54 protein-coding genes (2 of these 54 cut by a window edge) are annotated in these 57,230 nt (G+C 67.0%); 37 read left to right on the top strand and 17 right to left on the bottom strand.

Annotated features, from left to right (window positions below):
- Both VHP37_25755 and VHP37_25750 read right to left on the bottom strand, forming a co-directional pair.
- Window positions 1-794, bottom strand: the 5' portion of a protein-coding gene (locus VHP37_25755) for a threonine synthase (GenBank protein HEX2829778.1). Its footprint begins 403 nt before the window's first position; 794 of the gene's 1,197 nt are visible here — the first part of the coding sequence; it begins with the start codon at window positions 792-794; the stop codon falls past the left edge of the window.
- A 183-nt stretch (window positions 795-977) separates the two neighbouring features.
- Window positions 978-1,694: a hypothetical protein gene (locus VHP37_25750; GenBank protein ID HEX2829777.1), complete on the bottom strand. Its 717-nt coding sequence runs from the start codon at window positions 1,692-1,694 to the stop codon at window positions 978-980.
- Window positions 1,695-1,751: 57 nt separating this feature from the next.
- On the opposite strand from VHP37_25750, the gene VHP37_25745 reads away from it, so the two are divergent.
- The 11 genes from VHP37_25745 to VHP37_25695 all read left to right on the top strand — a co-directional run bounded on the left by VHP37_25745 (window position 1,752) and on the right by VHP37_25695 (window position 17,838).
- Complete coding sequence (locus VHP37_25745) at window positions 1,752-3,968, top strand: CHASE domain-containing protein (protein HEX2829776.1); 2,217 nt, start codon at window positions 1,752-1,754, stop codon at window positions 3,966-3,968.
- Window positions 3,969-4,159: 191 nt separating this feature from the next.
- Entirely contained in the window at window positions 4,160-5,131 is a 972-nt protein-coding gene (locus tag VHP37_25740) for a tripartite tricarboxylate transporter substrate binding protein (GenBank protein HEX2829775.1), read from the top strand.
- Between the two features lie 5 nt (window positions 5,132-5,136).
- Entirely contained in the window at window positions 5,137-6,258 is a 1,122-nt protein-coding gene (gene gcvT, locus VHP37_25735; GenBank protein HEX2829774.1) for a glycine cleavage system aminomethyltransferase GcvT, read from the top strand.
- A 134-nt stretch (window positions 6,259-6,392) separates the two neighbouring features.
- On the top strand, window positions 6,393-6,770 hold the full coding sequence (gene gcvH, locus VHP37_25730) for a glycine cleavage system protein GcvH (GenBank protein HEX2829773.1): 378 nt from the start codon (window positions 6,393-6,395) through the stop codon (window positions 6,768-6,770).
- Window positions 6,771-6,775: 5 nt separating this feature from the next.
- Entirely contained in the window at window positions 6,776-9,682 is a 2,907-nt protein-coding gene (gene gcvP / locus VHP37_25725; protein HEX2829772.1) for an aminomethyl-transferring glycine dehydrogenase, read from the top strand.
- A gap of 282 nt (window positions 9,683-9,964) precedes the next feature.
- Window positions 9,965-11,014: an aryldialkylphosphatase gene (locus tag VHP37_25720; GenBank protein HEX2829771.1), complete on the top strand. Its 1,050-nt coding sequence runs from the start codon at window positions 9,965-9,967 to the stop codon at window positions 11,012-11,014.
- Between the two features lie 133 nt (window positions 11,015-11,147).
- Window positions 11,148-12,071: an HNH endonuclease gene (locus tag VHP37_25715; protein HEX2829770.1), complete on the top strand. Its 924-nt coding sequence runs from the start codon at window positions 11,148-11,150 to the stop codon at window positions 12,069-12,071.
- A 65-nt stretch (window positions 12,072-12,136) separates the two neighbouring features.
- Window positions 12,137-12,973, top strand: a complete 837-nt coding sequence (locus VHP37_25710; protein HEX2829769.1) for a nuclease-related domain-containing protein — start codon at window positions 12,137-12,139, stop codon at window positions 12,971-12,973.
- Between the two features lie 282 nt (window positions 12,974-13,255).
- Window positions 13,256-14,083, top strand: coding sequence for a tripartite tricarboxylate transporter substrate-binding protein (locus VHP37_25705; GenBank protein ID HEX2829768.1), 828 nt, complete (start codon window positions 13,256-13,258; stop codon window positions 14,081-14,083).
- A 295-nt stretch (window positions 14,084-14,378) separates the two neighbouring features.
- Window positions 14,379-17,078, top strand: coding sequence for a DEAD/DEAH box helicase (locus VHP37_25700; GenBank protein HEX2829767.1), 2,700 nt, complete (start codon window positions 14,379-14,381; stop codon window positions 17,076-17,078).
- 91 nt (window positions 17,079-17,169) lie between these two features.
- The gene (locus VHP37_25695) at window positions 17,170-17,838 is read left to right on the top strand and encodes a hypothetical protein (GenBank protein ID HEX2829766.1); all 669 of its coding nucleotides are present in this window, start codon (window positions 17,170-17,172) and stop codon (window positions 17,836-17,838) included.
- A gap of 110 nt (window positions 17,839-17,948) precedes the next feature.
- On the opposite strand, the gene VHP37_25690 is transcribed toward VHP37_25695, so the two are convergent.
- Entirely contained in the window at window positions 17,949-20,195 is a 2,247-nt protein-coding gene (locus VHP37_25690; protein HEX2829765.1) for a transglycosylase domain-containing protein, read from the bottom strand.
- A gap of 78 nt (window positions 20,196-20,273) precedes the next feature.
- On the opposite strand from VHP37_25690, the gene VHP37_25685 reads away from it, so the two are divergent.
- From VHP37_25685 to VHP37_25655, 7 genes are all read left to right on the top strand, one after another.
- Entirely contained in the window at window positions 20,274-20,528 is a 255-nt protein-coding gene (locus VHP37_25685; protein HEX2829764.1) for a hypothetical protein, read from the top strand.
- Window positions 20,525-20,938 (top strand): PIN domain-containing protein, encoded by a 414-nt coding sequence (locus VHP37_25680; GenBank protein ID HEX2829763.1) that lies wholly within the window; start codon window positions 20,525-20,527, stop codon window positions 20,936-20,938. The genes VHP37_25685 and VHP37_25680 overlap by 4 nt, the downstream gene beginning before the upstream one ends.
- Before the next feature lie 44 nt (window positions 20,939-20,982).
- A complete protein-coding gene (locus VHP37_25675; protein HEX2829762.1) occupies window positions 20,983-21,588 on the top strand; it encodes an AAA family ATPase in 606 nt (201 codons plus the stop codon).
- Window positions 21,589-21,764: 176 nt separating this feature from the next.
- Entirely contained in the window at window positions 21,765-22,022 is a 258-nt protein-coding gene (locus VHP37_25670; protein ID HEX2829761.1) for a hypothetical protein, read from the top strand.
- 24 nt (window positions 22,023-22,046) lie between these two features.
- Window positions 22,047-23,078, top strand: a complete 1,032-nt coding sequence (locus VHP37_25665; GenBank protein ID HEX2829760.1) for an HNH endonuclease — start codon at window positions 22,047-22,049, stop codon at window positions 23,076-23,078.
- A 425-nt stretch (window positions 23,079-23,503) separates the two neighbouring features.
- Window positions 23,504-23,866: a hypothetical protein gene (locus VHP37_25660; protein HEX2829759.1), complete on the top strand. Its 363-nt coding sequence runs from the start codon at window positions 23,504-23,506 to the stop codon at window positions 23,864-23,866.
- Window positions 23,863-24,021: a hypothetical protein gene (locus VHP37_25655; protein ID HEX2829758.1), complete on the top strand. Its 159-nt coding sequence runs from the start codon at window positions 23,863-23,865 to the stop codon at window positions 24,019-24,021. Before VHP37_25660 ends, VHP37_25655 begins: the two co-directional genes overlap by 4 nt.
- Here the strand turns inward: VHP37_25655 and VHP37_25650 are convergent, their stop codons facing one another.
- Window positions 24,022-24,225: a hypothetical protein gene (locus tag VHP37_25650; GenBank protein ID HEX2829757.1), complete on the bottom strand. Its 204-nt coding sequence runs from the start codon at window positions 24,223-24,225 to the stop codon at window positions 24,022-24,024.
- Between the two features lie 141 nt (window positions 24,226-24,366).
- On the opposite strand from VHP37_25650, the gene VHP37_25645 reads away from it, so the two are divergent.
- Together VHP37_25645 and VHP37_25640 are read left to right on the top strand one after the other, a co-directional pair.
- Window positions 24,367-24,645, top strand: a complete 279-nt coding sequence (locus VHP37_25645; protein ID HEX2829756.1) for a DUF4258 domain-containing protein — start codon at window positions 24,367-24,369, stop codon at window positions 24,643-24,645.
- Window positions 24,646-24,729: 84 nt separating this feature from the next.
- Window positions 24,730-25,026, top strand: coding sequence for a hypothetical protein (locus VHP37_25640; GenBank protein ID HEX2829755.1), 297 nt, complete (start codon window positions 24,730-24,732; stop codon window positions 25,024-25,026).
- A gap of 195 nt (window positions 25,027-25,221) precedes the next feature.
- Here the strand turns inward: VHP37_25640 and VHP37_25635 are convergent, their stop codons facing one another.
- Window positions 25,222-26,157, bottom strand: coding sequence for an acetamidase/formamidase family protein (locus tag VHP37_25635; protein ID HEX2829754.1), 936 nt, complete (start codon window positions 26,155-26,157; stop codon window positions 25,222-25,224).
- Window positions 26,158-26,475: 318 nt separating this feature from the next.
- Here VHP37_25635 and VHP37_25630 point away from each other — a divergent pair, with 318 nt between their 5' ends.
- Complete coding sequence (locus VHP37_25630; GenBank protein HEX2829753.1) at window positions 26,476-26,772, top strand: hypothetical protein; 297 nt, start codon at window positions 26,476-26,478, stop codon at window positions 26,770-26,772.
- A 58-nt stretch (window positions 26,773-26,830) separates the two neighbouring features.
- Here VHP37_25630 and VHP37_25625 read toward each other — a convergent pair whose 3' ends face one another.
- Entirely contained in the window at window positions 26,831-27,811 is a 981-nt protein-coding gene (locus VHP37_25625; protein ID HEX2829752.1) for a tripartite tricarboxylate transporter substrate binding protein, read from the bottom strand.
- A gap of 89 nt (window positions 27,812-27,900) precedes the next feature.
- Between VHP37_25625 and VHP37_25620 the strand changes: the two genes are divergently transcribed.
- Entirely contained in the window at window positions 27,901-28,518 is a 618-nt protein-coding gene (locus tag VHP37_25620) for a hypothetical protein (GenBank protein ID HEX2829751.1), read from the top strand.
- A 76-nt stretch (window positions 28,519-28,594) separates the two neighbouring features.
- Here VHP37_25620 and VHP37_25615 read toward each other — a convergent pair whose 3' ends face one another.
- The gene (locus tag VHP37_25615; GenBank protein ID HEX2829750.1) at window positions 28,595-30,184 is read right to left on the bottom strand and encodes an amidase; all 1,590 of its coding nucleotides are present in this window, start codon (window positions 30,182-30,184) and stop codon (window positions 28,595-28,597) included.
- Between the two features lie 120 nt (window positions 30,185-30,304).
- On the opposite strand from VHP37_25615, the gene VHP37_25610 reads away from it, so the two are divergent.
- The 3 genes from VHP37_25610 to VHP37_25600 all read left to right on the top strand — a co-directional run bounded on the left by VHP37_25610 (window position 30,305) and on the right by VHP37_25600 (window position 33,480).
- Window positions 30,305-31,234, top strand: a complete 930-nt coding sequence (locus tag VHP37_25610) for a tripartite tricarboxylate transporter substrate binding protein (protein ID HEX2829749.1) — start codon at window positions 30,305-30,307, stop codon at window positions 31,232-31,234.
- A gap of 2 nt (window positions 31,235-31,236) precedes the next feature.
- Window positions 31,237-32,205, top strand: a complete 969-nt coding sequence (locus VHP37_25605) for a tripartite tricarboxylate transporter substrate binding protein (GenBank protein ID HEX2829748.1) — start codon at window positions 31,237-31,239, stop codon at window positions 32,203-32,205.
- 156 nt (window positions 32,206-32,361) lie between these two features.
- Window positions 32,362-33,480 (top strand): CapA family protein, encoded by a 1,119-nt coding sequence (locus VHP37_25600; protein ID HEX2829747.1) that lies wholly within the window; start codon window positions 32,362-32,364, stop codon window positions 33,478-33,480.
- A 4-nt stretch (window positions 33,481-33,484) separates the two neighbouring features.
- Here the strand turns inward: VHP37_25600 and VHP37_25595 are convergent, their stop codons facing one another.
- The 4 genes from VHP37_25595 to VHP37_25580 form a co-directional block, all read right to left on the bottom strand.
- A complete protein-coding gene (locus VHP37_25595) occupies window positions 33,485-34,462 on the bottom strand; it encodes a tripartite tricarboxylate transporter substrate binding protein (GenBank protein ID HEX2829746.1) in 978 nt (325 codons plus the stop codon).
- Between the two features lie 31 nt (window positions 34,463-34,493).
- On the bottom strand, window positions 34,494-36,491 hold the full coding sequence (locus VHP37_25590; protein ID HEX2829745.1) for a transglycosylase domain-containing protein: 1,998 nt from the start codon (window positions 36,489-36,491) through the stop codon (window positions 34,494-34,496).
- A 296-nt stretch (window positions 36,492-36,787) separates the two neighbouring features.
- Window positions 36,788-38,821 carry a transglycosylase domain-containing protein gene (locus VHP37_25585; protein ID HEX2829744.1) on the bottom strand — a complete coding sequence of 678 codons (2,034 nt, stop codon included), beginning with the start codon at window positions 38,819-38,821 and terminating at the stop codon, window positions 36,788-36,790.
- 140 nt (window positions 38,822-38,961) lie between these two features.
- Entirely contained in the window at window positions 38,962-39,261 is a 300-nt protein-coding gene (locus VHP37_25580; GenBank protein HEX2829743.1) for a hypothetical protein, read from the bottom strand.
- Between the two features lie 98 nt (window positions 39,262-39,359).
- Here VHP37_25580 and VHP37_25575 point away from each other — a divergent pair, with 98 nt between their 5' ends.
- Both VHP37_25575 and VHP37_25570 read left to right on the top strand, forming a co-directional pair.
- On the top strand, window positions 39,360-40,331 hold the full coding sequence (locus VHP37_25575; protein ID HEX2829742.1) for a tripartite tricarboxylate transporter substrate binding protein: 972 nt from the start codon (window positions 39,360-39,362) through the stop codon (window positions 40,329-40,331).
- Window positions 40,332-40,381: 50 nt separating this feature from the next.
- Complete coding sequence (locus VHP37_25570) at window positions 40,382-41,341, top strand: tripartite tricarboxylate transporter substrate binding protein (protein HEX2829741.1); 960 nt, start codon at window positions 40,382-40,384, stop codon at window positions 41,339-41,341.
- Between the two features lie 9 nt (window positions 41,342-41,350).
- Here VHP37_25570 and VHP37_25565 read toward each other — a convergent pair whose 3' ends face one another.
- A complete protein-coding gene (locus tag VHP37_25565) occupies window positions 41,351-41,590 on the bottom strand; it encodes a hypothetical protein (GenBank protein ID HEX2829740.1) in 240 nt (79 codons plus the stop codon).
- A 324-nt stretch (window positions 41,591-41,914) separates the two neighbouring features.
- On the opposite strand from VHP37_25565, the gene VHP37_25560 reads away from it, so the two are divergent.
- Window positions 41,915-42,316, top strand: a complete 402-nt coding sequence (locus tag VHP37_25560) for a GxxExxY protein (protein ID HEX2829739.1) — start codon at window positions 41,915-41,917, stop codon at window positions 42,314-42,316.
- A 61-nt stretch (window positions 42,317-42,377) separates the two neighbouring features.
- Here VHP37_25560 and VHP37_25555 read toward each other — a convergent pair whose 3' ends face one another.
- A complete protein-coding gene (locus VHP37_25555; protein HEX2829738.1) occupies window positions 42,378-43,442 on the bottom strand; it encodes an HD domain-containing phosphohydrolase in 1,065 nt (354 codons plus the stop codon).
- Between the two features lie 62 nt (window positions 43,443-43,504).
- Window positions 43,505-44,452, bottom strand: coding sequence for a LysR substrate-binding domain-containing protein (locus VHP37_25550; protein HEX2829737.1), 948 nt, complete (start codon window positions 44,450-44,452; stop codon window positions 43,505-43,507).
- A gap of 97 nt (window positions 44,453-44,549) precedes the next feature.
- Between VHP37_25550 and VHP37_25545 the strand changes: the two genes are divergently transcribed.
- From VHP37_25545 to VHP37_25535, 3 genes are all read left to right on the top strand, one after another.
- On the top strand, window positions 44,550-45,014 hold the full coding sequence (locus tag VHP37_25545) for a DUF2917 domain-containing protein (protein ID HEX2829736.1): 465 nt from the start codon (window positions 44,550-44,552) through the stop codon (window positions 45,012-45,014).
- Window position 45,015: 1 nt separating this feature from the next.
- Window positions 45,016-45,918, top strand: a complete 903-nt coding sequence (locus tag VHP37_25540; GenBank protein HEX2829735.1) for a CmcJ/NvfI family oxidoreductase — start codon at window positions 45,016-45,018, stop codon at window positions 45,916-45,918.
- Between the two features lie 96 nt (window positions 45,919-46,014).
- Window positions 46,015-46,974 (top strand): tripartite tricarboxylate transporter substrate binding protein, encoded by a 960-nt coding sequence (locus VHP37_25535; GenBank protein HEX2829734.1) that lies wholly within the window; start codon window positions 46,015-46,017, stop codon window positions 46,972-46,974.
- 3 nt (window positions 46,975-46,977) lie between these two features.
- Here VHP37_25535 and VHP37_25530 read toward each other — a convergent pair whose 3' ends face one another.
- Window positions 46,978-49,218, bottom strand: a complete 2,241-nt coding sequence (locus VHP37_25530; GenBank protein HEX2829733.1) for a S1/P1 Nuclease — start codon at window positions 49,216-49,218, stop codon at window positions 46,978-46,980.
- Window positions 49,219-49,322: 104 nt separating this feature from the next.
- Between VHP37_25530 and VHP37_25525 the strand changes: the two genes are divergently transcribed.
- Entirely contained in the window at window positions 49,323-49,757 is a 435-nt protein-coding gene (locus VHP37_25525; GenBank protein ID HEX2829732.1) for a DUF3293 domain-containing protein, read from the top strand.
- Window positions 49,754-50,584, top strand: a complete 831-nt coding sequence (locus VHP37_25520; protein ID HEX2829731.1) for a hypothetical protein — start codon at window positions 49,754-49,756, stop codon at window positions 50,582-50,584. The genes VHP37_25525 and VHP37_25520 overlap by 4 nt, the downstream gene beginning before the upstream one ends.
- Here the strand turns inward: VHP37_25520 and VHP37_25515 are convergent, their stop codons facing one another.
- Complete coding sequence (locus tag VHP37_25515; protein ID HEX2829730.1) at window positions 50,585-52,306, bottom strand: serine hydrolase; 1,722 nt, start codon at window positions 52,304-52,306, stop codon at window positions 50,585-50,587. It lies immediately after the preceding gene.
- Window positions 52,307-52,401: 95 nt separating this feature from the next.
- Between VHP37_25515 and VHP37_25510 the strand changes: the two genes are divergently transcribed.
- From VHP37_25510 to VHP37_25500, 3 genes are all read left to right on the top strand, one after another.
- A complete protein-coding gene (locus tag VHP37_25510; GenBank protein HEX2829729.1) occupies window positions 52,402-54,192 on the top strand; it encodes a hypothetical protein in 1,791 nt (596 codons plus the stop codon).
- A 103-nt stretch (window positions 54,193-54,295) separates the two neighbouring features.
- On the top strand, window positions 54,296-55,258 hold the full coding sequence (locus tag VHP37_25505) for a tripartite tricarboxylate transporter substrate binding protein (protein HEX2829728.1): 963 nt from the start codon (window positions 54,296-54,298) through the stop codon (window positions 55,256-55,258).
- A 134-nt stretch (window positions 55,259-55,392) separates the two neighbouring features.
- Window positions 55,393-56,214, top strand: coding sequence for an amidohydrolase family protein (locus VHP37_25500; GenBank protein ID HEX2829727.1), 822 nt, complete (start codon window positions 55,393-55,395; stop codon window positions 56,212-56,214).
- A gap of 174 nt (window positions 56,215-56,388) precedes the next feature.
- Here the strand turns inward: VHP37_25500 and VHP37_25495 are convergent, their stop codons facing one another.
- Window positions 56,389-56,928, bottom strand: coding sequence for a hypothetical protein (locus tag VHP37_25495; protein ID HEX2829726.1), 540 nt, complete (start codon window positions 56,926-56,928; stop codon window positions 56,389-56,391).
- Window positions 56,929-56,987: 59 nt separating this feature from the next.
- Here VHP37_25495 and hpxZ point away from each other — a divergent pair, with 59 nt between their 5' ends.
- On the top strand, window positions 56,988-57,230 hold the 5' portion of the coding sequence (gene hpxZ, locus VHP37_25490) for an oxalurate catabolism protein HpxZ (GenBank protein HEX2829725.1). It continues 129 nt past the right edge of the window; 243 of the gene's 372 nt are visible here — the first part of the coding sequence; it begins with the start codon at window positions 56,988-56,990; its stop codon lies off the right edge, out of view.

The raw sequence follows: 57,230 nt of genomic DNA, 5'->3' as shown, positions 1-57,230 counted from the left end.
GTGACGACGAGCTTCGGCATGCGCCCTTGCACCCAGCCGAGCGCGAGCAGCTCCTCGAACGCTTTCCAGATCGCGATCGCGCCCAGGCCCCCGCCCATCGGGTAGACGACGACGTCGGGCAATTGCCAGCCGAGCTGCTCGGCGATCTCGAGCCCCATCGTCTTCTTGCCTTCGGTGCGATACGGCTCCCTGAGCGTGTTCACGTCGAGCCAGCCGTGCTCCGCGCACGTCTGCGCGACGATCGCGCCGGCGCGGTGCCAGTCGGCGACGTAATAGCTGCGCGCGCCGGCGAGGTCGCACTGGCGGCGGCTCGACGGCTGCGCGTCGGTGGGGAGTATCGTCGTGCAGCCCAGCCCCGCGCGCGCCGCGTACAGCGCCCACGACGCGCCCGCGTTGCCCGAGCTGTTCAGCGCCACCGTCTCGACCCCGAGCTCGCGATAGCGGCTCAGCGCGACCGACGCGCCGCGGTCCTTGAACGTGCCGCTGGGATTGCGCCCTTCGTCCTTCACCCACAGCTCGCCGCAGCCGATCGCCTTCGCGAGCCGGTCCGCGCGCAGCAGCGGCGTCCAGCCTTCGCTCAGCGTGACGACGTTCTTCGGATCCTTTACCGGGAGCAGCGGCGCATACCGCCACAGGGATGCGGGGCCTTGGGCGATGTCCTGCGGTGTGACCTCGCCCTTGATCCGTGCGAGATCGTAGCGCGCGTAGAGCATCGTGCCGGGCTTCGCGTTGACCGGCCTGTCGGGCGAGACCTGCCCGCCGCCCGGCACGACCTCGAGATGGGTGAGGTTCATCGCTGCTCCCCGGTCGTCGTTTGAGGAAGCATAGCGCGGACGCGAATGTCATTGCGAGGAGGAGCGCCAGGCCGAAGCCCGGAACAGCATCCGGGGGACGAAGCAATCCCCGGAGCGTCCGTTGCGTGCGCCACGAGATCGCCACGTCGCTTCGCTCCTCGCGATGACTCGATCAGAGAGGCCTTAGCGCACCCGCCGTGCCGCCCCTTCCCCGAGCGTCACGCCTTTCCGCTGGAAGAACCGCAGCACTTCGACCAGGTCGCTCTGCGCCATCTTCGCCGCGAACGTGAGCGTGCGTCCGCGGTAGGCGATCTCGAGGTTGTCGCTGTCGGTGCGCGACACGTCGACCTGTTCGATCTCCGAGTACTTGCGCTCGCGCCTGAAGATCACCCGCTGCACGAGATGGTCCTCGAACAGCACGAGCAGCGGAGCCGCATTGTTATGGGCGAGCGCGAGCACCGGCATGCCTTTGACGCCGGTGAACGCGACACGCAGCGCGATGCGCACACCGGAAGGCGGCAGCGGTTGCGAGAGCGGCGTTGCGGTTGCCATCACGCGCTCCTTCAGTTGCGGCGCGGCAAGCGTCTCCTGCACCGACGCATCGTGCGGCGCATAGACGACGCGGCCGCCCACGACCGGCAGCACTTCCAGAGGCTTGCCGGCGAGCAGGAAGAGCACGACCTCGCCGCCGTTCACAGGCTCATAGCCGAGCAGCTCGTGCATGCGCGTGTCGAGCGCAAGCGCGCTGCCGGCGGCTGTCGAGTGTCCTTTCCAGACCTCGCGCACGAGGTAAGCGCTTGCTCCTTCACCCACCGCGAGCACGATCGCATCGACCACCCCGATCTGATGATCGAGCGGCGGCACCGCGCCGGCCTGCGGACGTTCGAAGGGTGGTTCCATGCGCGCTGATGCTGCTATCGTGCACGCGCCGGCGCAACAGCCGGGCACGACCATCGAATGCACAAATTCATGCAGCCGTCCTCGACCGAAACCCGACCCGCCCCGTCCGCCCCTCGCCGCCGCACCGCAAAAATCGCCTTCGCCGCCGGCGTGGCGGTGACCCTGCTCGTCGCCGGCCTCCTGTGGCATATCGCCGCGCAGCGCGACCGCGTGGCGTTCGAAGCCGCCGCGCGCGACGCGCAGGCCGCGGTGCTCCAGCGCGTGGAGACCTCGGTCGCGCTGCTGCGCGGCGCCGCCGGTCTTTTCTCCGCGTTCGACAGAGAGGTCGACACCGCCGGCTTCCATCGCTACGTCGAGCGGCTGGCGCTGGAGACGCAGTATCCCGGCATCCTCGGCATCGGCTTCAGCCGCAGGATGACCGCCGCGGAGGAGCCGCGGATCGAGCAGGCGATGCGCGCCCAGGGCTTTCCGCAGTTCCGCGTGTGGCCCGAGCACGAGCGCGCCGAGCGCCATTCGATCGTGAACCTCGAGCCGCTCGACGAGCGCAACCGCGCCGCGATCGGCTACGACATGTACACCAACCCGGTGCGCGCGCAGGCGATGGCGAAAGCGCGCGACAGCGGCGCGGCGGCCGCGTCGGCGATGGTCCAGCTCGTGCAGGAGATCGACGCGCGCAAGCAGCCCGGCTTCCTCATCTACCTGCCGGTGTATCGCGGCGGCACGATGCCGCGCAGCGTGGAAGAGCGGCGCGAGCGCCTGCTCGGCTTCGCGTATTCGCCGATCCGCTCGGGCGACTTCCTGGCGAGCGCGTTCCGCACGCCGCCGGGCGTCGCGGTGTCGGTCTATCACGGCGCCGCGCCCGATCCCGCGAGCGTGCTCTACGACGACACGTCGGACCACAGCCCGCGCTTCACCAGGACCGAGACGGTCGACGTCGTCGGCCAGCCGTGGACGTTCGCCTTCCGCTCGCGGCAGACGCATTTCGAGGCGATCGTGCAACCGCTGCTCGTCGTGCTCGGCGGGACGCTGCTGTCGTGGCTGCTCGCGGCGCTCGTATTGAGGCAGGCCGACGCGCGCTGGGACACCCAGCGGGCGCTCGAGCGCGAGCGCGCCGCACGCTCCGAAGCCGAGCGCGCGAACGTGATGAAGGACGAGTTCCTCGCGACGGTCTCGCACGAGCTCAGGACGCCTTTGGGCAGCATCGTCGGCTGGGCCGAGCTGCTGCGCTCGGGCAAGCTCCCCGCGTCCGAGATCCCGACCGCGGCCGAGGTCCTCCATCGCAACGCGCAGGCGCAGTCGAAGCTCATCGAGGACCTCCTCGACATGAACCGCATCATCACCGGCAAGATGCGCCTCGAGCTGCACTCGGTCGACATGGCGCGCGCGGTCGAGGAGGCGATCGCCTCGGCGCGCCCGGCGGCCGAAGCGAAGAACATCGTGCTCGAGTCCGACATCGTCGCCGGGCCGATCGTCGTGCGCGGCGACGCGTCGCGATTGCAGCAGGTCGTGTGGAACCTCCTGTCCAACGCCGTCAAGTTCACGCCCGCGGGCGGGCGCGTGCAGCTTCGGCTGGAACCTGCAGGGAAGTGCGCGCGCCTCACGGTGACCGACACCGGCGAAGGCATCGAGCCCAAAGACCTCGAGCGCATCTTCGGGCGGTTCGAGCAGGCTGAAGGCGGCAGGAGCCGGCGGCACGGCGGGCTGGGCATCGGGCTGGCGGTGGTGCGCCAGCTCGTGGAGCTGCACGGAGGAACGGTCGAAGCGCGCAGTGCGGGGTTGGGTCATGGTGCAACGTTCATGGTCGAGCTGCCGCTGATGATTGCGCAGGCGTCGGTAGCTTCCGAAGCGCCGCCTTCGGATGCCGGCGGTGCGCCGCTGGCCGGCGTGCGCGTCCTCGTCGTCGACGACGACGCCGACGCGCGTGCGCTGCTGCAGCGTGTGTTGAAAGAGGCGGGCGCGCAGGTGGCGTGTGCGAGCGATGCGTCGGAAGGTCTGGCGGCGTTGCCTCGCATCCGGCCGGACGTGCTGCTGAGCGACATCGGCATGTCCGGCATGGACGGCTACGCGTTCGTGCGGCGGGTGCGGGGGCTATCTCCTGAAGAGGGGCGCGACATCCCCGCGGCCGCGATCACCGCGTACGCGCGCGAGGAGGATCGGGCCGAGGCGATGAAGGCCGGCTTCCAGGCGCATCTGGGCAAGCCGGTGATGAGTGACGAGGTGGTGGCGGTGGTGAGGTCGTTGGCGCGGCGGGGGCCGCGCTATACCATCGGATAAATGCTCGATCGAGGAGGGCGCGCGCATGGTGCAATGCCCGAGGCCGAGGCCGCGGCGGACCAGGCGACGGCCGCGCCTGACGACGGTCGTTCCGCCTTCGTACCGACGCATGGCAGCGCAAGCGCGGCGCCGGGACGTGCTGGCTAATCTGGGTTTTGAATGATCGCCGGACCGCTCCGGCAAACAAACGAATGAAGACTTTCCTGACCTCCTGCGTGCTTCTCACGCTCGTGAGCGCCGCCGACGTCGCTCACGCTCAGCAGACGTATCCCGCCCGCCCCATCCGCATGCTCGTGCCGTTCGCCCCCGGCGGCGGCACCGACATTTCGGCGCGCGTCATCGGGCAGAAGATGACCGAGCAGCTCCACCAGACGATCATCGTCGACAACCGTACCGGCGCGTCCGGCCACATCGCGATGGAGATCGCGGCGCGCGCGGCCCCCGACGGCTACACGCTCATCATGAGCACCGTCGCGCCGATGGCTTTCAGTCCCGCGCTTTTCAAAAGCCTTCCGTTCGACACGCTCAAGGACTACGCGCCGGTCGCGCTCGCGTCGAGCACGGTGTTCGCCATCGTCGTGCCGCCGAGCCTGCCGGCGAAGAACCTGAGGGAGCTGATCGCGCTCGCCAGGTCGCAGCCGGGCAAGATGACGTATGCGTCGGGCGGCACCGGGGGCGCGTCGCACATCGCGACCGAGCTCATGCAGCTCATGGCCGGAACGAGCATGGTGCACGTGCCCTACAAGGGCGGCGGCGCGGCGCTGCCGGAAGTGATGAGCGGCCAGGTGTCGCTGCTCTTCGCCGACGTCATCGGCGCGCGCGGCTACGTCGCGGCAGGGAAGCTGCGCGCGCTCGGCGTCACCAGCAAGGTGCGCTCGAAGATCATGCCCGACGTGCCGACGATCTCCGAAGCGGGACTCCCCGGCTACGAGATGACGTCGTGGAACGGCGTGCTCGCGCCGGCCGGCACGCCGCGGCCGATCGTCGACCGGCTGAATGCCGTGATCGTTCGCGTGCTGCCGCTGCCGGACGTGGCGGAGAAGCTGGCGGGAGACGGCAGCGAGTTCGGCAGGAACACGCCCGAGCAGTTCGCGGCGTTCGTGCGCTCGGAATACGCGAAGTGGGGCAAGATCATCCGGCAGGCGAAGATCAGGATCGAATAACCCGCATGAGCGACACGCCGCAACCCGCACGAGAGCTTCCGCTGCACGCGCTGCACGTCGAGCTCGGCGCGAAGCTCGTCCCGTTCGCCGGTCATGCGATGCCGCTCGATTACGGCGACGGGATCCTCAAGGAGCACCGCTGGTGCCGGTCTTCGGCGGCGCTCTTCGACGTGTCGCACATGGGGCAGGTCTTGCTCGGCGGGCCGGGAGCCGCCGAAGCGCTCGAATCGCTGACGCCCGCCGATCTCGTCGATCTTCCCCGGGATCGCGCGCGCTACTGCGTGCTGACGAACCAAGCCGGCGGCATCCTCGACGACCTCATCGTCACTCGCACGGAGCACGGCCTGCACGTCGTCGTGAACGCGTCGCGGCGCGAAGCCGACGTCGCGCAGTTGCGCTCGTCGATCGGCGCGCGCTGCACGATCGACGAGCGCGCCGACCTCTGCCTCCTCGCGCTCCAGGGTCCCGCCGCGGCCGCCGTCATGGAGAAGCTCGGCGTGGGCGTCGCCGGCTGGGCCTTCATGAGCGCCCGGTCGATATCGATCTCGGGGATCGAATGCAGCGTCACGCGCTCGGGCTACACCGGCGAGGACGGATTCGAGATCTCGGTCGAAGCGAGCGCGGCCGGGAAGCTCGCGCGCGCGCTGCTCGCGCAGCCCGAGGTGCGTCCCGCCGGACTCGGCGCCCGCGATTCGCTGAGGCTCGAAGCCGGGCTGTGCCTCTACGGCCACGACATCGACGAGACGACCACGCCGGTCGAAGCCGGTCTCGGCTGGACGATCTCGCGCGCACGCCGGCCCGGCGGCGTTCGTGCCGGCGGCTATCCCGGCGCCGGTATCATCGAAAACGAGCTCGCGAACGGATCGCCGCGCAGGCGAACGGGCCTGCGGCCGGAAGGGCGGATGCCGGTGCGCGAAGGCGCCGAGCTGCTCGCTCGCGACGGCACGAAAGCCGGCGCCGTCACGAGCGGCGGCTTCAGCCCGACGCTGGACGCCCCGATCGCGATGGGCTACGTCGACGCGAGGGTCCTGGAAGCGGGCGAGGCGCTCCATACCGTGAGCCGCGGCCGCGAGATTCCCATGACACCTGTGAAGCTTCCTTTCGTCGATCATCGCTACAGAAGATGACACCCGGCTCGTCATTCCCGACGCTCGCAGCGCGAGCGGTCGGGAATCCATTTTCAAAGCAAAACCGTCAAAATGGATTCCCGCGTACGCGGGAATGACGGTGCGGTGACGCGTCACTAGCCAACGAGGACAAGATGACCCGGACCTACTACACCGAAGACCACGAGTGGCTGCGCCTCGACAGCGACGACGTCGCGACCGTCGGCATCACCCATTACGCGCAGGAGCAGCTCGGCGACGTCGTGTACGTCGAGCTGCCGAAACCCGGCACGCAGCACGCGCGGGGCGACGCGGCCGCCGTCGTCGAATCGGTCAAAGCCGCCGCGGACGTCAAGGCGCCCGTGAGCGGGAGCGTGATCGAAGCGAACGACGCGCTGCCGGGTTCGCCCGAGCTCATCAACCAAGACCCCGCCGGCCGCGCGTGGTTCTACAAGGTGCGCCTGTCGAACCCTGAAGAGCTCGCGGCGCTCATGGACGAGAACGCGTACTCCCAAATCACGAAGAAGAAGTAGCCCGAGTGTCCACGTATTCCTCGAATGCTTTCGCCGACCGCCACATCGGCCCGCGCGAGCGCGAGATCGCGGAGATGCTCGCGGCGCTCGGGCTCGACTCGCTCGATGCGCTCGTCGATGCCGCGGTCCCCGCCGGCATCCGCCGCCGCACGCCGATGACGCTCGGCCGCCCGCTCACCGAGCCCGAAGCGCTCGCGGAGCTCGCGCGCATCGCACAGCAAAACCGCGTGATGCGCTCGATGATCGGCATGGGCTATCACGGCTGCCACACCCCTACCGTCATCCTGCGCAACATCCTCGAGAATCCCGCGTGGTACACGGCCTACACGCCGTACCAGGCCGAGATCTCGCAGGGCCGGCTCGAGCTCCTCATGAACTTCCAGACGCTCGTGTCGGACCTGACCGCGCTGCCGGTGGCGAACGCGTCGCTCCTCGACGAAGCGACCGCGGCCGCCGAAGCGATGGCGATGTGCCACCGCGTCGCTCACAAGCCCGATCGGCCGGCCTTCGTGGTGTCGAGCGCGTGCCATCCGCAGACGATCGCGGTCGTGCGCACGCGCGCCGAGCCGCTCGGTATCGAAGTGCGACTCGTCGAAGACGGCGAGGTCGGCAGTGCGACCGATGCGTTCGGCGCGCTCCTGCAATACCCGCACTCGACCGGCGAGCTCGTGGACCCGACGGCCGCAATCGCGAAGCTTCACGAGCGCGGCACGCGCGTCGTCGTCGCGGCCGATCTGCTCTCCCTCACGCTCGTCAAGCCGCCCGGCGAGCTCGGCGCCGACATCGCGGTCGGCACGACCCAGCGCTTCGGCATGCCGATGGGCTGCGGCGGACCGCACGCGGCTTACATCGCCGTCGCCGACGATCTCAAGCGCACGCTGCCGGGAAGGCTCGTCGGCGCGTCACGCGACGCGGCGGGACGCGTGGGCTATCGCCTCGCGCTCCAGACTCGCGAGCAGCACATCCGGCGCGAGCGCGCGACGAGCAACATCTGCACCGCGCAGGTGCTGCCGGCGATCGTCGCGAGCCTTTACGCGGTGTATCACGGCGCGGAAGGCCTGAGAGCGATCGCGGAGCAGATACACGTGAACGCCCGCACGCTCGCGGGCCTGCTGCGCTCGCACGGGCACGACGTGCGCACACGGTCGTTCTTCGACACGCTCGCCGTCCGCACCGGCGACCGGACCGACGCGATTCTCGAAGCGGCGGTCGCCGCGGGCTACAACTTCCGCCGCGTCGACGAGGCGACGATCGCCCTCTCGGTCGACGAGACGACGACCGCCGGCGAGCTGCCGATCATCGCGGCGGCTTTCGGCGGCGAGCGCGGGGCGTTCGAGCCGACCGCCGACCCCGCGGCGATCCCGCACGATCTGGCGCGCCGCTCGGCTTATCTCACGCACCCGGTGTTCGAGCGCCACCGCTCCGAGACCGAGCTCCTGCGCTACATGCGCTCGCTCGCCGACAAGGACCTGGCGCTCGACCGCACGATGATCCCGCTCGGCTCGTGCACGATGAAGCTCAACGCGACGACCGAGATGATCCCGATCACGTGGCCGCAGCTCGCGAACGTGCATCCGTACGCGCCGCGCGATCAGCTCGCGGGTTACGAGGAGCTTGCTGCGAACCTCGAGCGCGACCTCTGCGCGATCACCGGCTACGACGCCGTCTCGCTGCAGCCCAACGCGGGATCGCAGGGCGAGCTCGCGGGGCTGCTCGCGATCCGTGCGTGGCACGCGAGCCGCGGCGAGCCGCAGCGCGCCGTCTGCCTCATCCCGAGCTCGGCGCACGGCACCAATCCCGCGTCGGCGCAGATGGCGGGGCTGAAAGTCGTCGTGGTGAAGTGCAGCGAAGAGGGCGACGTCGATCTCGAAGACCTGCGCGCCAGGGCCTCGCAGCACGCTTCGAGCCTCGCCGCGCTGATGATCACGTATCCGTCGACCCACGGCGTTTTCGAGGAAGCGATCCGCGAGATCTGCGACGTCGTCCATACGCACGGCGGGCAGGTCTATCTCGACGGCGCGAACATGAACGCGATGGTCGGCCTCGCCGCGCCCGGCGAGCTCGGCGCGGACGTCTCGCACCTGAACCTGCACAAGACGTTCTGCATCCCCCACGGCGGCGGCGGGCCGGGTGTCGGGCCGATCGCGGTGAAGGCGCACCTGAAACCGTTTTTGCCGGGACACCTACAACCGTTCGTCCTGAGCGTAGCGCCAGCGAAGTCGAAGGACGAACGGTCGAAGGACCAACCCGCCGTAGGCCCCATCTCCGCCGCCCCCTGGGGCAACGCCGGCGTCCTCCCGATCAGCCTCGCCTACATCGCCATGATGGGCGCCGAAGGCCTCACGCGAGCGAGCGCGGTCGCGATCCTCAATGCCAACTACATCCGCCACCGCCTCGAACGGCACTACCCGATGCTCTACACCGGCGCGAACGGCATGGTCGCGCACGAGTGCATCGTCGACGTCCGGCCGCTGAAAGACAGCGTGGGCGTGTCGGTGACCGACGTCGCCAAGCGCCTCATCGACTACGGCTTCCACGCGCCGACCGTCTCGTTCCCGGTGCCCGGCACGATGATGATCGAGCCCACCGAAAGCGAATCGAAGCGCGAGCTCGACCGCTTCTGCGACGCCATGATCGCCATCCGCGAAGAGATCCGCCGCATCGAAAAAGGCGACTTCGACCGCGAGGACAACCCGCTCGTCAACGCGCCGCACACCGCGGAATCGATCGCGAGCGATGACTGGCCCCATGCGTACTCGAGGATGAGCGCGGCCTATCCGCAGGGCGCCCAGGGCGCCAAGTACTGGCCGCCGGTGCGGCGGATCGACGAGATCGCGGGCGACCGCAACCTCATGTGCACGTGTCCGCCGCTCTCGGATTACGACGCCGCGGTCTCGAGCTCGCGCGAATAGCATGGCCATTGCGAGGAGCGCCAGTGGAAATAGCCTGTCATTGCGAGGAGCGCGAGCGACGAAGCAATCCCGTGGCGCACGCACCGCGACCTTCATTCCGGGCACATCCCAAGAGGACCGTCATTCCGGACACGTCCGAAGAACCGCCATCCCGGACACGTCCGAAAAAACCGTCATCCCGGACGCGTCCGAAACGTCGTCATCCCGGACACGTCCGAAAAGAACCGTCATTCCGGACGCGTCCGCAGGACGCGATCCGGAATCCATTTTGACCTTTAGAGCATGACGACCCGATTAACGCGCCAAGACCTCCGCGGCAAAGCCCAGGCAGTCGGCGGCATCCTCGACCCCGCCACCCTCGGCCCCACCCTCATGCACGAACACGTGCTGTGCGACATCACGCCGCCCAAGATCGCCGCCCAGAACGACCCCGATTACCCGATCACGTTGCAGAACGTGTTCAAGATCATGTACGGGACGCAGAAGCACCCGACCAAGTACCGGCTGCTCGACAAGGCACTCGCGATCGAAGAGCTCGAGCGCATGCGCGAAGCCGGCGGCAAGACGGTCGTCGACCTCACCTGTGGGGGCCTGAAGCCCGACCCCATCGGCCTCAAAGAGATCTCCGAAGCCGCCGGCGTGCCGATCGTCATCGGCTGCGGCTACTACGTCGAGGAATACCAGGACCCTTCGAACCAGAGCAAGAGCGTCGAGCGCTTCGCGCAGGAGATCATCGCGCAGGTGTTCGAAGGCGCGTGGGGCACCGGCGTTCGCGCCGGCATCATCGGCGAGATCGGCTGCCAGGCGGAGTGGTCGCCGCTCGAGAAGCGCGTGATGACCGGCGCGATGATCGCGCAGGGCGAGACCGGCGCCGCGCTCAACGTCCATCCCGGCCGCAACCCCGACCAGCCGCAGGAAGTGATGGACCTCGTCCGCGCCGAAGGCGGCGACGCGTCGCGCACCATCATGAGCCATCTCGACCGCACCATCTTCGACGACGACCGGCTCTTCAGGCTCGCCGATACCGGCTGCGTCATGGAGTTCGACCTCTTCGGACAGGAGACGACCTATTACTGGCGCTCACCCGAAGTACACATGCCCAACGACGGCATGCGCCTCGCGACCCTGCGCCGCCTCGCCGATCGCGGCTTCCTCGACCGCATCCTCATCTCGCACGACATCTGCTACAAAACGCGCCTGGTCGAATATGGTGGGCACGGGTATGGGCATATCTTCGAGAACGTCGTGCCGTTGATGAGGAGGGATTTCAGTGAGGAGGAGATCAACGCGATATTGGTTGACAATCCGAGAAGGTTGTTGACGTTTGTGTGACGTGCGGTAAGGTTTTGCCCGCCAGACGGTTCGCGAAGCGCTAGCAGGCGACAGTGCCGAACCAGCGGTGCAGCTAGCGCGCGACTATTACGACCAGTTCATCTCAAAAGATCAGGTGTGACCTGCGGCCCGAATGGCTGAATACGATGATCAAGCACCGCGGCTCGCCGCATTTGAACACGTTCGCCGCCTCACGGACGTGCGGGGCGATCTCACTTCTAGTGATTTGCGCGCGGGATTCCAATTTCTAGGCGAACGTGTACCCTTGATCAATCCGCAACGCGGCATCTTTAAGCCGCGGCGGATGCGCTATCTGCTGTCTATAAGGACTGTGTTCCCGAGGTCGGGTGCACGCGTCTGGTATGACGACCAGCGGCAAGCTCATCGCCAGATCTACGAAGGCGACGAGGCAGTCGAGTACGCGTTCATGGGGCAAGATTCCCAGGCTGCGGACAATCGCTGGCTTCGCGAAGCGATGGAGGCGGGGATTCCGGTCATCTACTTTCTCGGAATCGCACCGGGCTTGTACCAGCCGATGTTGCCGGCCTACGTCGCTGGCTGGGACGCAACTGCTCTGAGGGCGCAAGTAATATTCGGCATGCCCGGCGAGATCGACGTGGGGCCACCCGAAACGGCTGCTGAGCGGCGCTATGCGTTGCGCGAGGTCAAGCAGCGCCTACATCAAGCCTCTTTTCGGGAGGCAGTAATCGAGGCATACGACGGCCGCTGCGCGCTATCGGGTCTGCCGGAGCCGTTGCTGCTCGATGCGGCGCACATCGTTTCTGACAAAAACGAGCTGTACGGACAGCCGCTCGTTACTAACGGCATCCCGCTATCGAAGATCCATCACGCTGCATTTGATGCGCATCTCATCGGAATCGACCCGAACTACCGCATCCATATCTCGAACAGGCTCCTGACGCGTCGGGACGGTCCTCTTTTAGAGGCGCTGAAGAATCTTCATCACCAGCAGTTGCACCTGCCGGCCCGGCCGAAAGACTTGCCTGATAGAGATCGGCTAGCGATGCGATTCAAGATGTTTGCAGAACTGGCGTGAGGCCGATCGCGGATAGCACGTGTCGCAGGAAGAGATCACCGTAGCATTGCAACACCCGGAAACCTATGGCTGTAGCGCCTGATTCATCCAAGCAGAAGAACGACCGTTCAGCCCTCAAAGCCAAACCTCTTCGTGTGGCCGGACAGTCACTCGACGAGGCGATCACCAAGTTACGCGACGGTGGCGTCACCGATGCCGCGGCTATAGGTGCCCTCGCGATTGCACTAGCGGCTCATGAGTGGTTTAGGTGGTACTTTGCGCTCCCACCCAGCCCTCTGCTTATGACCGCCTTCGCCTTTGTCGCCGGTGCCTACGCTTGCTGGCGATTGGCTCGTGCGCGTCGGCTGTTGAGAAACCTGCGGCAGGGCCGCGACGGCGAGCGCGCGGTGGCCGAAGTCCTCGAGCGTTTTCGAGAAAATGGCTTCCGCGTTTTTCATGACATCACTGCACTGGACTTCAACGTCGACCATATTCTAGTGGGTCCGCAGGGAATTTACGCGATTGAGACGAAGACGATAAGCAAGCCAGCCGACCGCGAAGCTAGCATCCGATACGACGGCGAGACCGTCGCGGTTGCTGGTCTTACGCCGGAGCGGGACCCGATCAAACAGGCAGCTGCAAATGCGAGGCGGACGCGTGAGCTGGTGAAGGAATCCACGGGCCGAGATTATCCCGTGCGTGCGATCGTCTTATATCCAGGCTGGTTTGTGGAACCAGGCGCAAATAGGGGTCGTGCCGTATGGGTGCTAAATCCGAAGGCGCTAGCCGCGTTCATAGAGCGGGAGAAGGTTATTCTCGCACCCGATGAGGTGAATGATCTCGTACCATTTGTCGAGACGTGCGCGCCACGACGCAGTAAACGCCAGCGCTCCACGAACTGCATCGCGCAACTGTCTGCTTGAACATGGGGGTTGCGATCGTGGTTTCGGATCCCGCCCGGAGTGCGGGGCGGGCCCGCCGACCGACCAAGGCCACCAGCAAAGAAAGCTAGCTGCACTGATTCCTCGCACGCTGATTAAACGCATGCCATGGGAGAAGCCGTGACGAATCCGAACTGCGCCGCTCTCGCTCTCATCTCGCTCGCCTTATGCGCCGCCTCAGCCCACGCGCAAACCAAAACCACGTATCCCACCCGCCCGGTCCGCCTCGTCGTCCCCATGGCCGCAGGCGGGGGCAGCGACAGCATGGCGCGCCTGACGGCACAGCGCCTCTCCGAGCGCTTCGGTCAGCAATTCGTCGTCGATAACCGCGGCGGCGGCGGCGGGCTGATCGGCATCGGTATCGCTGTCCAGGCGCTGCCGGACGGTCATACGCTCATGCTCGTCTCGGGCAGCTTCCCGGCGAGCGTGGCGACGCACAGGCCCGACAACGATCCGATCGGGAATCTCGCTGGAATCGTGAAGCTCGGGTTCAGCCCGTTCGCGCTCGCGGTGACGCCGTCGCTGCCGGCGAAGAGCGTCAGGGATCTCGTCGACTACGCGCGGACTCGCCCCGGGCAGCTCTCTTATCCGGTGCCCGGCGTCGGCAGTCTCACGCATCTCGTGACCGAGCAGTTCGCCCAGCAGGCCGGGATCCGGATGCTCCACGTGCCTTACAAGAGCACCGGCCTCGGCATGCCCGATCTCCTCAAAGGCGAGACCCATCTCATCCTCGGCGGGCTGTCGCCGCTCCTGTCTCACATACAGCAGGGCCGGCTGCGCGGGCTCGCGGTGACGACCGCGAAGCGCTGGAACGCGGTGCCCGATCTCCCCACGCTCGCGGAGACGCTGCCCGGCTTCGTCGTCGAGTCGTGGTTCGGGCTGGTCGCGCCGAAGCGCACGCCGGCCGGGATCGTAGCGCTGCTGAACCAATCGGCGAACGAGATGCTCGCCGAAACCGAAACGAGGAAGGCGCTCGACGCGCTGGGCATCGCGCCGGCGGGCGGCGGCAGCGACGACTTCGGGAAGCTGATACGCAGCGATTACGCGCGGGCGCTGAACGTCGTGAGGGACGCGAAGATACGGGCGGAGTAGGGGCGGCGGGAGGCGGCACTGCCGCAGATGCTGCCTGCACCTGCGCGAGAATTCCTGCCGCCCAAGCGCTGATCTACCACTACTGTCATTGCGAGGGAGCGCGAGCGACGAAGCAATCGCGGAGGGTCCGCTGCGTGCGCCACGGGATCGCCACGTCGCTTCGCTCCTCGCGATGACATGATCGGAGTTACTACGCTCCTCGCGACGAGCTGATCGGAGATGCCTTCGCTCCTCGCGATGACTCGATTGGAGATGCCTGACGACTTATGCGTGGTCGCTGCGGTATAACTGTGGCGTGAACGCTCTCGCACCCGCCCTGACCCCGCAGGGCCGCCTGATCCTCGCGGCGTCGGACGAGGCGCTCCCGCTCGACGCGAATCCGGCGGCAACGCTCGTTGCGGCGTTCGAGCGCGGGTCCGGCCACGCGCTGTTGCACCTCGGAGCGACCGAGACCGATACCCCGCTGCCGGCGGCGCTCGCCTACTGGCGCGACTTCGGCGTGCGCTACGTGACGGCGGTGCGCACGCATCCGGACTTCGACACGGCGGAGATCGCGCCGCCGGCGGAGGCCGAGCTCGCGCGGATTGCCGCGGGCGCACCGCCGATGGCGGGCGCGGAGTATCTCGATGCGTCGCTGCTGGCCTCTTTATGGCGCGAGACCGACCGGACGCTGCGCGCGGAGCTCGCCGCGTCGGGCGAATCGCTGGAGGGGTATCTCAAGTCGCGCAATCCCGCCTGGAACCTCGTCGGCCGCGTGCACTTCAACCTCGCGGAGAACCGCGGCGACGACGAGGCGCCGTTCGCGTTTCTCGCGACGTATACGACGCACCTCGGGGCGCAGTCGCAGGCGCGGCACGTGCCGCTCGGGCAGGCGCTGCACGAGTACGCCGGCGCGAGGAAGCGCGAGCAGCTCGTCTCGCTGCTGGCGCCGGTGCAGCGCGCGGCCGAGGCTTGCGAGTGGGTGAAGCGGCTCGTCGACGAGGGCGACATCTATCACCCGCTGCGCTGGACGACCGCCGACGCTGTTCAGCTTCTCCGCGACACGCCGCGGCTCGAAGCGGCCGGGGTCATTGTGCGCGTGCCCAGCGTATGGCGTGGCTCGCGTCCGCCGCGTCCGCGCGTGAGCGCCACCGTCGGGACGAAGCCGCCCGCCGGGCTCGGCGCGGATGCGCTGCTCGATTTCAAAATGGAAGTGACGCTCGACGGCGAGCGCCTCACCGCGCAAGAGGTGAAGAAGCTTCTCGCGGGGACGGAGGCGCTGGCGATGATTCGCGGGCGCTGGGTCGAGGTCGATCGCGAGAAGCTCGGCCGCATGCTGGAGACGTTCGAGAGGATCGAGAAGGAATCGGCGCGAGGGGGAATCGGTTTCGCCGAGGCGATGCGGCTGGTCGCGGGGACGGGAGAAACGCTCGAAGAGGCCGGCGACGACACCGCGCGCGAATGGTCGACGGTCACCGCCGGGCCGTGGCTCGCGCAGACGCTCGATGCATTGCGGGGTCCGGAGGGACTCGCGACAGCGCGCGCAAGGACGGCGCTCAAGGCCACCCTGCGTCCTTACCAGGAGGTGGGGCTGCGCTGGCTGCATCTCCTCCATCGCCTGAGGCTGGGCGCGTGTCTCGCCGACGACATGGGGCTGGGCAAGACGATACAGGTGCTCGCGCTGCTGCTTACGCTGCGCGACGAGGACCGCAAGGCGAAGCGCGCGACCAGGCGCGGCCTGCTGGTCGCGCCCGCGTCGCTGCTCGCGAACTGGGTCGCGGAGATCGAGCGCTTCGCGCCCGATCTCGACGTGTTCGTGGCGCATACGTCGGTGCATCCGGCGGCGGAGCTGAAAGAGCTGGAAACGGCGGACTTCGCACAACGCGATCTCGTCATCACCAGCTACGGCTCGCTCTCGCGCTTCGCGTGGCTGCGCGAGACCGGGTGGCGCACCGTCGTCCTCGACGAAGCGCAGGCGATCCGCAATCCGGGCACGCAGCAGTCGCGCGCGGCCAAAGCGTTGAAAGGCGACGCGCGCATCGCGCTCACCGGCACGCCGATCGAGAACAAGCTCGGCGACCTGTGGTCGATCTTCGACTTCATCAACCCCGGGCTGCTCGGCTCGCGCCAGGCGTTCACCGCGTATGCGAAGCGCCTCGCCGCGCGCGAGCACAACGCCTACGGACCGTTGCGCGAGCTCGTGCGGCCGTACATCCTGCGCAGGCTGAAGACCGACCGGCGAGTGATCGCCGACCTGCCGGACAAGACCGAAGTGCAGGCCTTCTGCGGCCTGTCGCCGAAGCAGGCAGCGCTCTACGCGCAGTCGGTGAAAGCGCTCGAGAAGGCCCTGCTCGAGGCGAAGGAGGACGGGATGCAGCGCAAGGGGCTGATCCTGTCGTTCCTCATGCGCTTCAAGCAGATCTGCAACCATCCTTCGCACTGGCTGGGCGACGGCGCGTGGACCCCCGAGGAGAGCGGCAAGATGCTGCGCCTCGCCGAGATCGCCGAAACTATCGCAGCGAAGCAGGAGAAGGTGCTCGTGTTCACGCAGTTCCGCGAAGCGACCGGGCCCGTCGCGACGTTTCTCGCGAGCGTGTTCGGGCGGCCGGGGCTCGTGCTGCACGGCTCGACCGCGGTGGGCAAGCGGCAGGACCTGGTGCGCCGCTTCCAGGAAGACGAGCGCGTGCCGTTCTTCGTGCTCTCCCTGAAAGCCGGCGGCTCGGGGCTCAACCTCACCGCCGCCAGCCACGTGGTGCACTTCGACCGCTGGTGGAACCCGGCGGTCGAGGACCAGGCGACCGACCGCGCCTACCGCATCGGCCAGCACCGCAACGTGCTCGTCCACAAGTTCGTCTGCCGCGGCACGCTCGAGGAGAAGATCGATGCGATGATCGCTTCCAAGCGCCGCCTTTCGGAGGACGTGCTGGCGGGCGACGCAGAGACCATCCTGACCGAGATGAGCAACGAACAGATCATGAAGCTCGTGGCGCTCGATATCCATGCCGCGGCGACGTAGGTATTCGTACGACTACGGGTTCCCCGCTTACGTGCCGGTGGAGGAGCGGCGCCGGGAGGCGCGCGCCCATGCGCGGCCGGGATGGGACCCGGTGACGATCGCGGCGGAGCGGGGCATCGCGCAATCATTCTGGGGCCGCGCGTGGTGCGACAACATCGAGTCGTATGCCGAGTTGCGTAACAGGCTCGAGCGCGGGCGCAGCTACGCGCGCTCGGGGGCTGTGCTGCATCTCGCGATCGGCAAAGGCAGCGTCGAGGCGCATGTCCTCGGCTCGCACGTATACGACGTGCAGGTGAAGATTCGCCAGGCGTCGAAGGCGCGCTGGGATGACGTCTGCCGGCGCTGCGCGGGCGAGATCGGATCGGTGGTCGATCTCCTGCAGGGCAGGCTCTCGAAAAGCGTGATGGCGCACATGTGCGATCGCGAAAGCGGGCTTTTCCCCGCGCCGGCGGAAATCTCCTTCGACTGTTCGTGCCCCGACGACTGGACCAACATGTGCAAGCACGTCGCGGCCGTGCTGTACGGCATCGGCGCGCGGCTCGACGAAAAGCCGCAGTTGTTGTTCCAGCTTCGAGGCGTCGACGAAAACGAGCTGATCGCGCGTGCCGGCAGCGAGATCACGATCGGCGCGAGCCGGAGCGGATCGGCGAAGCGGCTGGTGGGTGCTGATCTGGGGGCGTTGTTCGAGCTGGATCTGGCGAATGTGGGGAAGAAGCGAATGTCGAAGGCGACGCGGACCAGGAAGACGCGGCCACGATAGCTGCCATTGCGAGGAGCGAAGCGACGAAGCAATCGCGGAGCGTCCGAAAGGCCATTCGTGCGCCACGAGATCGCCACGCCGTTCCTATCGGAGACGGCTCGCGATGACCGCTACCCGGGCGGTGCAGGAGAAGCAGGCGCCGGCGGCTCGGCAGGACGCGGCTGCGGCTGCGGGTCCGGCTTCGGCGGCGGCAGGATGAGCCCTTTCGGCGGCGGCAAGTCGGCGCGCGGCGGCTGCGGCTGCGGCTGCGGATCCGGCTTCGGCGGCGGCAGGATGAGCCCTTTCTCCGGCGGCAAGCCCTGAGGTTGCGGCTGCGGCGACGGCAGCCCCTGAACCTGCGGCATCAGGTCGTTCGGCATCTGCTGCTGGCCCGGCGTCAGCGCTCCCAGGTCCCCCTCGGGCATCGGGTCGCTCAACAGCTCCGGCTGCGGCGCTTCCGGCTTCTTCCGCGCGATCGCGAACTCCGCGTTTGCGTCGATCGCCTTCACCCTCAGCGCCTGCTGGAACACTTCCCCCACGATGGGCAGCGCGCTGCGCGCCCCCTGGCCCCAGTTCCCCATCGTGAGCGTGCTGTTGAAGCCTACGCGCGCGCCGGCGACGAGGTGCGGGTGCATCATGAGGAACCAGCCGTCGGTGTTCTCCTGCGTGGTGCCGGTCTTGCCGGCGACGTCCGCGGTGATGCCGTAGCGGCTGCGTATCCCCGCGCCGGTGCCCTGGTCGATCACCCCGCGCATCATGTCGACGAGCTCGAGCGCTTTCTGCCGCGGCAGCGCGTGGGCCGATTCGCGCTTCGTTTCGAACTTCACGAGCACGTCACCTTTGCGGTCCTCGACACGCACGATGACCATCGGCTCGATATATTGACCGCCGCTCGCGATCGCGCTGTAGGCCGTGACCATCTCGCGCAGGGTCACGGGGCTCGTGCCGAGCGCGAGCGAGAGCACGGGCTCGAGCTTGCTCGCGCGCACGCCCAACGATTGCGCGAGCTGCACCACGCGCTCGGGGCCGACCTTCTCCATGAGCTGCGCGGTGATCGTGTTCTTCGAGTAGGCGAGGCCCTGGCGCAGCGTCATCGGCGCGTAGGAGGGCGGCGAGACGTCGCTCGGCTGCCACACGCCGCCGCCGGGGATGCGGATCGTCACCGGCTGGTCGACGAAGGTCGTGCTCGACGGGATGCCCATCGCGAGCGCCGCGCCGTACACGAAAGGCTTGAATGCCGAGCCCGGCTGGCGCCGCGCCTGCCACACGTGGTCGAACTGCTCGGTCTCGAAGTCGCGGCTGCCGACCCACGCGCGCACCGCGCCGTCGCGCGGGTCCATCGCCATGAAGCCCGCCTGGAGCGTGGAGTCGGCGCCGTCGCGCCTGCGCACCGCGCTGGCGAGCGGCTCGAGGCGCCGCATCTGGCGCGCGATCGCCTTGTTGGCGGCTTCCTGCAAGCGCGAATCGAGCGTGGTGCGGACGACGAGCCCTTCGGAATAGATGTCGTAGTCGTTCTCGTCCGCCCACTCGAGCAGCCATTTGCGGATGTGCTGCACGATGTGCGGCGCGGGGCCGGGCGGCTCGCTTTGTTTTTCGAAGTCGAGCTTCAGACGGCGTTTGCTCAACGTCGCGAGCTGCGCCTTCGTGAGCTTGCCGCGCTTCGCCATCTGCGCGAGCACGAGGTTGCGCCGCTGCCGCGCGCGCTCGGGATTCAGCACGGGATTGAACGAGCTCGTGCCCTTGAGCATGCCGATCAGCGTCGCGGCTTCGAGCGTGTCGAGCTCGTCGGCGTTCTTGTCGAAGTAGGTGCGCGCGGCCATCTCGATGCCGTAGGCGTTGAACAGGAAAGGCACCGTGTTCAGATAGGTCTCGAGGATCTCGCGCTTGGTGTAGAGCGCCTCGATCTTGAGCGCGACGATCGCTTCCTTGACCTTGCGGTGGATGTTGGCGGCGCGGCCGATCTCCTCGGGGAAGAGGTTGCGCGCGAGCTGCTGGGTGATCGTCGAGCCGCCCTGGCGGTCGCCTTTGAGCGTGTGGAGGAGCGCGCCGGCGGTGCGCCGGAAATCGATGCCGTGATGCTCGTAGAAGCGCACGTCTTCGGTCGAGATCAGCGCGTCGATGACGTTCGGCGCGATCTTGTCCAGCGGCACCCATTCGCGGTTGAGGCGCTTGAACTCGGCGAGGACGACGCCGTCGACGGACATCACCACCGAGGGGGTGGCGATCTTGGCGCGCCGCAGGTCGGTGATCCCGGGCGTGAAGGGAATCAGCAGGAGCACGTAGACGAGCAGGAGCACCGGCAGCGCGAGCGCGGTGCGGCCGGGGTAGCGGCGGGCGGTGATGGCGAGAGTGCGGAGGGACTCGAGGACCGTGTTCATCTCCGCAAGGTTTTTAGCATGAAACCGGCCCGTGCTGTATTACAATCATGCAACGGGTGTCACACAAGAGGCGGCATCATGACTCTGTCGGTACGCGTCCCACTGCGCGTCGAGCAGGAGCTCGCGGAATATTGCGCGAAGAACAAGGTGAGCAAGAGCGAGGCGGTCAAGCGTGCGCTCGAGGAATTTCTTGTCTCGAAAAAAGGCACACCAAGCCCTTACGAGCTTGGCAGCGACCTTTTTGGTCCGCAAACGGACCAGGCGCCTTCCGAAGACGTCGCGCGCAACAGTAAGAAGCTTTTGCGCGAACGCATTCGCGGCCGCTTGAAGTGACCGGCGCACTGGTCGATACCGGATTTCTGATCGCGCTGTTCCGTCGAGGCGACAAGCTGCGCAGCGCTGCGCGCGCCTACCTTCGCGAGCACGCTCACGCGCTCGCCACTGTCACACCCATCATCGGAGAAACCTGTGTCTTCCTCGACACGCGCGCCAAGGCGGACTTGCTCGAATGGACAATTCGCGGTGGCCTGTCCGTGGTCGATATACCCGCGGACGGCTTCGTTGCGATCCGCACGACGTTTTTGAAATATGCGGACCGCGACCTCGACTTTGCCGATGCGGCGCTCGTGTGGCTCGCCATGACGAGCGGCTGCCGGAGGATACTCACTGTCGATGCGAGGGACTTTCAGGCGCTGCGGGTCAAGGGAAACAAGCCTTTCGAAATCGTGTCCTGGATGGATTAGACCGGGACGTATTCGCGGAACGCGCGGTGCACTGCGCGGAGTCGTTGCGTTTCCGCGTGCTCCTGTACGGGCCGCCCGGCACCGGCAAGACGACGGTCGTGCGCTGGCTCGCGAGCGAGCTCGCCGGTTACACGAAGCTCATCGTCGCCGGGACCGACTACCTGCTCCTGCAGGACACGCTTCAGATGGCGCGCGTGCTGTTCGTGCTCACGACCAACCGGCCGGAGGTGCTCGAGCCGGCGCTCGCCGCGCGTCCGGGGCGCGTCGATCAGGCGATCGAAATCGGTCTGCCGTCGGAGAGCGAGCGGGCGCTGCTCGTGCGGCGCTACGCCGGCGCGCTGAGAGTGGACGATGCCGCGGCCGTGCACGCAGCGCGTCGCCTCGGTCCCGTCAGCCCCGCGTTCATCAAGGAGCTCATGCGGCGTGCCGCGCAGGCGATGCTTGAGCGCGGCGGCGGCGAGATCATCGAGAAGCGCGACGTCGAATCGGCGATCGGCGACATGCTCGCGGGGCGGACACGTCGGCGCACGCATGTTCGGAGCCGGGAGCGGGATCGGGTTTACGGCGAGGGCGGTGCAGCGAGTGGGGGAGTCGCGATAATATCGGAGCGCTTGCTCATAACAACACGAATATGCTCCTGCACCGCGTAGTAGTGGCCTGCTTCTGCTTTTCTGTCTCGTCGTGGGTCCTCGCCGAACCGGTCGTGCGCTGTCAGGACGGCGTTTTTCGGGAAGCACAACTGTGTCCTGAGGGCCACGGTGCTGCGCCGCGCGCGGCTCAGCGTGCCGGCACGTGCGATCCGGGCCATCCGGGATATGCTGAGTGCGTGCGGACCCTGAATGCCTACCGCGCCGAGCGTGCTCGTCAGGATGCGGCGGATCGACAGCAGCAGCGTGTGGAGGCGGATCGCCAGCGGGAAGGGCGCTTCTGGAAACGGCTCAGCGGAAACTGCGACTTCCTTCAGGGACAGACCGAACGGGACGACTGCAAGCGCGACCAGCGCAACGATCGCATCCAGGAGCGCAACCTGCGCGATCAGGCGGAAGCGGAGCGGCAGACGCGGATGCGCGCGTTGCAGCGCTGAATCGGGAGCCGTAGGCGGACTGCTTTGGCCGAACTGCCGGCAGCGGCGACGCAGCTCGACTTTCTCAACAAGCTCCAGCGCATCCTGCACGAGGGGCTGTTCGTCGCGACCTATAAGTTCGCTCTGGTGCTGGCGCTGGCGGAGCTCGCCGTCGAGAAGACGCCGGCGGCGGACGGCACGCTCGCGATTCCGCTCGGTGAGCTCAGCGATCGTTTCATCACGCTCTACTGGCACCAGACTGCACCGTTCGTCGGCGGGGTTGTGCTGGCGCAGAACACCGGGCGCCAGGCTGCCGCCGTTACGCTCATTGCCGAGTTTCGCGCGCATGCGCCCACTCTTGCGGTGGCGCGGCGGCATCCGCGCTGGCATCGGCTCGTGGCGCGAATCGGACGGTTGCTGGACGAGATGCCGCTCTGGCGCCTGCAGCTCGTCGGCGCCGATCGCCTGGATTTTCTCTACGAAGAGAAACTGATCGACGGCGCGATCGTCCTGCGCCCGGGCGTGGCTGCGTTTTTCAAGGTGCAGTTCGGCGTCGTGCAGGCGCTGGTGCAGATGGGTTGGCTATCGTTCGTGCAAAGCCTGCCGACCAACCGGGACGTGCTCGGCGCGACGGGCGACCTCGCCGACTTCCTCTTCGGCACCAATCGCGCCGCCCTGCGCTCGATCATGGACGGGCTGCGCGATCTCCAGCGCAATCGCTGCTTCTACTGCGATCGCACCCTTGCCGATGCGATCGAAGTCGACCACTTCATCCCGTGGTCGCGCTACCCGCGCGACCTTGGCCACAACTTCGTGCTCGCCGACCGGACGTGCAACCAGCACAAGGCGGAAATGCTGGCGGCGACGGGGCACCTAGAGCGCTGGCTCGACCGCAACCGCCGCGACGACGCGCAGTTGGGGGAGGCGTTCGCGCAGGCGCCGTTCGTCTTGGACGCAGATGCTTCGTTTTCGGTCGCCGAATGGGCCTACGAGCAGGCGGAACGCGCCCGGTCGCTGGTCTGGGTGCGGGCGCGCGAGACGACGCATCTGTCGGCGACATGGCGGCAACTCTTCTAGAGCGTGATAGCGTTTCGGCAGCGACGCCGAGGTGACGATCTCGGGCAAGCCGGTGAAGGAGGTGCTGTTTACGCCGGGCGGCGTGCCGGCGAAGGTCGATCCGAACGGCGTGTATCTCGTCGAGCAGATGTACGTGCAGTACTTCATCCCGGCGAATCAACGCGGCGCGTTGCCGCTCCTGATGTGGCACGGCGGCGGGCTCACCGGCGTCACGTACGAGACGACGCCCGACGGCCGCGAAGGCTGGCTCAACTACTTCGTGAAGAAAGGGTGGGCGGTCTACAACTCGGACGCGGTCGAGCGCGGGCGCTCGGGCTGGGCGATGACTCCGGACTGCTCAAGGGCGACCCGGTGTTCCTCACCAAAGAGAACCCGTTCGAGCGCTTTCGCATCGGCGCGGGGCGGGCTCGTACAGCGAGGATCCTTTGAAGCGCAAGGTGCTGCCGGGCAGCCAGTTCCCGACCGACGCCTACAACCAGTTCGTGAAGCAGGCGGTGCCGCGCTGGACGACGACCGACGACGCGATCATCGCGGCCTACACCGAGCTCGTCGACAAGGTGTGTCCGTGCGTCGTGCTCGTGCACTCGCAGTCGGGACTCTTCGGGTTCAGGGTCGCGCAGGCGCGTCCGGACAAGGTGAAGGCGCTGATCGCGGTCGGGCCCGCCGCCGCGGGCGAGATGAGCCGCGCGGGCGTGCTGAAGAACACGCCGTGCTCGCGATCTACGGCGATTACATCGAGCAGGACGCGCGCTGGCCGAAGATCCGCCAGAACGGCGTCGACTTCATGAACGCGGTGAGCTCGGCGGGCGGGAAGGTCGAGATCGTCGACCTGCCGAAGGCCGGCATCCGCGGCAACTCGCGCATGATCATGATGGACCGCAACAGCGACCAGGTGGCGGGCGTCATCCAGGCGTGGCTGGAGCGGCAGGGGCTGTATCGCTGATCACGACGTCACGTGCTTGACGAGCAGGATCACCACGAGCGCGGCGATGAGCGCGCCCACCGCGATCGCGGTCTTTCTGACGGTCGATTCGAGCGCCCGGTGGATCGATTTGCGCGTCGCGGTCCTGGGTTCCTGCTTGTTGCGCGAGAGCAGCAAGTGCGTCGCCAGCAAGGCGACGACGAGGATAACGAGGTACTTCCCCAAGCTTTCTCCATGACGCGACGCGGATCTCGTCGAGGGTAACGTCTTTCCAACGAGCGTGCCGCCGGCCCGCTGGCTCACGCCCTGAGCCACCCGCCTCCTCATACTGTGCTGCCAGCCCGGTAGATCGCGATAGGAGCCGCCATGACACCCCTGACGCAGCACGCGAAAGTGAGGATGCAGCAGCGGGGGATCAGCGCGGCGACCCTGGACTCGCTGCTCGCCTACGGCTCTCAGGCGCACGACCATCACGGCGCCACCATCGTCTATTTCGACAAGAAGGCGCGGACCCGGCTGCTGAAGGATTCGGGGCGGGTGGCGTATCGGGCGATGGAGAAGCAGCTGAACACGTACGCCGTCGTCGCCGGCGACGGCGCGGTGATCACGGTGGGGCGGCGGGACAGGCGGATTCCCCGCCGGTGATCCAATTCAGGCTGGCCCAGACCTTGCGTGCCGTAATGATCCAGCCGAGATACGCTTCTCTCTTCGACTGATGGAGACGGTTCAATGGCCAGCGTGATCGAAGAACTCGAGGCGAAGATCCGCTCATTGAATACAGGCGAGAAAGCCGAACTGCTCCGTTCGCTCATCGCCGAACTGGACGGCCCTCCCCGCAGCGGGCGTCGAGGACGAATGGATCGCCGAGGCGAAAAAAGGTATCGGGAGATCGTCGACGGCACGGCCGAAACCATTCCTGCCGACCGCGTATTCGATAAGATACGATCTACATCCTCGCAGTCGCACACGAACGACTTCGGCCCGCCTATTGGTCGGAGCGGTCTGTTCGTTAGCCGGAACGCTTGAGGCGCTACCGCGCGCGTAGCGAAATCGTACCTCATGAGATCGCCGCGTCGCTTCGCTCCTCGTGATGACGGCCTTCGACTTCGCTTCGCTACGCTCGGGGCGAACGGTGGAAAGGCGCGGTGCGTTACGGCTTGCGCCTCAACGCACCCTACGCGGGCTGCGGTTAATGCGCCTTTAAAAGCGCGACGTTGAAGATCAACCTCCGCCGAAGATCGACTCGGGCAGAAACGCCGAGATGATCCAGTTCGGCGCATCGACGATCTCGCTCACCTTCAAGTCGACGGCGACGCTGCACAGGATGTAGGCCTCTTCGCGAGAGAGGCCCCGCTCGCGCACGAGGTGGTCGATCATGTGGCGCACCGCTTGGCGGGCGCACTCGTGAAGGTCGGGGCCGTGCGCGGTGGTCGCATAGCAAGGACCGCTGGCGGGGATGCCCGCGCGCGTGCGCAATTGCGGCTCGGTGAGGTGGCGCGCCGGCATGACGTCGAACTTCAAAGTGATGCGCGCATTCATCTCCACCGCGGTGATGCAGACTTCGCCGTCGCCCTGCGCGCCGTGCGCATCGCCGACGCTGAAGAGCGCGCCTTCGACCCACACCGGGAGGAACACGGTCGTTCCCGCGGTGAGCTGCTTGATGTCCATGTTGCCGCCGTTCTTGCGCGGCGGTGCGGTGTTGTGGCTGCCGGCATCGTCCAAAGCGACGCCCATCACGCCGGGGAAGGGCGCGAGCGGCACCGCGATGTCGCGCATGCCGCGTGCGAACTTGCCGTCGGTCACGTCCCAGACCTGGAGGAAAGGACGGCTGAACTCGCTCTCCGGTAACAGCCCGCGGCCCGGCCGCACGTTGGTCCAGCCGAACGCTGCGCGTGGCGCGATATCGACGATCTCCACCGCGAGCACGTCGCCGGGCTGCACCCCGCGCACGTACACCGGCCCCGTCAGCGGGTGGCCCTTGAACACGCGGCGCATGACGTCCTCGTGCGTCGATGCGGGCGAGTAGAACTCGTCGGACGCATCGCGCGTCTCGAAAACGACGGTGTCGCCGGCATCGATCGTGAGCCGCGGCGGGATCGCGTTGTTCCACTCGTAGTGGACGACGCTCGCATCGAGGAGATGGAGTTTTCCTGACATGGGTTTTCCGATCGTCGAAGCGCCCAGCATAACGCACAGGCGCGCGATTGCGCGATCGATGCGCGAAGCGTGTCGGCGTGCAGCGACTCGAAAATAGCGCCGCGCATCAAGCGTCTAATGTCCCCACTCCGTCCCGCTGTCGCCCGAGGCAGACGCGCGAATCGCGGTCACGAGCGGTGCTCGATGAACAACACACTGTTACGACACGCTTTTGACGTCGATCGAGCGCATGGTATGGATGTTGCGATAAGCCGCCCCCGTGCGCATCGCCAAGATGATCGCGCATGTTTCGCAACTCTTACCAAATCAGGAGTACCAATGAAGCTACGTACCATCGTTACGATCGCCTCCATGTCCGCCCTCTCCTCGCTCGCGTTCGCACAGACGAGCACGCACGGCGCCGTCAATGCCGGTGCGAAGGCCGCAGTGGATGGCGCCAAGGTCGGCGGCGCTGCGGACATCAAGGCGGGCCAGCATTCGACGCCGGGCGCGAAGGGCGCGAGCGTCGATACGCGTGCGGGTGCGAAGGCCGACACCAGCGCGGTCGGCGCCAGCGCCGCTACCGGCGCCAATGCGACCGTCGGATCGGGAAGCACCAAGGGCGCCAAGCACTAAACGCCCATGAAGAAGAGGCCGTGCGCGTTCGCGCACGGCCTCGTTCGTTGAAGTGCGCCTACTGCAGCGAGAGGTTCGCTTCCTTCACGAGCTTGCCCCACTTCGCGATCTCGCTGCGGATGTGCGCGCCGAACTGCTCGGGCGTGCTGCCGACGATCTCGGAGCCGTCGGCGGTGAGCCGCTGCGAAGCGTCGGGCGAACGCACGGCTTCGACGGCGGCGGCGGAAATCTTCTGAACGATGGGCCTGGGCACGCGGGCGCCGGTGATGAGACCGTACCACTGCGTCACTTCGAAGCCCGGCAGCGTCTCGGCGACGGTCGGCAACTCCATCGGCGGCGAGCGTTTGGCGCCGGTCGTCGCGATCCAGCGCAGACGTCCGGCCTGCACGTGCGGCCGCACGCTGAACATCGAGTTGAACCCGAACTGCACCTCGCCGGCCATCATCGCCTGCACGATGTTCGCCGATCCCTTGTACTGCACCGGGACGACCTTGATGCCGCCCAGGTGGCTCATGAGCGCACCCGCGAGGTGCTGGAGCGATCCGATGCCCGACGTTCCGTAGTTGAGCTTGCCCGGGTTCGCTTTCGCGTGGGCGATGAGCTCGCCGACCGACGTTATGGGGAGCTTCGGTGAGTGATACACCACGTAGCCGACCGTGATGGCGAGCGAGATCGGTTGCAGGTCTTTCAGCAGGTCGTAAGGGAGCTTCTGGCCCGCGGCGGTCGCGGTGGTCTGCGACGCGGAGAAGAGGCAGATCGTGTAGCCGTCCGGCGTCGCGTTCGCGGTGTACTCGACGCCGATCGCGCCGCCCGCGCCGGTGCGGTTGTCGACGACGACCTGCTGGCCCCATTTCTCGGCGAGCTTGGCGCCGATGACGCGCGCGGTGATGTCGGTCGCGCCGCCGGCGGAATAGGGGACGATGAACCGGATGGGCTTGGACGGGTAAGCGCGCGCAGGATCGGTTTGTGCGGCATGCAGCGAGAGCGCCGGCTGCGCGGCGATGACGAGGAGTGTTGCGAGGCGCCGACACCGGCTCATGCGAAATCCTCCCGCTGTTTGACCGATTCCATCCTATACCTCATGCAGCGATAAGATGCGTATGCCCGTGGAATTGACGAGGACCGTCGATGAGCGAAGAGCAGAACGCCCGGCCGCCGAACGAGCCCGCATCCGATCAGGATACCGTGCGCCCGCCCGAATCCGCGCCGGCTCGCGCCGGCGGACTGACGCACTGGCTGGACGTGGTCAACAAGGTCTTGCAGAGCCTGGCGATCGTCGGCGCTGCCGCGTGGGGGTACTGGACGTGGGACCAGGCCAGCGCCCCGTCGCTGAACACCCGCCTCTCGATGACGGGCGGCGTGTTCCTCCAATGGAGTCGTGAGCACTCCGCCTGTTACGGGACGTTCAGCGTGACGGTCGAGAATCCCTCGCCACGCCGGATCAATGTTCACACTGCCAGGTATGAGCTGCTCAGGGCGCGCACGCAGCGGCTCGCGAAGGGGGAGTCGGTGCGGGTGCTGGGCGTCGGGCCGGTCGACGCGCAGCTCGTGAAAGACGGCCGTTTCGACCGCGTCCTCCAGGGCGATTTCCCGCCGAAAGCGGTTTCGACGGAGAGCGTGAATTTCCTGCTGGCTCCCTCCGACGGTGATGAATACTGGTTCCAGGCGACGCTTTCCGACAAGGACAAGAGCTCGCTGGGGCACTGGTTCACGATGGTCGGGCGCTGCGAGCCCGGTAAGCCGTGATTCGGCGTATCTGCTCGGATTGCCGCTGGAGTCGAGGAGCACGTTCGCGCCTCGCGACGACGCAGCGCCGATGCGCTCATGACCGTTCCCGGCCTACCCGGCGCGCCGCATCGAGCGCGATCGGCGCGATCGTGCAGAGCTGCGCGAATCGCTCTTCGTCGAGCGTGAGCCCGGCGCTTTCCAGGCTCTTGGCGACTCGCTCGCGCGTGGCGGGATGCACAGGGTCTGCCCCCGGTTTCTTCGGAGTCAGACCCTGGTTTTCGTCGCCGGCGGCATCCAGCATCGGACGTCGGTCCCGCCACGGTGTCGCGCGCTCGTACGCGTGCGCGATGCGCAGCACGGTGGATTCGTCGAACGCGCGCCCGGCGATCTGCATGGCCAGCGGCAGGCCGCCGGCCGTGTATCCGTTGCACACCGCGATCGCCGGCGCGCCGGTCACGCTGAACGGTGTTTCCAGATTCGGTTTGGTCCAGTGATCGATCGCGCGCGTCGCGCTCGTCGCGCGGAGCTTGGGCGCAGGGCCGCTGCCGGCGGTGACGATCGCGTCGCAGCGCTCGTGGATCGCTGACATTGCCTCGATCAGCGCCCGGCGTCCGGCCTGGGCGCGCAGGTAATCGGTCGCAGAGAAGAGACACCCCGGGAGCGTGAGCGCGAGAAAGTCCGCGCCGAAATCGTCGAGCCGCTCGACGAGCCGCTGCCGATGGACCGTGAACACCTCGCACTTGGCGATGACGTTCTTGACGTCGTAGAAGCGCTGAAGGGGCGGCACGCGCACCGTCTCGATGCGTGCGCCGACACCGGCGAGCGTCGCGAGCGCGGCGTCCATCGCCGAAGAGACTTCGGGAGAGACCGCGAGGTCCTCCTCCCAGAAATGACGGACGACGCCGATGCGTAAGCCCCGGATATCGCCGTCGAGCGCGCTGCGGTAATCGGGGACGGGGTGATTAATGCTGGCGAGATCCAGCGGATCGTATCCGGCGATCGCCTGCAGCACGATCGCGCAGTCTTCGACGGTCCACGCGAGCGGGCCGCAATGATCGAGGCTGAAAGAATGCGGGATCACGCCGGCGCGGCTGACGCGCCCGTACGTCGGCTTGAGGCCGGCGACGCCGCACTGCGCCGCGGGAATGCGGATGGAGCCGCCGGTGTCTGAGCCGAGCGCCGCCGGCAGGAAGCCTGCGGCGACAGCCGCCGCGGCGCCGGTGCTCGAGCCGCCGGTGGCATGCTCGGTGTTCCATGGATTGCGCGCGGGCGGCCACGGCAGGTCGAACGAAGGTCCGCCATTGGCGAGCTCGTGCGTCGCGAGCTTGCCGGCGAGCACCGCGCCGCTCGCGTAGAGCTTCGCGATGACCGTCGCATCGTTCGCTGGAACGTTGTCGAAGAACGCTCTCGAATAGCCGGACGTGAGGATGCCGGCGGTATCGTAGATGTCTTTAGCGCCGAACGGAATGCCGTGCAGTGGCCCTCGATAGCGGCCGGCGCCGATCTCGCGCTCGGCTGCGCGCGCCTGCTCCAGCGCACGCTCCGCGACGATCGTATTGAACGCATTGATGCGACCGTCGAACGCTTCGATGCGATCGAGCGCGGCCCGCACGAGCTCGACGGGCGAGATCGCACGCGTCTCGACGCGCCTCGCGGCTTCGGCGAGCGTGAGCGGAAATTCCATATGGATATCGTAACGCGGTTCTCATGCGCCCCCCGTTCGTGTAAACATCGGAGGGCGCATCCACATGAAGGGCACAGCAACGTGAAGATGAAAGCCGTCCTCGCAGTCGCAGCCGTTTTGATGAGCATCGTATTCGGAGTCCACACCGCGGTCGCCGCGGCGTATCCGGAGAAAGTCGTACGCGTGATCGTCCCGTGGCCGCCCGGGCCCACCGACACCGTGGCGCGCCTGGTCAGCACCGAGCTCTCCTCGCGGCTGAAGCAGTCGGTCATCGTCGACAACCGTCCCGGCGCGGGCGGCATCATCGGCATGCTGGCGGCCGCGCAATCGCCGCCCGACGGCTACACGCTGATGGTGAGCTCGACGGCTTATGGCTTTCTCATCGCGAGGCCGAAGCCGAACGTCGACCTGATCCACTCGTTCGCGCCCATCGCTCTCCTGGGTATGAACGAGAGCGCGCTGACCGTGCATCCCTCGATGCCGGTGAAATCGGTGAAGGAGCTGATCGCGCTGGCGAAGGCGAAGCCGGGAACGATCTATTACGCGTCGTCGGGCGTCGGCGGTTTCCCGCACATGAACACCGAGCTCTTCAAGCTGATGGCCGGCATCGATCTCGTGCACGTGCCTTTCAAAGGCGGCGGGCCGGCGGTGACCGACGTCGTCGGCGGCCACACCCAGATGATCCTCACGTCGCTCATCGGCCTCCTGCCTCACATCAACGCCGGACGGCTGAGGCTGCTGGCGATCGGCAGCCTGAAACGGTCCGCGAGCCTGCCCGACGTGCCGACGATCTCGGAAGCGGGCGTGCCCGGTTACGAGACCAGCATCTGGTACGGGATGTTCGCGCCGGCGGGAACGCCGCCCGCGGTGATCCAGCGCATCCATGCGGAAGCCGCCGCCGCGACGGAAGCGCCGGAATTGCGCAAGTCCTACGACGCGCTGGCGATACTCACCAAGCCGATGACCTCCGCCGAGTTCGGCAAGCTCATGGTGTCGGAGCAGGCGAAGTGGCAGAAGGTGGTGAACGACGCGCATATCAAGCCGGAATGACCGTGCGTCACGGGATTGCTTCGTCGCTCGCGCTCCTCGCAATGACAGGGGTGCCGATCACGGGCCATTCGCAGGCGTACCCCGGCAAGCCGGTGCGTCTCATCTCGCCGTTCGCCGCGGGCGGCGGGGCCGACACCATCGCGCGCTTTTTCGCGCAGCGGCTGTCCGCGTCGCTCCAGCAGCAGATCGTCGTCGACAATCGTCCCGGCGCGGGCAGCGTGATCGGGACCGAGGCCGCGGCGAAAGCGCCGCCGGACGGTTACACGATACTCATCGTCAACGACACGCACGCGATCAACGCGAGCCTGGTCAGGAAGCTTCCGTACGATCCGGTCGGCGATTTCGCGCCGATCACGCTGATCGCGGTGACGCCGTTCATGCTGAGCGTGCATCCGTCGCTGCCGGTGAAATCGGTGCGGGACCTGGTGAAGCTCGCGAAGTCGAGGCCGGGACAGCTCAACTACGCGTCGGCGGGCAACGGATCGGTCGCCCACTTCGGGGGAGAGCTGCTCAAGCTGTCGACCGGTATCGCGATCGTGCACGTGCCGTATCGCGGTGTCACCGGCACGGTCGCCGCGGTCACCTCCGGCGAAGCGCACATGATGATCACCTCGCCCCTTACCGCGCTCTCGCTGGTGCGTGCGGGCAAGCTGCGGGCGCTTGCCGTGACGGGGACGAACCGGATGCAGATCGCACCGGAGGTGCCGACGATGCAGGAGTCCGGCGTGAAGGACTACGAGCTCACGTCGTCCTACGGGCTCCTCGCGCCGCGCAAAACGCCCGAGGCGGCGATCGCGACGCTCAACCAGTCGATGGTGCGGGCGCTGAAGGCGGATGACGTGCGCGCGCGCCTGCGCGACGAAGCGGTGGAAGCGGTCGGCAGCACGCCCGAAGAATTCCAGAAGTACCTCGCGGAGCAGACGGCGAAGTACGCGAAGATCGTTCGCGCGACCGGGATGAAGAACGAATAACAGGTCCGTCATCCCGGCGTAGGCCGGGATCCATTTTGACCTTGAAGCCCACCCCCATCTACCTTTCCCCATGAGGGGGAAGGGGATACCGGATCATTTCGCGCTGGCGCGCGGTCCGGAATGACGTGTCGGGAAAGCGAGGATTCGATGGCAACAATGCAAACAGTCACCCTCATGACCGGCGGCGACATCGGCCCGGTCTACGAACCGACCGAGGAGTTCGCGGAGCTGATCGCGCCGGTATTGAGCCAGGCCGACATCCGCCTCGGCCAGTGCGAGCGCGTCTATTCGCAGCGCGGCATCGAGCCGCAATTCACCTACGGGCCGGGCGGGCAGCACAGCCGCCTGCATCCGCGCATGGCCGGCGTCTGGAACGCGGCGGGCATCGACGTCGTGTCGCTCGCGAGCAATCACGCGATGGACTGGGGCCCGGATGCGCTGCTGGACACCGTCGAGCTCTTCCGCGGAATGGGCAAGACCGTGATCGGCGCCGGCCGCGACGCGGAAGAAGCGCGCGCGCCCGCGATCATCGAGAAGAAGAGTGTGAAGGTCGCGATCCTCGCGTATTGCTCGGTGCTGCGCGACGGCCAGGCGGCGGGCAAGGGCAAAGCCGGTGTCGCGCCGATGCGCGCCCATACGCATTACGTGCCGGAAGAGTTCCAGCCCGGCTCACCGCCGCGGATCGTCAGCACGCCGCACGAGGAAGACCTCGAGGCGCTGAAGGCGGACATCCGGAAAGCGAAGCAGCAAGCCGACGTGGTGCTCGTGACCATCCACTGGGGACTGCGGCTCGTCGCGAAGACGATCTGCACCTACCAGCCGCCGATCGCGCATGCGGCGATCGATGCGGGCGCCGATCTCATCATCGGCCACCACGCGCACTCGATCAAGGCGGTCGAAAGCTACAAGGGGAAGATCTGCTTCTATAGCATCGGCAACTTCATGACGACCGGCGCGCCCAAGTCGGCGCAGGGCACGTACGACTGGAACCTCATCTGGCACCAGATCGAGCCCGAGTGCCTGCCGCCCGAGGGGCGCTACTTCTTCCCGCAGCACTGCCGCATGACGATGGTGCCGAAGATCGTGATGAGCAGGAAGGGCGTCGAGCGCGTGTCGTTCCTCCCGGCGTACATCAACCGGCGCGCACAGCCTTACGTGGTGGCGCCGGACGATCCGAAGTTCGCGGAGATCGTGAAGTTCACCGAGTGGGTGTCGGACCAGCATCCCCACCGGTTCCGCGTCGAAGGCAACGAAGTCGTGGTGGAGACGCCGTAACGCGCTACTCGATGCGGATGCCGGTCTCCTTCCGTATCCGCACCCATCGCGCATGCTCTTCCTGGAGCTTGCGCACGAACTCATCCGGCGTGCTCCTGAAGAGCTGGCCGCCGGATTTCTCGAAGGTCTGACGCACGCCCGGCTTGTCGAGCGCGCCGCTGAGCGCATCGCGGAGCTTCTGCACGACATCCTTCGGCGTGGCCGCGGGCATCGCGATCGCGGTCGAGGTCGTCGATTCGAAGCCCGGCACGCCCGACTCGTCGATCGTCGGCAGGTTCGGAAACGCCACCGCACGGGTGCGAGAAGTCACCGCGACCGCGCGCAGCTTGCCGCTGCGGATGTGAGCGATCGGCGTGCTGATCGGTTCGAACGACAGGTGCACCTGGCCGCCGATGAGGTCTGCGGAAGAAGCGCCGCCGCCTTTATACGGAACGTGTACGAACTTCACCTTCGCCATCGACTGGAAGAGCTCACCCGTCAGGTGCACGTTGGATCCGACGCCGGCCGAAGCCATGAGCAGGGTGTTCGGACGCGCGGTCGCGAGGGCGATGAGGTCCTTCACCGTGCGAACGGGAACCGAAGGATGGACGACGAGCACGCCGGGCATGAGGCTGATCGGCGACGTGAAGACGAAGTCGCGCAGCGGCTTGTATTCGATGTCGTCGACGAAGGCAGGCTGCACGACGAACACACCGTTCGCGCCGAGCACGAGGGTGTAGCCGTCGGCCGGCGCCTTCGCGGCCATCGCGGTGCCGATGCGTCCACCGGCGCCGCCGCGATTGTCGATGACGACCTGCTGGCCGAGCGCTTCGGACATCCCGGGTGCGACGGTGCGCGCGGTGATGTCGACATTGCCGCCGGGTGCGTACGGCACGATCAGGCGAATCGGACGGTCGGGGTAGGCGGGAGTCGCTGCGATCGCGGGAAGGCTGAAGAGCGCGAGGAACGTTAGCGACGCGAAGAGTCTCGGATGGGGGCACATCCGGGACATTCTAAGGCGGATGAATCGGCCGCTACGGCTGGCTCTGCCCCGCCGAAGGATCGGGCGGCGGGCCGATGTTCTCGCCGCGCAGGAACTTGCCGATGTCGCGCACGATCCCCTGGATCACTTCGGAGCCGCCCCACTGGGGGTCGTTCTCCGGCTCGCGCGGCCTGCGCACCGGGCGCGGGACCGCGAACTCGGCTTTGGCGTCGATCCAGCCTTTGTTCAGCGCCTGCTGGAAGACTTCGCCGACGATCGGCAGCGCGCTGCGCGCGCCCTGTCCCCACGAGCCCATCGTGAGCTTGTCGTTGAAGCCCACGCGCGCGCCCGCGACGAGCTGCGGGTGCATCATGAGGAACCAGCCGTCGGTGTTCTCCTGCGTCGTCCCGGTCTTGCCGGCGAGGTCGGCGGTGAGACCGTAGCGATAGCGGATCGCCACACCGGTGCCTTCGTCGACGACGCCCCGCATCACGTTGACGAGCTCGAGCGAGGTCGAGCGCGGCATCGCGTTCACGTCTTCGGCCTCGGGCGCGAACTCGGCGACGACGCGTCCCTTGCGGTCTTCGATGCGGGTGACGAGCATCGGTTCGATGTAGTGGCCTTCGTTGGCGATCGCGCCGTACGCCGTGACCATCTCGCGCAGCGTGACGGGGCTCGTGCCGAGCGCGAGCGACAGCACCGGCTCGAGCTTGCTGTATTTGACGCCCAGCGCCTGTGCGAGCTTGATGACGCGCTCCGGCCCCACTTTCTCCATGACCTGCGCGGTAATGGTGTTCTTGGAGTACGTCAGCGCCGAGCGCAGCGTCATCGCCGCGTACGACGGCGGCGAGACGTCCTCGGGCTGCCACACGCCGCTGCCCGGGATGCGGATGCTCACCGGCTCGTCGACGAACGTCGTCGTCGGCTTCATGCCCATCAGGAAAGCGGCGCCGTAGACGAACGGCTTGAACGCCGAGCCGGGCTGGCGGCGCGCCTGCGCCACATGATCGAACTGCTCGGTCGCGAAATCGCGGCTGCCGACCCACGCGAGCACGTGGCCGTTGCGCGGGTCCATCGCCATGAAGCCGGCCTGGAGCGCCGAATCGTCGCCCGCGCGCTTGCGCGCGCCGTTCGCGAGCGGCTCGAGGCTCTTCAACTGCTTCGCGACCGCTTTGTTCGCCGCGTCCTGGAGCCGCGAGTCCAGCGTGGTGCGCACGACGAGACCGTCGGAGTAGATGTCGTAATCGTTCTTGTCCGCCCAGTCGATCAGCCAGCGGCGGATGTATTGCGCGATGTGCGGCGCGGGGCCGGGCGAGTCCGCGACGCGCTCGAAGTCGAGCTTGAGCGGGCGCTTGCCGAGCTTCGCCACCTGGTCCTGCGGGAGCTTCCCGTATTTCGCCATCTGCGCGAGCACGAGGTTGCGGCGGGTCTTGGCGCGCTCCGGATTGAGCACCGGATTGAAAGCGCTCGTTCCCTTGAGCATGCCGACGAGCGTCGCGGCTTCGAGCACGTTGAGCTCTTCCGCGGTCTTGTCGAAGTACGTGCGCGCCGCCATCTCGATGCCGAACGCATTGAAGAGGAACGGCACGGTGTTGAGGTAGGTCTCGAGGATCTCGCGCTTGGTGTACAGCGACTCGATCTTGAGCGCGGTGATCGCTTCCTTCATCTTGCGGTTGAGCGTCGCGGAGCGGCCGATCTCTTCCGGATAGAGGTTGCGCGCGAGCTGCTGCGTGAGCGTCGAGCCGCCCTGCAGATCGCCCGATGCGGTCTTCAGCAGCGCGCCGATCGTGCGCCGGAAATCGATGCCGTGATGCTCGTAGAAGCGCACGTCCTCGGTCGCGAGCAGCGCGTCGACGACGACCGGCGCGATCTTCTCCAGCGGCACCCACTGGCGGTTCATGCGCCTGAATTCGGTCAGCGCGACGCCGTCCGACGACATCATCACCGACGGTGTGGCCGATTTCTGCTTGCGCAGGTCGCCGATGCCCGGCGTGAACGGGATCAGGATGAGCACGTACACCAGGAAGAGCACCGGCAGCCCGAGCAGCACCGAGCGGATCGGATACCGCCGGAACTCGGCTAGCAGGCGGCTGGGATACGAAGCGTGCGACGGCTCACGCGGTGAGGGCGGGGCGGACATGGGGAAAGGGGGCGCAGGAGCGGACTATACCGGTACCGCCAAGCTTGCGGCGCAAGGTACTGTTGCGATGCACGGGCATTTACAGTGGGAGAAGGCCGAGCGCCTCGGGATTGCTTCGTCGCTTGCGCTCGTCGCAATGACAGTCTTGGTCGTCATCGCGAGGCCGCTTAAGCGGCCGTGGCGATCTCGTGGCGCACGACACACGCCTACTCCGCCGGCTTCCTGAAGAACTCCTGCACCTGCTGTCGCGCGCCGCCGAAGAGGTCGCGCACCAGCGGCGAGTCGGCGATGGGATCGGTGCTGCCGTAGTGCGCCGGACGTGCTGCGGGGCGCGGCGTGCCGAAGCGCGCCTGCGGGTCGATCCACTCCTTCGCGAGCGCCTGCTTGAACACTTCGCCGACGATCGGCAGCGCGCTGCGGGCGCCGGTGCCCCATGCCCCCATCGTGTGCTCCTGGTTGAAGCCGACGCGCGCGCCGGCGACGAGCTGGGGATGCATCATGACGAACCACGCGTCGGTGTTCTTCTGAGTGGTGCCGGTCTTCCCGGCGACGTCGGCGGTGATGCGGTAGCGCTTGCGGATCGCGCGGCCGGTCCCTTGCGAGACGACGCCGCGCAGCGCGTCGACGAGCTCCAGCGCCTGCTGGTTCGACATCGCGGGCACGGTCTCGCGCTGCGGGCCGAACTCGGCGAGCACGCGGCCCTGGCGGTCCTCGATGCGCGTGACGATCGTCGGTTCGATGTAGTTGCCGCCGTTGGCGATCGTCGAGTACGAGCCGACGATCTCGCGCAGCGTGACGGGGCTCGTGCCGAGCGCGAGCGAAAGCACCGGCTCGAGCTTGCTCTGCCGTATGCCCATGGCGTAGGCGAGGTGCACCACGCGCTTGATGCCCACCATCGGCATGAGCTGCGCGGTGATCGAGTTCTTGGAGTAGATCAATCCTTCGCGCAGCGTCAGCGCCTGGTACGACGCCGCCCCGACGTCCTTCGGCATCCATACGCCGCCGCCTTCGATCGGGATGATCGGCGGCGCGTCGATCAGCGTCATCGTCGGGCGCAGCCCCGCGGTGAATGCCGCGGCGTACACGAAAGGCTTGAACACCGACCCGGGCAGGCGCCTCGCCTGGCTCACGTGGTCGAACTCCTCTTTCGCGGGGTCGCGGCTGCCCACCCACGCGCGCACGTAACCGTTGCGCGGGTCCATCGCCATGAAGCCCGCCTGGAGCACGTCGCGCTTGCCCGCGAGCTTTTGCAGTGCGTTGAGCTGGTGCACGACCGCCTTGTTCGCGGCGTCCTGGATGCGCGAATCGATGGTGGTGCGGACGACGAGACCGTCGAAATAGAGATAGCGGTCGCGCTGCCCCGTCCAGTCGAGCAGCCAGTCGTGCAGGTGGCGCACGATGTGCGGCACGACGCTCGCCGGCACGGTCTGGCGCTCGAAGTTGAGCTTGAGCGGACGCCGCGAGAGATCGGCGCCCTGCGCGGATGAGAGCTTCCCGGCCTTCACCATCTGGTCGAGCACGAGGTTGCGCCGTGCGATCGCACGCTCGGGATTGCGCACCGGGTTCATCGCGCTCGTCGCCTTGAGCATGCCGACGAGCGTGGCGGACTCGAGCACGTTGAGCTCTGCCGCGGACTTGTCGAAGTAGGTGCGCGCGGCCATCTCGATGCCGAACGCGTTGTAGAGGAACGGCACCGAGTTGAGATAGGTCTCGAGGATCTCGCGCTTGGTGTAGAGCGCCTCGATCTTCAGTGCGGTGATCGCTTCCTTCACCTTGCGGTTGAGCGAGAGCTTGCGGCCGATCTGGTCCTGATAGAGGTTGCGTGCGAGCTGCTGAGTGATCGTCGAGCCGCCCTCGACCTTGCCGGTGAGCGTGCTGAGCGCCGCGCCGAGCGTGCGCCACACGTCGACGCCGTGATGGTCGTAGAAGCGCCGGTCCTCGGTCGCGAGCAGCGCGTCGACGACGGCGGACGAGATCTTGTCGAGCGTCACCCACTCGCGGTCGCTGCGCTTGAATTCCGCGAGCACCACGCCGTCCGCGGACATCACGACCGACGGCGTCGCCGACTTCGCGCGGCGGAGATCCGAGACGCTCGGCGTGAACGGGATGAGGACGAGGACGTACAGCAGCAGCAGCGCGGGCACCGCTACGCCTGCGCGGCGGGCGTAGCGCTTCAGCCGCGCGCGGAGCGGCTGCGCGGCAGCGGCGGGAAGCGGGGACTCCGGAGACGGAGAATCCATGCAGGCCGTTCGAGTTCGTACCAGCTACGAAGTTGCGGTCGCGAGCCCTGGAGCACAAAACGGTCCCGGTCGGGCGCCGCTTCGCCGGGAGTAACTGTCTTACACCGTCCCGCGGCGCAGTGCCACGGCCTGAGTGCCGACTATCGCGCGCCCTTGCGCCGCTCCGGCAGCGGCGGCGACAGGGAATCGCCGTACCACCGCGTCAGGCGCTCGACGACCTCGTCGGGCGGGTTGTCGAGCTGAGCGACGACGTTGAGCGCGCCGCATTGCGGACACTGGAATACCGCGGCCGACGGCTGCCGCAGGTGCACGCTCTCGAGCACGACCGCGGTGCAGTGGCCGCAGAGATAGTCGTGGTCGCCGGTGCCGGGAGCGATAGGACCGTCGAAGGTCACGCGGTCCTCCGCGTGCGCGATCTTTTTGAGCTTGTGCGAGGGCATGACCGTCGTCTATCAAACGGTGTGCCGACCCGGGCTTCGATCCGTAGCCGGGGACGTGCTGCTGGTATGCTCCGCCCTAAACTACACGAGGAGATGCCATGCACCGTATCACGTCGCTCGTCGTCGCGCTTGCAGCTTCGCTCGCGCTGCCCCTGTACGCCGCCGAGACCTATCCCGCGCGCCCCGTGCGCCTCATCGTGCCGTACGCGCCCGGCGGCAACGCCGACATCCAGGCGCGCTACATGGCCGAACGCCTCGGCGAGACGCTGGGCAAGCAGTTCGTGGTCGACAACCGCCCGGGCGCGAACGGCATGATCGGCATGGAGCTCACGGCGCGTGCGCCGGCCGACGGTTATACGCTGATGCTCGTCGCGAACGGCTTCGCCGTGAATCCGGCGCTCTATGCGAAAGTGCCGTACGACACGGTCAACGATTTCGAGCCGATCAGCCTGGTCGGCGACACGCCGCTGCTCTTCGTCGCCAACAACGCCGTGCCGGCGAACAACGTGAAAGAGGTGATCGCGCTCGCCAAGGCGAAGCCGGCGCAGCTCAACGTGGGCTCGTCGGGCAACGGCTCGCCGGCGCATCTGGCGATGGCGCTGCTCGAAGTGATGACCGGGATCAAGCTCGTGCACGTGCCGTACAAAGGCACCGCGGGCGCGCTCCTCGACGTCGTGTCGGGCCGGATACAGCTCGGGTTTCCCAGCCTCACTTCGGTCATGGCGCACGTGAAGTCGCAGAAGGTGAAAGCGTTTGCGATCACGTCGAAGTCGCGCTCGGGGCTCGCGCCCGATATCCCGACGATGAGCGAGGCCGGCGTGCCGGGCTACGAAACGGGGATCTGGAACGGCATACTCGCGCCCGCGCACACGCCGAAAGCGATCGTCACACGGGTCAACCAGGCGATCGTGCAGATACTCTCGTCGCCGCAGGCGAAGGAGCGCTATGCGCACGTCGGGGCGGAGATCCGCTACAACACGCCGGACGAATTCCGGGCGCTGATACGCTCGGACATCGCGAAGTGGACGAAAGTGATCAAGGCCGGCGGGATCAAGGTCGAGGCGCGATAAAGGCGCGGTGCGCCGGCGCGCACCGTGCGAAAGAATAACGAGGAGGAGTCATGAGGTTACGCATTGCCCTTGCAACCGCGGCTGCGTTGGTCGCAGTCACCGTGCACGCACAACCCACCTATCCCGCCAAACCGATCCGTCTCATCGTGCCGATCGGGCCGGGCGGCAGCACCGACATCGTCGGGCGGCTCTTCGCGGCGAGGCTCTCGGAGCAGATGGGGCAGCAGATCATCGTCGACAACCGCGCCGGCGCCGGGACGGTGATCGGCAGCGAGCTCGTCGCGAAGTCGCCGCCGGACGGCTACACGCTGATGAACGTGGCGGTGGAGTTCACCATCAACCCGGCGCTGCGCAAGCTCCCCTACGATCCGCTGAAGGATTTCACGTGCATCGCGCAGCTCACCTCGGGCCAGTACTTCCTCGCGGTGCACCCGACGATGCCGGTGAAGACGCCGAAGCAGTTCATCGCGCTCGCCAAGTCCAGGCCGGGGCAGGTCACGTTCGGCTCGTCGGGGCCGGGCAGTGCGAACCATCTCGCGGGCGTGCTGTTCCAGCAGATGACGGGCACCAGGCTCGTGCACGTGCCTTACAAGAGCGCGGGACAGGCCGGGATCGCGCTGCTGAGCGGCGAGCTCGATTCGATCTTCAGCAACGTCGCTTCGTCGATCGCGCACGTGAAGAGCGGCAAGCTGCGCGCGATCGCGACGACGGGGCCGAAGCGCACGCCGGTTGCGCCCGACGTGCCGACGTTCGTCGAATCCGGCGTCCCGGGGTTCGTCGTCACCGGCTTTCACCTCTTCATGGCGCCGGGCGGCACGCCGGCCGACATCGTCAACAAGCTCAACGCCGAAGTGCAGAAGGCGCTCGAGTCGACCCAGGTGAAAGAGCGCCTCGCCGCGCTCGGCCTCGACCCCCATGGAGGCTCGCCCGCGGCGTGCACGAAGCACGTTCAGCAGGACATCGCGCGCTGGGTGCCGGTGGTCAGGGCCAGCGGCGCCAAAGCGGACTGATTATTCCCGCTATGTGCGCAGCCGCAGCATCCCGAACGCCGACTTGATCGTCGCCGGGTAGCCGGAATGCAGAGGGTGGAGCTGTTTTTCGATGCGACGGATCTGCACGTCGCACGCGTCGACGTTGCGCTTCGCTTCCGCCGCGGCAGCGGTGTCCCCCCGCGCTTCCGCGTCCAGCGATTCGTCGAACCACGCCGCCCTGATCATGCGTATCGCACTCAACTTCGCATCGATCGTCGTTGTTCTCATGATCTTTCTTCTCGTTATGGTGAAGCTGCAACGAGAAGATAAGCCGGATATCCCGATGTCAAAGTGAGAAATATGACGCATTCATGGGCCTAAATCCGGCGTTTGGAGGGCAAAAGTCCTTTCCGGTCGGAGGCGCCGCAATGCCGATAGGCCCCACGTAATCAGAGACTTAAGTCACAATCCGCTACTCTGTGGCGATGTCCGGGCAAAAAGCGTCAACACGGAGGAACACGGAGGGCACGGAGGGCACGGAGGGCACGGAGGAAGATCGTCAACAGCGCGCGCGCCTCGCACGTTAGGTCGGGAATGATGGTGGAGACTGGCGTGGATTACGAAGCGATAGCCGAAGCGATTGTCGCGAGTGCGCTAAGGGTTCACACCAAGCTCGGGCCGGGCTTGCTCGAAAGCGCCTACGAAGCCTGCCTCGCTTATGAGTTGAAGAAGCGAGCCTTGAGCGTTGTTCTGCAGGTGCCGCTGGCGGTGAAGTACGACGATATGGTGCTCGATATCGGTTATCGAGTCGATATGCTCGTCGCGGGTGGTGTGGTGGTCGAGGTGAAGGCGGTGGACAAGCTGCTGCCGGTGCATGCCGCACAGCTGTTGACGTACCTTCGGCTAGGCGAATTTCACCTTGGATTCTTGCTGAACTTCAACGCCGCGCACTTGCGTGACGGGATCAAACGCGTGATCAACGGCTACAGACCGGAGGACATGCACGGCGGTTAAGGTTTTCCTCCGTGTCCCCCGTGCGCCTCCGTGTCCTCCGTGTTGAAGCTTTTGACCTTCTTTACGCCGCGGCGGCGGTGGGCGCGGGATCCGCGTGCTGCGCCCGCACCGCGAGGATCTCGTCGATCGCCTCGAAGAACGCGTGCACGCACAGCGGGTCGAACTGCGTCCCGCTGCTGTCGCGGATGACGGCCAGCGCGCGGGGCACGTCCCACGCGGGCTTGTAGGGCTTGGTGCTGGTGAGGGCGTCGAAGACGTCGGCGACCGCGACGATGCGCGCGAAGAGCGGGATCGACTCGCCTTTCAATCCGTACGGATAGCCGCTGCCGTCGAACTTCTCGTGATGGGACACCGCGATCTGCGCGCCCGCGCGCAGGATCGCCGACCCGCCGTGGCCGAGGATCTCGGCGCCCATCAGGGTGTGCTGCTTCATCGTGCCCCACTCGGCGTCGGTGAGCTTGCCGTTCTTGAGCAGGATGTGATCGGGGATGCCGAGCTTGCCGACGTCGTGCAGCGGCGCGGCAAGACGCAGCAGCTCGGCTTCTTCTTCGGTGAGGCCGAGCCTGAGCCCGATGATCTTCGAATAGAGCGACAGCCGCACGAAATGCTCGTGCGTCTCGGGCTGGCGGCGCTCGGCCGCGAGCGACAGGCACATGAGCGCCTCGTGCTCGCGGGCGGCGACGTCCGCGGCGGCCTGGCTGCTCTTGAACGCTTCGACCGCGAGCTGGCGCGCGCGCTGGATGAGCTTCTTCTGGCTGGCGCGGAGCGCGATCATGTTCTTGAGGCGCGCGCGCAGCTCGATGACGTCGACCGGCTTGGTCAGGAAGTCGTTGATGCCCGATTCGAGCGCGCGATGGCGCAGCACCCGATCGCGCGAGCCGGTGACCATCAGGATCGGGATCTCCTCCTTGCCGGGAAGGCGACGGAGGCGCTGCACGAACTCGAGACCGTCCATGTCGTGCATCAGGAAGTCGACGATCACGACGTCGGCTTCGTTCGACTCACACCAGGCGAGCGCGTCCGTGGGATGCGTGAACGCATGGCCGCGGGTGTCCTCGAGCTTCCCCACGTGGTTTTTGAGGACGGCGAGGGAGATGCGCTCGTCGTCGAGCATGACGATGTTCATGGGGATGCCTTCAGCTACAGATTTCCTGTAACCGAAGTTGACGGCACCGGGGCGCGCTAACTTTAGCGGACGCGGACTTTCCCCGGGTTTTTTCGCGGCGCGGCGCTGCGGGCCGCCTCTTTCGTGATCCAGTCGACGAAGAGACCGACTTCGGGCGTCGGCGCCCGTTGCGGATTCCTGACGAGCCAGTAGGCGCGCTCGCTGACCGTGACCGCGACCTGTCCCGCGAGGGGCGCGACCAGCCCTTCGTCCATCGCCGCGTCGATGACGGGCAGGCGGCCGAGCACCACGCCCTGGGCGGCGCGGGCGGCGCGTATGGCCTGGTCGTAGTGGCTGAAGTGCGCGGCGCCCTTGCCGCGCACGCCGTCGCGGTCGAGCCGCGCGAGAAACGCGTCCCACGACAGCCATTGCCCGCGTCCTTCGAGGTCGCTGTAGTGGATGAGCACGTGGCGCTCGAGGTCTTCGACCGACCGCAACGGCGCCCGCGCGAGGAGCTGCGGGCTGCACACCGGCGTGAGCGTCTCGCCGAACAGCGTCAGCGCACCGGGACCCGCAATCGCCTCGCTGCAATAGCGGATCGCGAGGTCGAAATCGTCGCGCACGAGGTCGCGCACGACGTTGTCCGCAACGACGTGCACCTGAATCTCCGGATGGCTTTCCTGGAACTCGGCAAGCCGCGGCACGAGCCACAGCCCGGCGAAGGTGAGCGTGGCGGTGACGCGCACCCTGATCTCCGCGCGTGCGCCCGCGACCCTGCGCGTGAGGTCGGCGATCTGAGTGAGGAGCGGCGCGAGCTCGCTGTAATACAGATGGCCCGCCTCGGTCAGCACGACCGCGCGCGTGCGGCGCTCGAAAAGGCGCACGCCCAGATGCGCCTCGAGCTGGCGCACCTGCCGGCTCACCGCCGACTGCGTCACGAACAGCTCCGCGGCGGCCTTGGTGAACGACAGATGGCGTGCGACCGCTTCGAAGCCCTTGAGCAGATCGAGCGAAGGCAGGCGGTCACTCATGCGTCACGCGAATGCACTGGATTCATAAAGATCGTTTGTCGCACGTCATGCGCGGGCGGATAGTGGATTCGTCGATGCACACAGCATGGAGGGTTCCATGAATATCACGTCACAAGCGAACAGCGCCAGCCGTCTGGCCATCGCGGCGCGCGAGGCCGTTTCGGTCGAGCTTCCGGCCGGTGCGGCGGTCCATGGCGTCGGCGGCACGCTCTGGCTCACGCAGGAAGGCGACCAGCGCGATCACGTGCTCGCTGCCGGGACGACGTTCTGCACCGACCGCGCCGGCCGCGTGGTGCTGAGTGCGATCGACGGCGGCGCCGTGGCGCTCGTCCGCGACAAAGCGCCTGCGCACTGCGTGCCGGGAACGGTCTCGATCGATTCGCTCAGAGCGCTCACGCGCGAAGCCGAGCTTGCGAAGGCGAGATATATCGCGAGTGTCTTTTCGCGCGCGGCGGAACGGCTGCGCGACGCGCTGCGGCACGGCGTTCGCCCTGAGCGCGACGGCAGTGAAGTCGAAGGACGAACGGCTGACCAGTTCCGCGGCTTCGTGAGGAGCCACTGACATGGCGGCGGTGCTGGAAGCAGCGGTGGTGGCGCCACTCGGCTATATCGAGCGGCAGCACGAGCGCCCTTACGACTACGCGTGTCCGCCGCCGCAGGGCGTTGCGTGGAACAACTATCGCTCCGATGCGCGGCCGGTAGTCATCGCCGATGGGCGCAGGACCGAAGTCGCGCCCGCGATCGGGCGTGAAGGCTTCATGCTGGTGAACGCGCCGAGCGCCGTGAGCGATTTTGGCGACGAAGCCGCGATCGCGAGCGTCTACTACGCGCAAGTCGCCGAGCTTGCGCGCGCCGCGGTCGGCGGGAGCGCCGCGTACGTCTTCGATCACCTGGTGCGCCGCCGTGAGGCGGGACCGGCGCTCACGTTCGGCAGAAGCGTGAGCGGGGCGCGGCCGTCGGCGAACGGGCGCGTGCATAACGATTACACCGAGATGTCGGGGCCGCGGAGGATGTCGCAAGTGCTGGAAAGCCACCCCCACCCTAACCCTCCCCCTGAGGGGGAGGGAACTGCTTTTCTCCTTCCCCCTCGGGGGGAAGGCCGGGATGGGGGTGGTTTCAATCGCTACGCCATCGTCAACGTCTGGCGCCCGCTCGAAGGCCCGGTGCTCGACGCCCCGCTCGCGCTGTGCGACGCGCGCTCGGTGAGCGTGTCCGATCTCGTGACGAGCGACGTGCACTACGCGGCGCGCACGGGCGAGATCTATCTCGTCGCGCATTCGCCGTCGCATCGCTGGCTCTATTTCCCCGAGATGCAGCCCGCCGAAGCGCTGGTGTTCAAGCAGTACGACTCCGACGTGCGAGCGCCGCGCTTCGTGCCGCACGCGGCGTTCGATCATCCCGATACGCCCGCCGAGGCGCCGTTGAGGGAGAGTATCGAGGCGCGGGTGCTGGTGGTGTTCGCCTGAAGAACCGGGGTCCGACCCCAAAGAAGCCGGGGTCGGACCCCCGGTAACCCCTACAATCGCCTCCTCCTGCAACACGACAACAACGAGGGGGGCAGTTTGAAGTACAGCATCATCGGCACGCTCGTCGCCGCGGCGTGCGCTGCGGCATCCGCGCACGCGCAGCAATATCCCACGAAGCCGGTCCGCATCGTCGTCCCGACCAATCCGGGCGGCGGCGCGGACATCCAGGCGCGGCTCGTCGCGAAAGCGTTCCAGGAAAGCATCGGCGGCATGTTCATTGTCGAGAACCGTTCGGGCGCCTCGGGAACGATCGGCGCGGACATCGTCGCCAAAGCACCGGCGGACGGTTATACCGTGCTCGTCACCACCTCGCTCCTCGCGACCAGCGCGACGCTCTACAGGAAGCTGCCGTATGACGCGCTGAAAGACCTGACGCCGGTGTCGCAGATCTCCTCGGCGCCGCAGTATCTCGTCGTGCACCCCACCGTGCCCGCGCGCACCGTCAAGGAGTTCGTCGCGCTCGCGAAATCGCAGCCCGGCAAGCTCAACGCGGGATCGAGCGGCAGCGGCTCGGCCAACCATCTCGCGGTCGAGATGCTCAAGCAGCGCACCGGCATCGACGTGCACCACATCCCGTACAAGAGCGGCGCGCCGGCGATGACCGCGCTCATCGGGGGTGAAGTCGACTTCACCTTCACCGGCGCGGTGACCGCGCTGCCGCCGATTCGCGCCAGGCAGGTGAGGGCCCTCGGCGTGACTTCGCTCAAGGCTTCGTCCGCCACGCCGGACGTGCCGCCTCTCGCAGCGACCTATCCGGGATTCGAATCGGCGAACTGGTACGCGCTCTTCGTTCCCGCGGGAACGCCGGCGCTCATCGTGAGCAAGCTCTCGGCCGAGACCGCCAAAGCGATCAAGAGCCCTGCGGTACGCGACTTCATCCGGCAGGACGGCGCCGATCCGGTCGGCAGCTCGCCGCAGGAGTTTGCGGCGTTCTTCAAGCGCGAGATCGCGCGCTATGCCGAGGTGATCCGCAAAGGCAAGGTGCAGGTCGACTGAACGTCAGGCGAAAGTCCTTTTCTTCGCCTTCTTCCTGACCGCGGTGGGCTTCATCATGTCGTCCACCGCCGGTGCGGGGCCGCCTTCGAGCACCGGGCCGATGTGGTTGAGGTCCAGCGACTCGACGAACTTGGTATTGCGGTAGAGCGCCATCAGCGCCTGGCGATCGACCGGCCCGACGCTCGCTGACGCCGGCGCGCCGCCCGCTTTCCATGCGCTCGCCCAGATCATCGCGAGCACGTGCGCGCCGTCGGCCATCACCCGCGCGGTCTCGTTGCGCCAGCGGTCCCACATCGCCTGCTGCACCTTGACGACGTTCTTGCTGCCCGCCGCGATGTAGCTGTCGATGAGCGCGCGCACGTCGATCGTCTTCGCGGTGCGGTCCATCAGCTCGACGGTCTCCCGTGCGGCCTCGAAACCGGAACCGACGACGCGGTAACGCTGCTGCGCGTCCACCAGCGACTGCACCGCCGGAACCAGATGCTTCGAGAAGCGGTCGATCATGTCGGTCTCGTAGCACGAGTGCACGCCTTCGCCGACGTTGCCGTAGCCGTCGGCGTACATCGAGCCGTGCAGCGGCTGGCAGGCATCCCCGACATAGTGCGACACGATGCCGGCGGCGCAGACGTACCGCGTCATGTCGCCCGCGGCCACCGCGCTCACCATCTCGTCGTAGAACTGCCAGACGCGAAACGGCAGCAGGCCGCGCTCGGCGGCGGCCTTGTGGCCGCACGCGTCGTAGAACGCCTGCCACGCTTTCACGGTGAGATTCTTGCGCGGATCGGCGAGGCTCAGCGCGCGCAGCGTCTTGCCCGTGGTCGGGTGCGGCTCGTCGATGTCCGCATAATGCGTCGGATTTTCGGGGCGGCTCGAGCCGCGGGTGCGCCCGCCCTTGATGGTGCTGGCGGGGTTCTTCCACACGATGTCGGGCACGTCGGCGAGCGGGACGAAATCGTCGTTCTCTTTCGCGAGCTTGAGCGCGGCCTTGATCGCTTTCGGATCGAGCCCTTCGAGCGTGAAGCTGACGCGGTCGATGTTGTTCTGCATGAGGGTGGAGAGCTTGCCGTCGGCGAGCGCGCGGATGGCGAACGACGCGATGTTGTAGTGGCCCGTCTGTCCCCAGTACGGGCGCACGCCGGTGTTGTGCGCCTGCACGAGCTCGACGTCGAGCAGCTTGCAGACGTTGGAGAGGCTCGTCGCGAGCGCGAAGCGATAGCGCCCGGCGGCAAAGCCCTGCACGAAGACCTGCGCGCCCCACTCGATCGCGAGCGGGCACGGCGGTTCTTCGTCGTCGGTCGCGAGGTGCCACACCATGCCCGAATCGCCGGGCTGCGTGCCCGCGTCCTCTGACGGCGCGATGAGGAAGTCGGAGACGTACTCGTAGCCGCCGACGGTCTTGTAGCGATAGAAGAGGCAGCTCACGCGCCCTTCGAGGCGACCGGACGCGGCGCCGTAGCCGACGACTTTCGCGCCGATGAGCTTGAGCGAAAAGTTGCGCTCGGACAGATCCGCCATCGGACCGATCTGGCCGAGGCCGTACGCCTGCGACGTCCACCGGTTCACGTCGCCGAGCTCGACGAGGCCGACGTCGAGATTGACGTAGGTGCGCTTCATCGCGAAGTCGGGATAGACCTCGTTGAAGGGCAGCCGCGTGCGCTGCTTGTCGCTCGCGCGCCCGACGTCCACACGCTTGCCGCCCGACAGCGCGTAGACCTTCTCGCCGGGCGCGCCGCACACGTGGCGATTGGTCAGCGCGTACGTCGTGTGCCCGTCGCTGACGAGGCAGCCGACGGTCGCGGTGCGGGTGACGCCCTGCACGTCGACCTGCAGCGGAAAGCCGCCGCCCATCAATCCCCTGGGCCAGTGCCATTCGGGCACGTTCGTCTGGTGCTCGCCGGGCGTCACCTTGACCACGCACACCGGCACGGTGCGGCCGTCGGGCAGGAACAGCATCTTCGGCACCATCTCGTTGGGATGTATGCCCTGGCCGTCGCCGCGGAAGAACGCTTCGTCGATCCACTCCTTCACCATGACGAGCACGCACGGCCACGAATCGGCTGCGACGACGGCGTTGTCGAAGGTCCGCTCTCCGGTGTCGCCTTCGCGCCGCTTGAGGTACAGGCCGACCGCGGTGCCGACCACGCCGGCCTTGTGGATGAGGTGGTAGTGATAGAGGTCGCGCGCCTCGAGCAGGTCCCGCACCGAGAGGCTGTGGAAGTTCTGCTCGACCTGGAGTGGGTCCATGGCGGTTCCTTCCTGGATTGAGGAGCGTGCAGCCACAGTATCGAAGGCGTGGTGCGCACGCGCAAGCGCCGATCGGACGTCGGGCGGGGCCTTACAATGCTCCGATGCCCGACGCGGCGAACCTGGATGCGGCGTATCGCGCGACGACGTATCGCGTGTACGCGCCGGACGCGATCGATCTCACGATCGGGGCGCGCTCGGCCGCGCTCGACGGGCTGCTCGAAGAGCGCCGCGCCGATGCGTGGGCGTTCATGACCGCGTGGAACCCGGGCTCGCGGCAGTTTACCGAGGCGGAGAACGCGCGGCGCCAGGCCGAGCTCCTCGCCCTGCTGCGCGATCGCGGCTTCGAATGGCTCGCGGGCAGCGGCGTCCCCGCGCGGCCCGACTGGCAGCCCGAGGAGAGCGTGCTCGTGCTCGACGTCGGCTGCGACGAAGCGATCGCGATCGCGCAAGAGTTCGGCCAGGTGGCGATCGTCGCGGGAAAGCGCGGCGGGGCGGCGGAGCTCGTCTACTGCGATCGCACACCGGCGGCGCCATGAGGCTCTGGTGGAGCGTATTCGTAGCGCCGATGCTCTGGTACTCGCAGGCATCGGCCGAAGAGCTGTCGTTCCGCATGCCGCCGCAGGCCGAGGTCGTGGACGCGCGCCGCATCGCGGACTATCGCCAGGCGGTCGATGCGATCGTGCAGGTGATGGTGACGAAATTCGACCTGCCGGTGCCTCGCGGATCGCTGCAGGTCTATACGAGCCGCGAGGAATTCGAGGAGGGCTTGATCCGCTATCTCAAGGTCGAGCGCGCCGTGGCGCACTCGGCGTCCGAATTTTCGAAGGCCGCGGTGGGCAGCTATACGCTGCTGGTCAATGCGCCGCAGGTCGCCGGTCTCACCTGGCCCGAGCGCATCGAGCTCATGGCTCACGAGCTCACGCACAACGTGCAGCTCACGCTCGCGAATCGTCCGGGCATCGCGCGGCCGCAGTGGCTGATCGAAGGTTTCGCCGAATGGATGGCGTTCAACGTCACCGACGCGCTCGGCCTGGACGACGTCGCCGCCGCGCGCGAGCGCATGATCCGGACGTTGCGCGGGCTTCGGGCCAAACAGGGTTTGCCGCGGCTCATCGCAGTCGACACCTTCGCGGACTGGGTGGAGACCCGCCGGAAGTACGGATTCGATGCGACCTATCCGCTGGCGTTCGTCATGACCGATTTCCTGGTTCAGCGTCATTCGCTCGCGGCCGTGAAGCGATTCTTCGAGGCGTTCCGCCGGTCGCAGGATCCCCTCGCCAATTTCCGCAACGCTTTCGGCGAAGAGCCCGAAGCGTTCGATCGCGCGCTCCAGGCGCATCTGGACAAGCTCCTGGGAGGGTGATCACCGGCGCTGCAGCGCCCATTCGCCGCTCTCGGTCTTGATCGTCATCGCGGTGACCGCGTCGCCGTCCATGCTGAAAGAGTAGAGGACGTCGGAAAAGCTGGGGCAGCGAAAGCGCAGCCGCCCGTACGGGACGAGGCGCCGCTCGAGCTGGCCGGGCTCGAGGAAGAAGAGCTGCGTCTCGTTGCGCCGCGCGACTTCGCACTTGAAGCCGCCCGGCGTCTCGTAAACGCCCGCCAGCGCGGCGGCCGTCTCCGCCGAGAGCGCTTCGGCGGATCGGGTGAACACCGCTTCGGCCTCGTCGAGAGTCATCGTCAGCGCGCCGACCTCGCCCTGCGGATCCACGCTGAAGTTCACCGACCACTTGCCGTGGATCTCGTCGTCGGGCGTTTCGAAGCGCTCGTAATGAACGTGCTCGAGCGGGAGCGCGAACGCGCGAAAGCGAAGCTCGAGCGCGTCGCCGGCCGCTTCTATCTTCAGCGGCGGATACAGGCGATGCTCGAAGGTGCCCGCGTAATCCGCGATCGGATGCGAAGGTCGGGTGCCGGCGACGCGGCCGCTCGCCGCCTTGCTGCGCGCCGCCACCTGCGCGTCCTTGTTCTTCGCGACGATGGCGGCGAAGCGTGCGTTCCACGGCGTCTCGTCCATGCCGAGCAGACGCTCGTAAACGTTCCACGTGATCGAGTCGCGCAGCACGCCGCAATGGTCGCCGATCGCGAACACGACGACGCCCAGCTTTTCGACGGGGAGGTAGGACACCTGCGAATACATGGCGCTCAACAGGCCGCCGTGATAGGACAGCAGCCGCCCGCGGTAGACCGCGGTGTGCCGGCCGAGGCCGTACGTCGGATTGAGGAGCTCGGTCCAGCCGCGGATCGCGAGCATGAAGTTGGCGATCGCCACCGACGGCGCGATGGTCGCCGCCAGCACCGATTGCGGGACGACCTGCCTGCCGTCGATGGCGCCGGCGCCGATCAGCATCGTCAACCAGCGCGCCATGTCGGAGATGTCGGAGTTGAGACCTCCGGCGGGACCTGCCGCGATCATGTGCTCGTTCGGCGGAACCCGCATGAGCTCGGTGGAGCCGCGCTTCTCGGTGTAGCACGTCGCGTACTCGGGCTTGCGATAGACCTCCGGCATCGTGAACACGGTGTTGCGCATGCCGACCGGGTCGAGCAGGCGGCGCTGCACCAGCGACTCCCACGATTCGCCGCTGACGAGCTCCATGACGTGGCCGACCGCCGCGTACATCACGTTGTTGTAGACGAAGCTCTGGCGCAGCGAGTCGCTCGGTTCCATGTAGCGGAGCCGGTCGAACATCTGCTCGCGCGTGAGCTCGGAGCGGAACCACATCGAATCGTGGCGGTTGATGCCGGTGCGGTGCGCGAGCATGTCGCGCAGGGTGACCGAGCCGTTCAACGCGTCGTCGTAGAAGCGGATCGAGGGCACGCATTCGCGGATGGGCCGGTCCCAGCTGAGCAGGCCTTCCTCCACCAGCAGGCCGGCGACGATCGCGGTGAAGAGCTTGGTGTTGGACGCGATCGGAAAGATCGTTCGTTCGGTGAAGGGCAGCTTTTCGGCGTATTCGCGGTAGCCGTGGCCTTTCGCGTAGACGAGCCGGTCCTCGTGCACGACGCCGACCGCGAGGCCGGGGCAATTCCAGGCGGCGAGGGTCTCGCTCAGGTATTCGTCCAGCCCGTCGATCGGTTCGAGTGTCGTCATGTTTTCAACGCCGGAGCGCCGAGATTGCGAGGTTGCGCCCGCATGCGCTACGTTCCATGGTTTGGCGAACGCAAGCATACGGCAGGAGCAGACGTATGAACGATCAACATCCGACGTCGGATCAAAACCAACCCCAGCCCAGCCCTTCCCCCGAGGGGGACGGGGCCTCCGTCGCAAGTCCTGCGGGCGCAATCGCGGAAGAGCCCGAGCGCGCGCGTGTCGACTGGCTGAAAGCGATCGCGGTGCTCGTCATCACGATCGCGACGGTGGTGATCCTGTTCAAGGTCGTCGCCTATCGCGAGGAGATCGCCGACCGCCTCGGCTTCAATCCGCTGCGATCGAGCGTGCAGGTGTTCCTGCGCGTGACGCCGGAGTACGCCGACGACGGAGCCGGCCGGGGCATCGTCAGGCTCGACGTCGCCGGCCGCGCGACGATGCAGGGCGAGCCTTTGCAGGCCGGGGTGGTGAGGCTGACGGTCGAGGACGTGATCAGCCAGTACTACCTCGGCGGCGATGTCCTCGAGATCAGGCCCGGCGAGCGCTTCGAGGCGACGCTCGCGCTCTCGCCGGACGCGCGCGGTTTCAGAAGCTCGTCCGTCACGGTGCGCGCCGAAGTGACGGGGCCGCATCGCGGGCGCACGGTTTCCGGCAAGACCGAATTGAACATCGGCTATCCGCGCAGCTTCAGCCACGCGGTCGCCTGGTCGCTCGCGGGTGTCGCAGTGGTGCTCGTGATCGTGCTGATCTGTCTCTTCACCGGCACGATCGGTCCGTCCAAGCAGCGCGGGCTGTACATGGCGATGTACACGCTCGTGTTCGCTTCGCTCGCGGTGCCGGTCGTCGTCAGCACGATGATCCTGCAGAGCAGCTATCTGATCTCGATCATGGAGAAAGCGCCGGTCGGGCTGGTGCGCGCGACCTCGGCGAGCAGCAAGAGCGAGCCGCAATGGTTCATCAACATCGGCGGCATCGTCACCCAGCGCGACGAGACGAGCACCTCGCCCCGGCCGCGCGATGCGAAGCCGGCGGCGCGCGAGGCGGAGAAAGGCGCTGTGCCCGTCGAGGGAGAGGCCGTGAGAGCCGCGGCCAAAGCCGTCGAGGCCAGGCCGGCGGAGACGCGCGCGACCAATCCGCTGGAGATCTCCACCTCGTCGCGCAGCAGCCCGTACATCGAAGGCGGTCTCGCGGTGCCGTTCTACGTCGTGCTGCTCGCGATGTTCGGCGCGGGCATCAATCTCACGCGCCGGGTGCCCGAGATCCAGGAGGAGTTTCGCGATTTTCCCGCGGCTCGGCGCTCGTCGTGGTTCATGAAGGTCGTCGGCGAGCCCGTGATCGACGAGGACGAGCAGCGCCGCTACACCTTCGCGTTCCGCCGCGCGCTGATCCAGAACTTCATGTACCTGCTGTCGGCGCCTTTCCTCGCGATGGCGGTGTATTACCTGCTCCAGGTCGTCGCGAACGAGCCCGCGCGGCCGATCCTCGTGCTCGTCGCGTTCGCGACCGGTCTCATCGCCGATACGCTGGTCAATCGCATCATCCGCTTCGCCGAGGACACGCTGCGGCTCGCGCCCCGGCACCGCGCGGGCGCCGCGATCGCCGCGGCGAACGCACGCATTACGCAGATCAATGCGATGGTGCGCGAAGAGCAGGCGAAGCTCGCCGAGGCGATCTTCCTCGCGGAAGTCGCACGCGCGCACGAGGACATCGCCGCCGCGCGCGCCGATCGTACGAAGGAGATGCCCGACGTGCCGGTGTTCGTGGCGATCGAGCCGATCGAGGATGCGCAAAAAGCCGCGGTTGAAACTCATCCCGGCCCTGAGGGGGAGGGCGGCAGTGCTTCGCAGGAGGGCGTAAAGCGCCCGCCGCCGGGGCCTGAAGGCACGTAGGGTTTTCGCGACGGCGTAGGGTGCGTTCGGCGCAGCCGTAACGCGCCGCCCGCCCGTCTGATACCCTACGCGCCTCTCCCGTAGTTCCTGAAGGTCATTTCCCTTGAAGCTCATCACCTCCCTTGCGGCGGCCGCTTTCATTTCCGGCGCCGCTCATGGCGCTCAGCCGCCTGCCTATCCCACCAAACCCGTACGCCTCCTGATGGGGCCCGCCGCGGGCGGTCCGACCGACGCGGTCGGCCGCGTGCTCGCCACGCGTCTCAACGAGATCTGGGGCCAGGCGGTCGTCGTGGAGAACCGGCCCGGCGCGGGCAACACGATCGCGACCACCGCGGCCGCGCGCGCAACGCCCGACGGCTACACGCTGCTCTTCTGCCCGGTCTCCGACGCGGTCGCGCCGTCGCTCTACAGGAAGCTGCCGTACGATTTCGCCAAGGAGATCGCGCCGGTCGCGCATGTCGGCGCGACGCCGAACATCTTCGTCGTGCCGCCGTCGAGCCCCGCGAAGACCATGAAGGAATGGATCGCGCTCGCCAGGGCGAATCCCGGCAAGCTCAATTACGGCGGGCAGGGCATCGGCCAGTCGGGTCACCTGTCGATGGAGCTCCTGCGCATGATGACCGGCATCGACGTGGTCTACGTGCCGTACAAGAGCGTCGGGCTCGTCGTCACCGATCTGCTCGCCGGGCGCATGGACGCGCAGATCACCAACCTGCCTGCGCACGTCGAGAACGTGCGAAGCGGCAAGCTGCGCGCGCTCGGCGTGACTTCGAAGAAGCGCAGTCCGCGTCTACCGGAAGTGCCCGCGATCGCCGAGACCGTCCCGGGCTTCGAGCTGATGGTGTGGTACGGCGTGTGCGCGCCGTCGCGCGTGCCGAAGCCGATCGTCGACAAGGTCGCCGCCGACGTGCAGCAGGCGCTGAATACGCCCGACGTGCAGAAGAAGATGGAAGGCTACGGCGTCGAGCTCGAGTTCATGGGGCCCGAGAAGTTCGGCAGCTACATGAGGGCCGAGGCCGCGAAATGGGCGAAGGTGATCAAGGCGGCCAGGATCGAGCCGCAGTGAGCATTCGTCGTTCCCCCGAAGGCGGCAATCCGTTTTGACTCTGCACGTTTGACGGATACCCGACAGCGCCCGCTGGCTCGGTTCGGGAATGACGGAACGCGTTACCATCGGTCTCACATCAACAAGGAGGATCGATGAACGCCGTCGACAGCCACGCCCACGTCTTCTGCGACAAGTCCTACGCTTTTTCGCCGGAGACGCTGTATCACCCCCATCCGTCGCAGATGGGCACCGCGAAGCAGTTCCGCGCGGTGCTCGACTTCCACGGTTTCACGCACGGCCTGCTCGTCGGCGCGGGGCCGTACGGCGCCGACAACCGCTGCATGCTGAGCGCGATCGCGGAATCGAACGGCCGCTTCAAAGGCGTGGCGCTGGTGAAGCCGGAGATCTCGGACAAGGATCTCGCTGCGCTGAAGGACCAGGGCGTGGTCGGCATCCGCGTCAACCTCATGGGCCACGGCCTGCGCGAGCTGACCGAGCCGGGCGCGGACAAGCTGCTCGCGCGCATCAAGGAGATGGACCTGTTTCTCCAGGTGCATCTCGAGAAGGCGAACCTCGCCGAAGCTGCGCCCATCCTGCGCAAGGCGGGCGTGCGCTGCATGTTCGACCACTTCGGCCGTCCCGATCCTTCCAGGGGTCTGGACCAGCCGGGCTTCCGCGAGCTGCTCGAGTTCGGCCGCGCGGGCGATCACGTGGTGAAGATCTCGGGACCGTTCCGCTCGTCGCTCGCCGGCTATCCCTACACCGACGTCGATCCCTACGTCGCCGCGTGCATCGAGGCCTACACGCTCGACCGCTGCGTATGGGGCTCGGACTGGCCTTTCGTGCGCCTGGACGCGCGCTTCGACTACGGCCCGCCGTCGATCTGCATCCAGCGCTGGCTGCCGAACGAGGCGGACCGGCGCAAGGTGCTGTGGGACACGCCCGCCAGATTGTTTGGTTTCCAGCCGAGCTGAAAAAAGCTGATCACCGCAAAGGACGCAAAGGAAAACCAAGCTCGTTAACGACAGGGGCAACCGGACGACCCGGTGATGGCAAGAAAGTGATTCTCGCTGACGCGGGAATGACGGGCGTTCGCTCCCGCATCGTTTTCCTTTGCGTCCTTGGCGTCCTTTGCGGTTAATCGTTTTTCAAAATCGGTCCAGCCCTTCCGGCGGCTCGACCTCCATCGCGTTGCAGATCTGCGAGACGAAGCCGAAGAAGCTCGCGACCGCGGTCAGCTCGACCATCCACTTCGGATCGTGCTTGTCGCGCAGCGTCGCGAACGTCGCGGCGTCGACCCGGTGCTTGTTCACGAGCTCACGCACGTAGTCGACCGCTGCGCGCTCCTCGCCTTCGAACTTCGAGGAATCCGCGCGCGAGCGGACGAGGTCGATCAGCGCCTCGCGGATGCCGTTCTTGCGCGCCTGCTCGACCTGCGCCGCCCAGACGTAGCGCGCCTCGTTCTCGCGCGCGGCGGTCAGGATCGCCGCAAAGCGCACGTTCGGCTCGATGACGTTGTGCTTGCGGACGAACGTCACCAGCGGCAGGAGCTGCAGCGCGAGCTCCGGGCTGTGCAGCAGCATGGAAAAAGGCCCGCGGATGTGGCCGAACACCTCGAGCACGGCGTCGGCGACGTGCTGCTGCTCGGGCGGAAGCGCGGATTTGGAGGTGATCGGCGTCAGGCGCATTGCTCTCTCCTTTGTTCCTGGTCGGCGGTATTCTTGGCGGTTTACCGGGAGAAGATTACATGGAGATCAACAATCCGGAGGTGCTGGCGGAAGTCAGCGAGGCCTTCCAGCGTTACCAGGACGCGATCATCGCCAACGACGTCCCCGTGCTGAACGAGCTGTTCTGGAACGACGCGCTCACGCTGCGCTACGGCGCCGGCGAGAATCTCTACGGCTTCGCTGCGATCGCCGGCTATCGCTCGGCGCGCAACCCGGCCGGCCTCGCGCGGGTCGAAACCCAGCGGGTGGTGACGACCTACGGC

This window comes from Burkholderiales bacterium (genome assembly GCA_036262035.1).
Lineage (GTDB): Bacteria > Pseudomonadota > Gammaproteobacteria > Burkholderiales > SG8-41 > JAQGMV01.
Note: the sequence above shows the minus strand (reverse complement) of the source record. Positions and strands in the feature narration are given on the sequence as shown.

Coding starts and splice junctions, on each gene's coding strand:
- VHP37_25750 (HEX2829777.1), bottom strand. CDS start 1,694: ATGGAACCACCCTTCGAACGTCCGCAGGCCGGCGCGGTGCCGCCGCTC.
- VHP37_25745 (HEX2829776.1), top strand. CDS start 1,752: ATGCACAAATTCATGCAGCCGTCCTCGACCGAAACCCGACCCGCCCCG.
- VHP37_25740 (HEX2829775.1), top strand. CDS start 4,160: ATGAAGACTTTCCTGACCTCCTGCGTGCTTCTCACGCTCGTGAGCGCC.
- gcvT (HEX2829774.1), top strand. CDS start 5,137: ATGAGCGACACGCCGCAACCCGCACGAGAGCTTCCGCTGCACGCGCTG.
- gcvH (HEX2829773.1), top strand. CDS start 6,393: ATGACCCGGACCTACTACACCGAAGACCACGAGTGGCTGCGCCTCGAC.
- VHP37_25720 (HEX2829771.1), top strand. CDS start 9,965: ATGACGACCCGATTAACGCGCCAAGACCTCCGCGGCAAAGCCCAGGCA.
- VHP37_25715 (HEX2829770.1), top strand. CDS start 11,148: ATGGCTGAATACGATGATCAAGCACCGCGGCTCGCCGCATTTGAACAC.
- VHP37_25710 (HEX2829769.1), top strand. CDS start 12,137: ATGGCTGTAGCGCCTGATTCATCCAAGCAGAAGAACGACCGTTCAGCC.
- VHP37_25705 (HEX2829768.1), top strand. CDS start 13,256: ATGGCGCGCCTGACGGCACAGCGCCTCTCCGAGCGCTTCGGTCAGCAA.
- VHP37_25690 (HEX2829765.1), bottom strand. CDS start 20,195: ATGAACACGGTCCTCGAGTCCCTCCGCACTCTCGCCATCACCGCCCGC.
- VHP37_25685 (HEX2829764.1), top strand. CDS start 20,274: ATGACTCTGTCGGTACGCGTCCCACTGCGCGTCGAGCAGGAGCTCGCG.
- VHP37_25655 (HEX2829758.1), top strand. CDS start 23,863: ATGAACGCGGTGAGCTCGGCGGGCGGGAAGGTCGAGATCGTCGACCTG.
- VHP37_25645 (HEX2829756.1), top strand. CDS start 24,367: ATGACACCCCTGACGCAGCACGCGAAAGTGAGGATGCAGCAGCGGGGG.
- VHP37_25640 (HEX2829755.1), top strand. CDS start 24,730: ATGGCCAGCGTGATCGAAGAACTCGAGGCGAAGATCCGCTCATTGAAT.
- VHP37_25635 (HEX2829754.1), bottom strand. CDS start 26,157: ATGTCAGGAAAACTCCATCTCCTCGATGCGAGCGTCGTCCACTACGAG.
- VHP37_25630 (HEX2829753.1), top strand. CDS start 26,476: ATGAAGCTACGTACCATCGTTACGATCGCCTCCATGTCCGCCCTCTCC.
- VHP37_25625 (HEX2829752.1), bottom strand. CDS start 27,811: ATGAGCCGGTGTCGGCGCCTCGCAACACTCCTCGTCATCGCCGCGCAG.
- VHP37_25620 (HEX2829751.1), top strand. CDS start 27,901: ATGAGCGAAGAGCAGAACGCCCGGCCGCCGAACGAGCCCGCATCCGAT.
- VHP37_25615 (HEX2829750.1), bottom strand. CDS start 30,184: ATGGAATTTCCGCTCACGCTCGCCGAAGCCGCGAGGCGCGTCGAGACG.
- VHP37_25610 (HEX2829749.1), top strand. CDS start 30,305: ATGAGCATCGTATTCGGAGTCCACACCGCGGTCGCCGCGGCGTATCCG.
- VHP37_25600 (HEX2829747.1), top strand. CDS start 32,362: ATGCAAACAGTCACCCTCATGACCGGCGGCGACATCGGCCCGGTCTAC.
- VHP37_25595 (HEX2829746.1), bottom strand. CDS start 34,462: ATGTGCCCCCATCCGAGACTCTTCGCGTCGCTAACGTTCCTCGCGCTC.
- VHP37_25585 (HEX2829744.1), bottom strand. CDS start 38,821: ATGGATTCTCCGTCTCCGGAGTCCCCGCTTCCCGCCGCTGCCGCGCAG.
- VHP37_25580 (HEX2829743.1), bottom strand. CDS start 39,261: ATGCCCTCGCACAAGCTCAAAAAGATCGCGCACGCGGAGGACCGCGTG.
- VHP37_25575 (HEX2829742.1), top strand. CDS start 39,360: ATGCACCGTATCACGTCGCTCGTCGTCGCGCTTGCAGCTTCGCTCGCG.
- VHP37_25570 (HEX2829741.1), top strand. CDS start 40,382: ATGAGGTTACGCATTGCCCTTGCAACCGCGGCTGCGTTGGTCGCAGTC.
- VHP37_25565 (HEX2829740.1), bottom strand. CDS start 41,590: ATGAGAACAACGACGATCGATGCGAAGTTGAGTGCGATACGCATGATC.
- VHP37_25555 (HEX2829738.1), bottom strand. CDS start 43,442: ATGAACATCGTCATGCTCGACGACGAGCGCATCTCCCTCGCCGTCCTC.
- VHP37_25550 (HEX2829737.1), bottom strand. CDS start 44,452: ATGAGTGACCGCCTGCCTTCGCTCGATCTGCTCAAGGGCTTCGAAGCG.
- VHP37_25545 (HEX2829736.1), top strand. CDS start 44,550: ATGAATATCACGTCACAAGCGAACAGCGCCAGCCGTCTGGCCATCGCG.
- VHP37_25540 (HEX2829735.1), top strand. CDS start 45,016: ATGGCGGCGGTGCTGGAAGCAGCGGTGGTGGCGCCACTCGGCTATATC.
- VHP37_25530 (HEX2829733.1), bottom strand. CDS start 49,218: ATGGACCCACTCCAGGTCGAGCAGAACTTCCACAGCCTCTCGGTGCGG.
- VHP37_25525 (HEX2829732.1), top strand. CDS start 49,323: ATGCCCGACGCGGCGAACCTGGATGCGGCGTATCGCGCGACGACGTAT.
- VHP37_25520 (HEX2829731.1), top strand. CDS start 49,754: ATGAGGCTCTGGTGGAGCGTATTCGTAGCGCCGATGCTCTGGTACTCG.
- VHP37_25515 (HEX2829730.1), bottom strand. CDS start 52,306: ATGACGACACTCGAACCGATCGACGGGCTGGACGAATACCTGAGCGAG.
- VHP37_25510 (HEX2829729.1), top strand. CDS start 52,402: ATGAACGATCAACATCCGACGTCGGATCAAAACCAACCCCAGCCCAGC.
- VHP37_25500 (HEX2829727.1), top strand. CDS start 55,393: ATGAACGCCGTCGACAGCCACGCCCACGTCTTCTGCGACAAGTCCTAC.
- VHP37_25495 (HEX2829726.1), bottom strand. CDS start 56,928: ATGCGCCTGACGCCGATCACCTCCAAATCCGCGCTTCCGCCCGAGCAG.